Source organism: Protofrankia sp. Cr2, from assembly GCF_963555885.1.
In the GTDB taxonomy this organism is placed as follows: Bacteria; Actinomycetota; Actinomycetes; order Frankiales; family Frankiaceae; genus Protofrankia.
Genome location: NZ_CAUVXG010000036.1, coordinates 1 through 41,378, shown reverse-complemented (window position 1 = coordinate 41,378; position 41,378 = coordinate 1). Strand labels below are relative to the sequence as shown.

Below are 41,378 nucleotides of genomic sequence, written 5' to 3'. Positions count from 1 at the left end.
GCGGGTGGCCGGGCAGCGGCCCGGCGGCGAGCCGACGGCGGCCGGGGTGGCTCGCCGACCGAGGGCCGACGAAAGCTGTCGCTACCCGTCCTGATTCTCCTTCTGATCGCCACTGTCGCCGTCACTGCGTTGATCACTCGGACGATCGCGGGGAGCAACGGGTCAGCCACGAGCGCACCGCCGCCGAGCTGGGCGGTGCACATGCCTCGGGCCGAGGGTGGCATCGTCACCGATGACAGCGTGACCGGGAACGACCGGAAGGGCGAGCACGGGTGGCAGGCGTGACTGAGGTGTTCGGGACCGAGCCCCGCCTGGTGGGTGAGCGCTACGAGCTGGGCGAGATCCTCGGTTACGGCGGTATGGCCGAGGTCTACCGCGGTCGCGATGTGCGGCTCGGACGCGAGGTCGCGGTCAAGACGCTGCGCGCTGATCTCGCGCGCGACGAGACCTTCCTGGCCCGGTTCCGACGCGAGGCGCAGTCGTCCGCGGCGCTCAACCATCCGGCGATCGTGTCCGTCTACGACACCGGTGAAGATCTGATCAACGGCATGACCATTCCGTACATCGTGATGGAGTACGTGGAGGGACGCACCCTGCGCGACGCGCTCCAGCGCGAAGGCCGGTTCACCGAGCGCCGGGCCATGGAGATCACCTCCGACGTGTGCGCCGCGCTCGACTACAGCCACCGGATGGGAATCATCCACCGGGATATCAAGCCCGCGAACGTGATGCTCTGCCTGGACGGCTCGGTCAAGGTGATGGACTTCGGCATCGCCCGGGCGACCACCGCCACGACATCCCACATGACGCAGACCGCCGCGGTGATCGGCACTGCCCAGTATCTGTCGCCCGAACAGGCGCGCGGGATCCGGGTGGACGCCCGCAGCGATGTGTACTCGACCGGAGTACTGCTCTACGAGCTGCTCGCCGGGCTGCCGCCGTTCCGCGGCGACTCTCCGGTCGCCGTCGCCTACCAGCACGTGCGGGAGAACCCGCAGCCGCCGTCCACCCATGACCGCGACATCACCCCCGATGCCGACGCGATCGTGTTCAAGGCGATGGAAAAGGATCCCGACCGCCGCTACTCCACCGCCGGGGAGATGCGCGACGACCTCGAACGTGCTCTTGCCGGTCGGCGTATCTACGCGCCACCGCTCATGGGCGACCAGCTCGCCACCCGAATGAACCCACCCGGGCCGCCAACGGGGACGCAGGTGATCTCCCGTGATCGTGACGCCTACTACGGGGACTCCTACGAGGACCCCTACGGCAAGACGGCCTACGGCCAGAACGCCTATGACCAGACCGGCGGCTACAACCGGGCGGGCGGCGGTGGCACCGGTCTGATCGACGGCGGCCCGGTCGACGCCGAAACACCACCCGAGTCCGAGCGGCGGTCAGCTGCCTGGAAGTACATTCTGGCCGGGCTGTCGGTGGTGGCGGTGTTCGTCGTCGTCACGTTGATGGCGACGAAGTTCCTCGGGAGCAACTCGACCGGCAACACCGCCAGCGGCACGGCGAAGATCCCGGGAGGCCTCATCGGACAATCCAAGGGCATCGCCGAGAACAACCTCACGAACGCGGGTTTCACCAACATCCGGTCGACTACCGTCCAGGACAATGCGCCGAAGGACAAGGTCACCGCGGTTGATCCACCTACGGGCACCGTCGTGGCCAAAACCGTGCAGATCACCCTCAGCGTTTCGGCCGGCCCTGGAGCGCTCACCGTGCCGCCGGTGGTCGGGCTCAGCCAGAACGAGGCGATGACCCAGCTGAAGGCAGCCGGGCTCACACCCAAGGTGATTTCCTTCACCGGTGCGGCCACTCTGAAACCGGGCTACGTCCAGTCCGCCGACCCCGATGTCGGAACATCGGTGACCGCCGGCGAGACGGTCACCATCAACGTGGTCAGCCAGCAGATCACCATCCCGGACGTGACGGGCCAACCGCTCGACGCGGCAAAGGCCACCTTGGAGGGGTACGGCCTCAAGGTGATCCAGCAGTCCAGGGTCAGTAGCCAGCCGACCGGCACCGTGGTCGCCCAGAACCCGCCCACAAGCAGTTCGGTCAACCGCACGTCGACCGTGACGCTGTATGTCGCACAGCAGCAGCAGACCGAGACCGCGACGCCGACCCAGACGCCGTCACCGACACCGTCCAGTAGTCCGTCGCCCTCCCCGAGCGCGACACCGTCGCAGTCGCCGACAAACGCGTCCCCGACATCATCGAGTACCCGGCGATTCGGGCAGCAGTAGGAACGGGCGCTACGTCAACGAGCGCTACGTCAACGAGCTCTGCGTCAGGCGAAGGCTGTCTGACGCAGAGCTTCGACCTCTGCTGACAGCGCCGGCGCCAGCGCCAGCGCCATGTCGTCCCCGCAAACCGACAGCCAACGGGCCAGCAACAGGTGGCCGCCCTGCGTCAGCACGGACTCCGGGTGGAACTGGACGCCTTCCAGCGGCAGGGTCCGATGTCGCATCGCCATGACGACACCGCTCTCGGTACGCGCGGTCACCTCGATCTCGTCCGGCAGCGTCGCGGCATCCACCGCGAGCGAGTGATAACGCGTCGCGACGAACGGTGACGGCAGGTCTGCCAGCACGCCTGTGCCGGAGTGCTGGACCACCGATGTCTTGCCGTGCAGCAGTTCGGGCGCCCGGTCGACCGTGGCCCCGAAGGCCACCCCGAGCGCCTGATGGCCCAGGCACACCCCGAGCATCGGGACGCCGGCCGCCGCACACGCGCGCACCATCGGGACGCTCACCCCGGCCGCCTCCGGCGTTCCCGGCCCGGGTGATATCAGCACCCCGGCGACACCGAGCGTGACAAGATCGTCAATGTCGACCTCGTCGTTGCGGCGGACGACGCTGTCCGCGCCGAGCTGGCCGAGGTACTGCACCAGGTTGAACACGAACGAGTCGTAGTTATCAACAACCAGGATCCGCATCTACCTGCCCCCTCCCCCTGCCCGGCACCGACCGGACGTCCCGACGGATCGCGGCGACGCCAGCCGCCCAGGACCCCATCCGATCATTATGATGTCACCCGGTCTGACGTCGCCCGACCATGACATCCCCCGACCTTAGTGGTCGGCGGTGTCGGTCTTCTCGGTATCGGCCGTCCCGGTGTCGGTCTTCTCGGCATCGGCCTTCTCCGCGTCCCGCAGCGCCCGGCGCAGGACCTTGCCAATCCCGATCTTCGGCAGCGGCTCGGTCCGAAATTCAATGATCTTGGGAACCTTGTAGGCGGACAGCTGCTCGGCTGCGTGTGCCCGCACCTCGTCGACGGTGAGCGACGCACCGGACCGCAGCACCAGAAATGCCTTGACCGTCTCGCCACGGTAGGCGTCCGGGACGCCGATCACGGCGACCTCGGCAACCTCGGGGATCGCCGACAGAACCTCCTCGATCTCGGTCGGGTAGATGTTGAATCCACCCGCGATAATGATTTCCTTCTTCCGGTCGACGATCTCGAACCAGCCCTCGGCATCCATCCGCGCGATGTCGCCGGTGAGGATCCAGCCATCCTCGGTCAGCGTCCCCTTGGTGGCCTCCGGGTTCTCCCAGTAGCCGGCGAACACCTGCGGGCCCCGCACCAGCAACTCACCGGGTTCGCCCACCGGCACTTCCCGGGTGTGGTCGTCCCGGTCGACGATTTTCGCTTCGGTGGACGGGACGGGCAGCCCGATCCATCCCGGGCGGGTCACACCTCCCAACGGACCGGCGTGGGTCAACGGTGACGTCTCAGTCATGCCGTAACCCTCGACGACCGGCATACCGGTCGCGGCCTCCCAACGCCGCTGAAGATCGGCGGGAAGTTTCATCGCGCCGGACAGGCAGCCCCGCAGCGAGGTGAGGTCGACGCTCCGCGCCCGTGGGTTGTCCAACAGGGCCTGATAAATAGGCGGAACGCCCGGAAAAAGCGTTGGGCGGTGCCTGGCGATGGCGTCGAACACCATGGTCACGTCAAACTTCGGCAGCAGGACGACGTGCGCACCGAGCACCATGCCCTGAATCATGCACAGCGTCATGCCGTATGCGTGGAACATCGGCAGCACCGCAATAATCACTTCGTGGCCGAGGCGGGCGTCGACGATCCAGGCCCGACCCTGCTCGCCATTCGCGACGAGATTTCGGTGGGTCAGCATCGCACCTTTGGCCACGCCGGTCGTTCCCGTGGTGTACAGCAGGACGGCGACGTCGGACGCTGCTGCCTGGACGGATGTGCTCACCGGCTCGGCCCGACCGGTCCTCAACACGTCCAGGAATGCATGCGCCCGGGCGTCCGCGGGCAGGTCCGTCACAATCTCGGCACGCTTGCGCCGCGCCTTGGCGATGGGTAGCCGCAGCAGCAGCTGGTCCTTTTTCGGCAAAAAGTCCGGAATCGAGGTGGAGATGACCTCCCGCACCCTGGTCCGGCCGGAGCGGCGGGCCGCCTCAACCGCCGCGTAGGTCCGGTCGAGACAGATCACGTACTCCGCTCCGCAGTCGACGAGCTGGTGGGTCAGTTCGGCCTCGGTATAGAGGGGATTCGCCTCAGCGACAATTGCGCCGAGCCGCACCACCGCCTGGAAAGCGATCACGTGCTGCGGGCAGTTCGGCAGGATCAGCCCTACCCGGTCACCCGCCCGGACGCCCAGCTTCGCAAGACCACCGGCAAATGCCCCGACCTGTTCGTCGAGGACGCTGTAGGTCGTGGTCGTACCGAAGAAGGAGATCGCCGGACTTGTCGGAAATCTGGCCACGACATTCTCGAACAACTGCCCCAACGTGATATCAGGGATCTCGACCTCGCTGGGGACACCCTCGACATACGACGAGTGCCACGGCCTGCCAGCATAGGTGGCGGCTTCAGTCATGACGGTCTCCCGCTCGGTTGTCGATCGACCTGGCATCGCGGGCACACTCCTCGTCGGTTCAGAGCGACCGGCAATAGGGGACGCGGCGTCGCGGGGCCGGGCGCTCTTACGGTTGGGCATCATTCTGGCAAGGAAACGAACGGAAAACAGCTCAGGGCGCCCGGCGACAGGGATGCGGCGGGTAGGGCGTCAGCGGAGGTGCTCTCCGCGGGGGCCGGGCAGTCGCCGGTGGGCTGTGCGCCGTCCGGCCAGCCGGCTCGGCACGGCCTCGAGGCCGTGCCCGGCCGGCTGGGCGCACGTGCAATGGCCCGTTCGGTCCGGCGTGGCCGCGGGCCTGTCTACCCTGTGGGACAGGTGGTCCGTAGTATCCCGGCCGATACCCTCGGCGAGAGATGACTCCGGCCAGCCCACGAAGGTCGTCACGGTCCCCAAGGAGCCTCGAAGTGCCCGTTTCCCGGCGTCGCAAGAAGAAGTCGACCACGTCGCCACCGCAGGTCGCCCAGGTCCGCAAGCGCAAGCCGCCGTCTCCGCCGTGGGTGGGCGCGATGATCCTGGCGCTCTTCGTGATCGGAATCATCTGGCTATTGGTCTACTACTTCTCCAACGGCAGCGTCCCCGGACTGGACAGTCTTGGCCCCTGGAACATCCTGATTGGGTTTAGTTTTGTCGTGGCTGGCCTTGGAGTGGCAACCCAGTGGCGGTAGTGCGTACTGGTAGTGCCACCAAAGAGTTCCATGGCTGTCATTCATCCCCAACAGTTGTCCACAATGTGGATATCGCGCTGCGGTGGTCCGCCGCTTGCACCTGCAATCCGCCGATCGTCACCACAGGTCACCTCTGAGTGACCATGAAGTTATCGCACGATCACTATAAAACGACCGAAAACCACTGGAAACTCACCGGGAGAGGAGCCCGGAAGCGCCGGACCGGGCTCAAGGGACAGCAGGATCGAGGGGCGCCGGTGGGAGACCGGTGGCCCCTGAACCCTCCTCGGCCCGAATCACATGCATGACCGCGTTGATGAGGGCCAGGTGAGTGAATGCCTGCGGAAAGTTTCCCAGATGCCGGCCGGTGCTCGGGTCGAGCTCCTCGGCGTAGAGATCCAGCGGGCTGGCGAAGCTCAGCAGCCGCTCGCAGTGCTGCCGCGCGGCGACCACCTCGCCGATCTCCACCAGGGCGGACACCAGCCAGTACGAGCACATGAGGAAGGCGCCCTCCTCCCCCACGAGTCCGTCGTCGGTCTCCTCGACCCGATACCGCAGGACCAGACCGTCGACCGTGAGCTCCGCGGCGATCGCGAGGACGGTGGCCCGCACGCGCGGATCCTCCGGCGGCAGGAATCCCAGCAACGGCATGAGCAGCAGCGAGGCGTCCAACGCCGTCGCGTCGTAGCACTGGGTGAACACCCCCCGCTCGTCGAGACCATGCGCGCACACGTCGGCATGGATCTCGTCGGCAACAGCAGCCCAACGGTCCGCGGTCTTCGCGTCCCCGCGCATCGCCGCCAGCCGCCGGCCCCGGTCGACGGCAACCCAGCACATCACTTTCGAGGAGGTGAAGTGCCGCAACTGCCCACGCACCTCCCAGATGCCGCAATCGGGCTCCTGCCAGTGTTCGGCTGCGGTGTCGACCAGCTTGACCAGCACCGGCCACAGGCGTTCGGACAGGTAGTCCCGTGACCGGGTATGGAGGTAGACCGAGTCGAGGATCGCACCCCAGAGATCGTGCTGACGCTGAGAGAACGCGGCATTGCCGACCCGGACCGGAAAGGCCCCCTCATAGCCGGACAGATGCCCCAGAACACGTTCATTCAACCGACTTTCACCACCGACCCCGTACATGATCTGCAGGTCGTCGCCGTTCTCGCAGACGTCCGCGATGAACGAGAAGAAGTCATTCGCCTCGGAATCGAGGCCCAGGGTGTAGAGACCCCACAGAGTGAACGTGGAGTCACGGATCCAGCTGTACCGGTAGTCCCAGTTGCGTTCACCCTGCGGCGTCTCCGGCAGCGATGTGGTGGACGCCGCGAGCAGCGCACCGGTCGGGGCGTAGGTCAGGCCCTTGAGCGCCAGCGCGCTGCGCTGCAGATGCTGACGCCACGGGTGATCCGGGAAGACGCCACGCGAGAGCCACTGCCGCCAGAACGCGGTTGTCCGGGCCACCGCCGCCACCGCCTCCGCGTAGCTACCCGGCAGGAACGGGTCGCTTGCCCGCCAGGTCAGGGCCACGAACGCGGTTCCGCCTTCGGTCAGCGTGGTGCGGGCATGCGCCCGGCGGCCGTCGAAGCCCAGGCGCAGGTCGGTACGCAGTCGCAGGGTCAGGTCGGCATGCAGCCCGGCATGGGGGTCGGTATGGCCTGACTGCGCCTCCTTCCCATTGCTCACGGTCACAGCACTGCCGTAGTCCGCAGCCTCATATGCCCAGCCTGCCGGACGGCAGCCATAGTCGAAATTCGGCTCGCACAGCAACGTCAGGTCGACCGAGCCGTGCTCGCAGCGGGCAAGCCGGAGCAGGACATGTTCGGCGTCCCAGTCAGTCGGCGTGCGCCGGTGGGTGTTGGACCGCTGCGCTGTGCGGTGCCAACGTCCGACAATCAGACAGTCGGTGACGATGAGCCAGCCGTTCGGCGTCTGCCAGGTCGTCTCAAGAATATTGGTACCCGGCAGGTAACGACGCCCAGCTGGGATCATCGTCCGGTCAGGCCCGAACCGGAAGCCGCCTGCGGACCGGTCAAGGATCGCGCCGAAGACCGACGGAGCGTCCGGCCGTGGCAGGCACATCCACTCGATGTTGCCGCTCGGCGCGACCAGAGCGGTGGTCTCACAGTCGGAGAGGAAGGCGTACTCGGCGATGGGTGGGAACGGGCTCGTACTGCCACGCCTCGTCGGTGAGGATTGCACGTTCACTCTCCTTCTCCGTCCACGCACCCCACCAGACGGGAGGCGCCGAACATCGGACAGGCCGTCATCTGACGCGACAGCAAGACAGCGGATAGTAACCGCCGTGAGGATGAGGACCGCGCAGGCCGCGCCCACGGACGGAGGCCGGGATCCCGCGCCCGACCAGGCCGGCCAGCCGGTGGTCGGGATGTACTGTGCTGGGTGACATGCGGGACGACCAATCCGGTGCCGACGAATCCGGTGCCGACGAATCCGGTGCCGACCAATCCGGTGCGTGCGGGATCATCGATGCCCACGCCTGGTCACCGCCATGGTGGCGAGTGATCTTCTACGCGACGACCGGCATGGCGGTGCTCGCGGTCGTGGCCGTCGACGCGCTCGCGTTCCGGCTTGGTTCGCTGGACGGTCCGGGCCGCCTCCTGGTGGGGATCGGCGGGGCCGGCCTGATCGTGCTGGCTGTGCGGGACGCCCTCGCCCGGCCAGCACTTCGGGTGGACGACGGTGGTATCGACCTGGTGGACGGGATCCGCCGGCTGCATCTACCCTGGGCCGCTGTCCTGCGGGTACGGGCCGACACCCTGACCCACAACCGTCGCGGCGTGCACATACGCGTTCTCACCGTCGAGACGCTCGACGGCCCCCTGCTACTGAGCCGTCGCCAGCTCGGCACCGAACCCGAACGGGTCGCCGCGGCTGTGGAGGCGGTCCGCCGCCGCCACGGCTGACACATCCGCTACACGTACGAACGCCGGCGCCAGGCGCCGGCGGCGAGCATCAGGTGCGCACCACCGGGCCTCCCTCATACCCGCGTCATACGCCTACAACCGCGGCCACAAGCAGGGCGGCGAGAACGCCGCCCACGGCAATCGCCTGCAGCCAGACCCGGCGCGGTGGGATGTAGGCGTACGCCATGCCGACCACCAGACCGGTCACGAGACCGCCGATGTGCCCCCACTTGTCGATCCCACTGATGGTGAAACTGATAACCAGATTGATGCCGACGACGACGAGGATGGCCGACGTGTCCGCCTGCAGCCGCCTGGCGATCACGTAGTACGCGGCGAAGAACCCGAACACCGCGGTGGACGCCCCGACCGAGTAGGTGCTCCAACCATTGATCAAATAGCTGAGCGTGTTACCACCGATGGCGCACACCACGAACAGCGCAAGGTAGCGCACACGGCCGAGAATCTGCTCCAGCTGGTATCCGAGCAGGTAGAGCCCGTACATGTTGAGCAGGATGTGCAGGATGTTCACGTGCAGGAACGCGGCGGTCAGTAACCGGTAGTACTCGCCGTTGACCTCCATGGCCTGCCCGCTGAGCGCAAAGTCCTGGGTGAAGGCGTGGTCGACACCGCCGCTGAGCCCCGGTAGTCCCTGCAGCACAAACGCGACCACGCACATCCCGATGAGCACCAGGGTGACCAGCCCGGGACGTCCCTGCACCGCCCGTCCGCCAAGCCGGGTGACCGGTCGCCGGGAGGAACCACCGGCGCGGCCACCGTGCGCGCCGGCATCGTCCGGGCAGTGGAACCCGACGTCCGCGGGACGCATGCAGTCGGGGCAGATCGCGCGTCCGCACCGCTGGCAGGACACGTACGTCTCGCGATCCTGGTGTCGGTAGCAGCGCGGGACGATCGGATGTTCGCTGCCGCGTCCCGGCGGGCCGCCCGCAGGCTGGGCGGCGGGCGTCCAGCCATCCGCCGGACCAGGCTGCCCGACCACGGGACGCCAACCCTCGGACTCCGATCGCCGTCCAGCCGACTGACCGGGACCGGCGGGCCCGCCTTCCGAGGCGGCGGCACCGCCGTCCGGCTCCGACCAGGGTGAGCTCATCACGCCGGCCCCGACCTCAGCCCGCGCCGGCTCAGGCCGTACGACGTTCGACGACGACCTGGCGCACCACGATGTCGGTGGCGGGGCGGTCCTGGGCACCCGTCGACGCCTTGCTGATCGCGTCCACGATCTCAGTGCCGCGCGTGACCTCACCGAAGATCGTGTGCTTGCGGTCCAGCCAGGTCGTCGACGCCACCGTGATGAAGAACTGGGAACCGTTGGTACCCGGGCCTGAGTTCGCCATCGCGAGCAGGTAGGGGCGGGAGAAACGCAGGTCCGGGTGGAACTCGTCGGCGAACTTGTAGCCTGGGCCGCCGCGGCCGCTGCCCAACGGGTCACCGCCTTGGATCATGAAATCCGGAATCACCCGGTGAAAGATCGTTCCGTCGTACAGGGGAGTCGTCTGCTTCTCGCCCGTCCGCGGGTCGGTCCACTCCCGCGTGCCGGTGGCGAGACCGACGAAGTTCGCGACCGTCTTGGGCGCGTGGTTTTCGAACAGCACAATCTCAACGTCACCCTGAGTCGTCTTCAGCGTGGCGTACAGCTCCTCGGCCATGAGCCTTCTCTTCCGTCGTGTCGGTAGTGGCTGATCGCCGGTAGCTGCGGATGTCGCACCGCGGGTCCAACGACCGCCGTGGTCTCGATACTCCGCCGATCGTATGCGTCGGGGGCACCCCAGCAGACGCCGAGAGGGCCAAAGGGCGTGCGACGATTGTCAGATCGCGCGCCCGGAGGCCGCAGTCCCCGGAGCACTATCGGGATGCACCTACATCCGCCAGAAGTGGAACAACCACCACCGTCCGCATACGTGTTGCAGCACGCGAGACTGTGGGTAGGGCCGCACAAGCAAACCGTGGCACCCGGTGGACAAGGAGAAGCTGATGAGCTCCGGACTGACGGCGAAACGTCCGCACATGGCTGAGCACATACCCCTGCGCGGGATCCCGACAGGCATCAACCGCATCGGGCGGTCCGATCGGGCCGGCCGGGTCGCTCTGATGGGAAACGTAGTTGGTCACAAGGCCGCGAACGTGAAAGACGAGCTGGCAACCGCGTCCGGCGGGGTCAGCCGACGGGTCCGCGGCGCCCGGTCGGCGGCAGAACTGTCCGCGCAACGCGCACGAGGCGCCACCGACCTCCAGCTGACGAAGGCCCGATCCCGCCGTGCCGTCAAGCGGGAGGCGAAAGCCCGCCTGCATGCGGAGGAGGCGCAGGCCGTGCTGGAGAAGCGGCTGGTCAAGGCCGAGCACCAGCTCGAGCGGGTCCACCGCCGCCGGCACCGCAGCGTCATGACCCTCGTCCTGATCGGTGCCGGAGCGGCCGCCGCAGCCGCCGTCCGGACGGCCCTGCGGCCGATAGCAACCGGCCAGCCGACCACGGGAGCGGCGCCATCTCCACCAAGCCTGAAACCCGATCGTTCGGACAAGCCTTAGTGGTCGGCAATAGGGGAGTGGATCAAGGAGCGGGGCCGGGGCACGCACCTTGATCCATACCCATGGTGCCGGGCGCTCTTACCCTCCTGGCAGATGACGGTTAGTGACCGCAGGCACAGGAAGGGCGTGATCAGAAAGGCCGACGGTGTAGGCGGCTGGAGCGTGCTCCGGCACGGCCGGGCGCACCGGGCGCACCGGGCGCACCCGCTCGTACGGTGCCCCGATCGCTGGGCGCTGGTCGGGTTCACCCTTGTTCGGCCACAGCGAGATCGCCCGTTCGGCCTGCGCCACGATCGTCAGTGACGGATTGACCCCCAGGTTGGCCGCGACCGCCGCGCCGTCCACGACATGCAGGCCGTCATATCCGAAGATTCGCTGGTACGGATCAATGACCCCGCTGGCCGGCGAATCCCCGATCGGGGCGCCGCCGAGGATATGCGCGGTCAACGGAATGTCGAAAACCTCCGTGAGCGTGCCACCGGGAAACCCGCCGATACGCCTGGCGATGCGCCTGGTCGCGTCATTGCCGGCCGGAATCCAGCTTGGGTTCGGCTCACCGTGGCCCTGTCTGCTGGTGAGTCTGGCACGGCCGAACAGACCCCGCCGTCGGGTGACGGTCAGCGAATTGTCCCGCGATTGCATGACCAGTGAAATCATGGCACGTTCCGACCATCGCCACGGCAGCGGCGCCGACAGCAGTGACAACGGATGCCGCAGCGCCGCACGCACGAACATGACCCATCGCGGCATCCGATGATCGCCGTCGGTCATGAGAGTAGCCAGCAGGGCCATCGCGTTACTACCCCGGCCGTAACGGACCGGCTCGATATGGGTGTCCGCGGCCGGGTAGAACGAGGACGTGATCGCCACCCCGCGGGTGATCCGGCTGTCCGGTCGGAATCTGGTGGCTCCGATGATTGATTCTGAATTCGTGCGGGTAAGCTCGCCGACCCGGGGCGACAGCGCCGGCAGCACGCCGGTATCCCGCATGGCGAGCAGGAGCCGAACAGTGCCGAGCACTCCACCGGCGAACACGACCTGGCCTGCATGCCACGTCCGTCGGCCCCGACGGAACCAGGCTCCTGTGCGGACCGTACTGACCTCATACCCGCCGGCAGGCAGCGGACGGACAGCGTCGACCTGAGTGTCGGGAACAACCTGGACGCCGAGCTTCTCAGCCAGGTAGAGATAATTGTAGTCAAGGGTGTTCTTAGCGTTCCAGCGACAGCCGGTCATGCATTCACCACATTCACGACAGCCGGTGCGGGTGGGCCCGACGCCACCGAAGTAGGGATCCGCGACCTCGACACCGGGCTCCTTGCCGCCGGCCCGGCCGAAAAAGACGCCCACATCCGCCAGCCGGAAGGTATGGCCGACGCCCATTTCATCGGCGACCGCCCGATATATCTCGTCGGCATGGGTGACCGTCGGGTTGGACACCATCCCGAGCATTTTTTCAGCCTGATCGTAGTAGGGCGCCAACTCGTGACGCCAGTCGGTGATATGACCCCATTGGCGGTCGGTGTAGAAGGCATCCAACGGGCGGTAGAGCGTGTTCGCGTAAACCACCGATCCACCGCCGACGGCTGCGCCGGAAAGAACCAGAACGCGGCCGAGCATGGTAATTTTCTGAAATCCGTGGCAACCTATTAGAGGTGCCCAGAGATAGCGGCGGATGTTCCAGTTCGTCCGCGGTAGAGAATCCGGGTTGAATCGCCGTCCAGCCTCCAGAACAATGACGCGATAACCCTTTTCCGCAAGCCGGAGAGCCGCGACGCTCCCACCGAAACCAGAGCCGATGACAATCACGTCGACGGCCTGCTCCTCGCTCTCACGGCACGCGGGGGTGATCCGTGCGGCCCGCTCCTCCGTCGTACTCTCCGCTTCCTTACTCTCCGCTTCCTTACTCTCCGCTTCCGTGCGCTGCGTGCCCCCGCCCGCAGCTGTGCTCGGGCGTGCCCTGGTCACCCGTGTCGCGTTGCCCCTGAACATGCCCGCTCCCGCCGCGTTTCCCGAACGCCCAGGTCCGAACGCCCAGGTCCGAACGCCCAGGTCCGAACGCCCCCCGGTATCCCATCATCGTCGCCTCAACGCCGCAGGCAACACGCCGCGGCGGGTGCGCCCTCATCCGATTAAGAGCGCCCGGCGAGCAGACCGGCTGTGCGACGAGCTACGCCGCGCCGCTGGTCCGCTCGGGATGTACGCGAGACTGCGCGGCGCCGGCGGCAGCTGCCTGCTCGATCGCCGCAAGCCCCGGCAGGCTGACGGGAGCTGTCCGTTCCGCCGCGACGGCGGACGGAGCCCCCTGCGCAGCGGCGGCCGGCACGGTGACCCATGAACGGCAGGACCGGCACAGGCACTCCGACGCAGAAGCGGGCAGATGGTCCAAACGCCGAAGCAGGTGATCCACGGGATCATCGACCCGCCCGACTCCGAGGCTCGGTCCGATGGTGTCCACCAGATGCATGGCCAGTTCCGCCGCGCTCCACAAACCGACGGTCAGAATGCGGGTGAGCTGGTCGCCGGCGACGGTGAGACTCTCCGGATCGCGCCGCATCGCACAGGCCAGCGTTGCGACGACTTGGCCGGCGGCGTCGGCAACAGTGCGCTCTGCCACAACGGGCAGGTCCGGTTCGCCCCCGCCGGCGGTAGGCACGCCAGCGGCAGGCACGCCGACGGTAGGCACGCCGACGGTAGGCGATGGTGCAACCGGTGCCGCCGCGGCGATGGGGGACCCTGATCCTTCTTGCGCTGATTCAGGGCCGGATGTAACCGCTGAAAGGTTCCCGATGACCTTCAGTGCCTTAGCCATAGCCGTACCGGTGACGCGGGACCGGCGCCGGGCGGCGGCACTCGGGCGATCCGAGGTAGGCCGTGCGCCGGCCTGACGCGGCGACGGCCCGGAGCTGTCGGGTATGCCGGCACCGACCGGGGCGGGGGCACGCCGGGCCGATCCGTCGGCGGCTGGGGCGGCTGCGGCGGTCGGCATGACTGGGGCCGGTGCGGCGGATGCGGTCGTCCGGACCGAGTCGGACATGCTCAACGCGAAACTTGCGGGTCGGCGAGCGGCCGGGCGGGCCAGGCCGATCAACCAGCCGAGGTCGCGCAACAACCGGATCTGTCGTTGCACATGGGTGCGGCTGTAACCGGTCTCGGCGGACAGCGTCACGAGTCCGGGCGAACAGACCGCGGCGGGTCCGGGCAGCAACGGGTGGACGGGTTCGCAGGTCGCCGTCACGTCCACCGCGTGGCTGGCGAGAGCCAGCGCGACGAGCTTCGCGGCACGTGGGAGACATGAACGCAGCACCGCACGCTGCCAGGCGGGGCGATCCGCCACCGGCGTCCCGGAATCGGATGTCGGAAGGAGTACCAGGGCGCCTGGGATCGCCAACTGGGTCCCGCTGTCGACGTTGGTGAGCAACGCCCGGCTGTCGTCGACCAACATTCCTCCTCCCGCGCTCGGGCTATCCGCGACCGGAACCGCGCAGCATCTACTGATAGTAGCGAACTCGCTACTTGAAGCGTTTGTTGGTGCAGTATGGGCGCCCCTGGCGACATCGCCCGAACCGCGTCCAAGCACGGTACCCCGTGGACACTGGCGATCACGCGCCCATCGGCCACCATCGACACATGAAGACAACACAGCTTCAGGATGTAGTTGTGTCATCATTGGGTAGTTGATCGGATGCTATCCGTAAAAATCCATGCTACAAGCACCTCGTAGGGGCACGCATCCCGGGCCTCCAGCTGAGGTACCAGGCTCCCACGGGGCCGCCGGGTGCGCGACAAAGACCATGATCGCGCACCCTTCAGCCCACAGGCTCCCACGGGGCCGCCGAGTGCGCGACAAAGACCATGATCGCGCACCCTTCAGCCCACAGGCTCCCACGGGGCCGCCGGGCGCGCGACAAAGACCATGATCGAATAATTACGTAGGCACCCTAAAACGTTGCATCACGTAACGAAAATGATGAGGAGACGCGGCACGGCGGGTCTGTTCGTCACCCGCGCCGGCCGGCAGCCTTGCCTGATCTATTCGGGCCAGGATGGCACTGACCCGGGCTCAGGTGACCGCCGCGGGCAAGGGTCCGACGCTCAAGGTCGAGAAGGTGCCGCTTTCGACCTATACCACCGGAGTACCCGGTCAGCGCCCCACTCGAACCGATCACCCGATGGCACGGGACAACGATGGGAAGCGGATTGCGACCGTTGGCGAGCCCAACCGCACGGAAGGCCGACGGCCGTCCGATCGCTGCGGCGATCTCGGCATAGCTACGGGTCGTACCATAGGGAATAGCTGCCACGGCCGCCCACACCGCCTGTTGGAACGGTGTGCCGACCGGATGCAGCGGTACGTCGAAGGTGACCCGGTCACCCATGAAGTATGCCTCGAGCTGCTCGATCACATCACGGAAAGCAACCGGATCGGACTCGAGACCGTCCAACCACGGCGGGCCGGCATCCGGCTCGTTCATGTGGATCGCACGCAGAGCCACGTCGTCACCGACCAGCAGCAACGGACCCAGCGGTGAAGCCATTCTGGCCTGTCGGGTGACGCCTTCCACGTAGCCTGACGCTACCTTTCCGGTACTACACAGGGAAACGATGGGGTCACAACGGCGTGCGGGTGTCGCGTTGTCTGGCCCAGCCGACCTGATCGGGAACCACCTGACCGCTGGCGGTAGCGGCGCATCAAGGCCTTCCGCTCAGGTAGTCATCGGCAAGATCACACGAGGCCGCGGCGTACCGCGTCACGCTGTCCACCGCGTCAGCCTCCGGATGCGAACCCAGCCAGGCAACCAACAACAGCCGACGGAGCATGATGAAGGTCGCCACCATCGCCTCCTCGTCGGCGGATACCGGCCGGTGCCGCCGGTAGGAGGTGAGCCAGGCATCCACCAGGTCACCAACCGTTGGTAGATGTTCGATGAACGACAGAGACGCAGCAAGATCATAAAGGTACCAGGTGAACCCACAGTCGTCGAAGTCGATGACTGTGAGCTCATCCGGCTGCCCGTTCACCAGCAGGTTCGCCAGCCGCATGTCAGCGTGGACAAGCCCGAACCGGTCCGCGCCACGACCGAACCGCTCAAGCCTGCCACGGATCTCGCGGGCGGCCCGGGTCAAGACGGCAACACCAGCCGGGTCCGCCTCTGGCGTACCGCCCCGTTCCATGCCGACGGCCGCGCGCATGCCGTCCTGCCAGCTACCCCACCGACCGTCCGCTCCCAGAGTCGTTCGCCACGTCCACTCGAACCGGGTGAAGCCGCTCGGCGGCCGCCAGACACGAGCATGGTGATGAAGCCGGGCCGCGATCTCGCCGAGTACGGCGAACCCCTGCATGAGGCCCACAACATCGGATGGCTCCGGCGACGATCCCGCCACCCAGTCGAACAGCACCGCATAGCGCGGTTGGGTGCGCAGATCCGAGCTGACTGGGTCACGCGCGGTCATGGCCACCACGCCACCATGACGGGTCGGTACGACCCGCGGCGTATCCACCACGCCGTTACGCCGAAGCGCCTGTGTCCAGAGCAGCTCGGAAGTGATCTCTTCAAGCCGATGATAGCCGGGTCGGTGCAGCCGCAACGCCCAACGACGGCCCGTTGCAGGATCCTCCACCTGGTAGGTGACGTTCTCCGAGACGCACAGGAGGCTTACGGTTGGTACAGCTCCAAGATCATAAGTGGTGAGGACCTCCTCAACCAGCGCATCCATCGGGTTTCGGTCAACCAGCACAAATCTGATCATAATCAGGCGACACCAGGCGCCAGCCTGGCCCTGGCCCTGGCCCTGGCCCTGGCCCTGGCATACGACGCGACAGAGAGCCTCCGCGGTCGCGTCCGAATCGACGGAAGTACCCAGAACCTCAGCGGCCTCAACCGCGCCGGGGGGTGGATTCTGAGCCGCCCGGCGTTGACGAATCAGGCGTCGATCTCCGCACACCGCTCATGCCTACCGCCCCTCCCCCTCCCGTGCCCACTTGTGCATCCATCCGTCGACAACCATCGTGGCATCTTCTACCTGGGCCTCCTCTGCCTCGCGATCTACGCGCCCCAGCCCCACTTCTTGATCCACATCCCTATTACCGGAAGATCTAAGTGCGTCGTCCAGATCAGCAGGCCGAGCAGCCACGCGTTCACCCGGACCGGTGACGGCGAAGGTGTCTTTCGCCACCCTGTGAATGCCGCGAGGCAGCAGCCGTCTCAGCACGATAGTGGTCCGGGCGCGACCACCGCGGAGGCTCGCGGTCATCGCCGCCAGGCGAGTACGCCCGGCGGCCGGTGAGATCCGGGCGAATATCCGGCCATCACGCCACGACTGCCTGGCGCCCCGGACGGCTCGGGCTGCGCCGGCCGTGGTGGTCAGGCCGACCGGACCCGGGATGCAGTCGGCCAGGGCGAACAGAACGTCCCACAGGGATGCCCGACCCGCGGCGTATTCCATAAGGGTGTTAGCGAGGACGACGAGTGCGGCGGCGAAGATGACCCATGCCAGCGGTCCGCCGACGATCAGTACAACGATACCCAGGACTGCGACGCTGATTTTTGCGACGCGGACGGCAGCATGCCAGAAGCGGCCGGCGCGTTCTAGCAATCCTTCCCACGAATGCCAGGATCTGTTTTTCAGGCCCGCATGCGACGCGCTCCGGATCGCGTGCACGCAGGTCTCCGCGGCATCCTCACGCATCTGCTTCGCGGTAAGAGCGAGCCGACGGGCGGCATCCAGATCATCCTGAGCGGAATCGACGGAGCTCTGCGCCAGGTCGAGTTTCGCCCGCACGGTATCGCGGTTGCGGATCGCCTGCGCCACCCCCGCCGGATCGGGCTGGGGAACGTCGGCCGGGTACACATGGGCCGCCGAGGTCAGCTCCGATACGGTCGACGCCACGGAGGTGAACGCGATGCGCGCCGGACCGATCAATGTCTGGGCATGGTCCCGGCGGGCGCGTGCGTCCCGTCCTCGGGCGAGCGCATTGTCGGCCCGCACCTGGGCCACGCCAAGATCCGGATTAAAAGCGCTCAACGCGTTCCCCGCCAGCCGATAGGAATTCGCGAGCTTCTGTAACTGCCCGGGGAACTCAGCCAACTCGTCGCGAAAGGCCGTACCCGACTGCCCCTGCCATGATATCGCAACCCAGGAGCTGGTTAACGCCGTCAGATTTTCATTGGCATGATCTACATCGGCGGCGAACTCCAGGAACTTCCGCGCCAGTTCTCGTACCGAGAACGGATCCCCCGGCGTGGGATCAGCATCCAGATCGAGAGCAGCCCAGTCCGTGGGTCGGTTCATCGAACGAACCCATGGCGACAAGAAACACGCATGTGCATCACTCCGGACCGGGTCAGGGGTCTAGCCAGCCACAAGCAGCGCGACCACAGCTCCCTTCGCGCCGCCGGAGGCCCGAAGGGGCGCCAGGCCGACAGCCAACGTGGACATCTGAAAGATAACCCGGATCCCGGTCGCGCGCACCGCTCTCACATATTCAGAATGGGACCATTTCCCGGGCCCACACTAAATGGTCGTAACAGATTCGTACCGGTCAGCGAAGGATGCCGGTGTGGCCGAGGGAGTAACGACCCGGCTGGGGCCAGACACAGACGCCGTGTGGACCCGGACCGACCCTGATCCGGGCGAGCAGGTTGCCGTCCTTCGTCGAGATCGCGTAGACCTCGCTGTTGTAACGGCCGGCCAGCCACAGGACCGACCCGTCGGCTGACACCCCGCCCATGTCAGGACTACCCCCACCGCGGATCGGCCACGTGGTCCGAACCTGGCGGGTCGTGAAGTCCACGACGGAGACGGAGCCCTCACCGCGGTTCGACACGTACATCACGGTTGCGTCCCGACTCGGATACAGGCCATGAGCGCCCCTACCGGTCGGCAAAAATCCGATCTTGGTGAAGCGAACCGGATCCACGAGATGGAGACCATTGGTCATCATGTCAGCCACGTAGAGGACCTCTCCGCGTGGATCGAGCTTGATGTCCTGCGGCATACCCCCGATAGTCAGGTACCCGATGACAGTCGGTCCGCGAAGGTCAATCTTGACGAGCTTGCCGGAGAACTCGCAGGTGGCGACAAGAAACGAATCGTCAGCGGCGAAGTCGATGTGGTCGACACCGGGGCAGTCGACCTTCAACTGCGTGCGCAGCTGCCAGGTGTGCGGATCGTAGAAGTCCAGTCGTTCCAGTGCCTCGGCGACGACCACCGCGTACTTCCCGTCCGGGGTGAAGTACATGTTGTAGGGATCGGCAACGGGAATATTCGACCCATTGATCTTCCCGGTGGTCGGGTCGATCGGGGTCAGGCTGTTTCCGTCGTTGTTGGTGACGTACAGGGTTGACAAATCCCAGGATGGGACGATGTGCTGGGGACGAGCACCGGTCACGTAGTGATCAATCACCGTGAAAGTCGCCGGATCGATCACATCAACGGTATTGCTGTCGCTGTTCGGAACGTAGACGAGCGTCCTGGCATTGCGGACGGCTGGGCTGAACTGGTTTGCCCCGTCGAACGCGTAGACGTTCCGCGGCGACGCCGGCGGGGTTTCGACCGGAGACGACGGTGCTGCGCCTGGCGGCACCGTGGCCGGGGACGCCGGGGACGCCGGGGACCCGAGCGCCGGCGCGCTTGGCTGACCGGACGGCGACTTAGACGAAGCCACACCGCTGCCACATCCAGCCAACAGGGGAGCGCACACGGCGGTGAACAACACGAGGCGAGACAACCGCTGTGATCGATTCCCGCGAGATATGTGCACAGATCTACTCCGAGTCCCGACGGGCGACAACGACACCGAAGGGTAACAGTATGCACACCACGTGAATGCAAGTGGCGGTGGGGACGCGAGGTGGGTCCGATCGATCACGGACGCATCCGATCGGGTCACGATCAGTCCAGGTCGCAGCGAATACGGGCAGCGATCAGATCGTCACAGATATCAACGTCTGAAATGATGCGAAATGATCCCTATGAACGGTTCTTTCCCTGATATCTCGTCAACCGAGTATGAAATATCCTCGGATCGACGAGAAAGAGGCATGGATGACCATCTTGGGCCTGTTGGCCGGCGCTCTGACGACCGGGTGCTGGTTGCCGCAGCTGTTCCGGTCCTGGCGGACCCGCTCCGTGCGGGACATCTCCTGGATCTATCTCGGGATTCTCGGGCTCGGCGTGAGTCTGTGGCTGGGCTACGGTCTCCTCAACGGCGACATGGCGATCATCCTCGCGAACGCGGCGACTGCCGGGGCCATCGCCCTCCTCGCCGGCCTGAAAGCCTCGTTCGACCGCACATCCGGGGAGCCCGCGCCGTAGGGCCGCGCGGTGGAGTGCAGGACGACAGGCACGCCGCTCCCGCACCCAGCCACGACGCACCGTCACCTCCTCGCACATACGGTGACCCCGGCCACGCCACGAGGACGGCCCGTCCGGGCCAAAACCGTTGATATCGGGCTGCGGCCTTCGTGACGTGCAGGTTCGGCCATTGACTCTCACAATTCCTCGATCGAGTAGTCGCCTGTCGTTCCATCCTGTGTCGCTTCGTGGCCATGTCAACCTGCCAGCGTGCGGATTCGGCATTCCAAGGAGGGACACATGCCCATGTCTGTCAGTCGTCGTCAGGCGATCGTCGGTACTGGAACGGCGAGCCTCGGATTCGTCCTGTCCGGAGCGGTCGGCTCGGTCTTCAGCGGAACCGCGTCGGCCGCCGAGCCGTTCCACTTCCACGGCTACGGGGAACTCGTCCCCGACCCGGCGAAGATCGTCGACCTTCCCGCAGGATTCACCTACACAGTTGTCTCCCGCGCCGGCGTGGACACGCTGCCGACCGGGGAGAAGCTTCCGGGCGCACCGGATGGCACATTCGCCTTCCCCGGCAAGAAGAACAACCACAGCATTCTGGTTCGCAACCACGAGCTTTCCCCGGGCGCGGCGAACCCGGTACCGCACCTGCCAGGACTGGAGTACGACCCGGGTGCGGCCGGCGGAACCACCACGGTCGTTCTCGACGGTGACAAGCTGATCTCACAGGTGGCGAGTCTCGCGGGTACGGTCCGCAACTGCGCCGGCGGCAACACCCCGTGGGGGACCTGGCTGTCGTGCGAGGAGACCGAACTGACCCCGGCCACCAACGCACGCCTGACCAAGAACCACGGCTACGTCTTCGAGGTCGACCCCTACGGGCGCCTGCACGACACCGAAGCCGTCCCGCTGAAGGCACTCGGGCGTTACCCGCACGAAGCGATCGCCGTCGATCCCAAGACCGGCATTCTTTACCTCACCGAGGACGCGGGCTCGCCGTACGGGCTGCTCTACCGCTTCCTGCCGGCCAAGCCGCTGGGAGGCCCGGGAAGCCTTCGGGCCGGTGGGAAGCTGCAGGCGCTCAAGGCCGCCGGCGCGTCCGATCTATCGGTGTTCACCGAGCTCGGCACCACGCTCGCGGTGACCTGGGTGGACGTACCGGACCCGGACGCGACAACCACGTCGGTCCGCAAGCAGTTCGCCGACGGGGCGGTCACCCACGTACCCAAGGCCGAGGGAATCTTCTGGGACCGGACGAGGGCCTACATCGTCTCCAGCTACGCCAAGGCCGGGTCCGCGGCGGCCGGTGTGCACGAGGGCCAGGTCTGGGAGTTCAACCCACGCAAGTCCACGATCGAGCTGGTGGTCCGGATTGCTCCGGGCGGCCGCTTCGACGGTCCCGACAACATCACCGTTTCGCCCTACGGCGGTACGATCGTCCTGTGTGAGGACGGTGACGGCGAGAACTACCTGATCGTCGTGGGTGACGACGGTACCCCGTACCCGTTGGCGCGTAACGCCGCCAGCGACAGCGAATGGGCCGGCGCGACCTTCTCCCCGGATAGCAAGTGGCTGTATGCCAACATCCAGGGTGATGGGCTGACCGTCGCGATCACCGGCCCGTGGCGACGCAAGTAGTAAGCCGCAACGAGCCCTGACGTTTGTCCGAGACGTTGTCGCGCCTGCCGCAACCGGCACGGCAACGTCTCGGCAATGCACCGGCAATGCACCGGACCAGATCCCCGACCTGCCGAACGCCATCAACAGTGTAAGAATTGTCTCTCTCATGTGCATATGGGTGCGGTTCCGGCACGGCGGTCCGGCAAGATCCGTTCTGTGACAACCGCCGTGGTCCCGGGCCGTGAGTTCGCCGCTGTGTTCCCGCACCGATACGCCGTCGTGGACGTCGAAACCTCGGGCTTGTCACCGCGTGTGCACCGGGTCCTGTCGGTGGCCGTTGTCCACGTTGCCACGGACGGTACGGTCGAAGGCAGCTGGTCGACCTTGCTCGATCCGGGTTGCGACCCTGGACCGGTTCACATTCACGGCCTCACCCGTGAGCGACTCGCCGGCAGCCCGACGTTCGACCAGATCGTCGATCCGCTGGTGTCCATGCTCGCCGGGCGGGTGTTCGTCGCCCACAACGCGATGTTCGACTGGCAGATGATCGCGGCCGAGGCGCGGCGGTTCGACCTGCGCCTGCCGATCGATCGACGACTGTGTACGCGGGTTCTCGCCCGCCAGCTCAACCTCGAACTGCCCGATCTGAAACTGGCGACCCTCGCGGCCCACTGGGGCGTACCCCAACGTCGGGCGCATGAGGCCGACGATGACGCCGCCGTGCTCGCCACGCTGCTGCCTGAGCTCCTGCGCCTCGCCGCCAACCGGGGCGTGGACCTACCGCTGGTGACATGCGACGCCGAGGTGGCGGCACCGGCACCTGATATCGGACGGCGGGCAGCACAGCCGGCACGTCTGCCTCGGCCTGAACTCCCGAAGAACCGGGCGACGGAGACCACCGGCATATAATCTTCGTCTTCCGACCCACCCCTCTGTACTTCTATTTCGGGCTGACACGCCCGCCATGTCGATCCGCGGGAAAGAATATCCCGCGACGGATTCGTTCTCATACGCGGTGACTATCATATGGTCCCGCGGTTGATACGGCGTCGCCCGCCACCAGGTGAAGCAGCGTCCACGGGTGGGTGGCCCGCACCACCGGACCACCGCGCCACCGGACCCCTGACCGAGCCTGAGATCATCTCGATGTTCGACGAGGCCGTTGCGTTCTGGCGGGGCTGGGGCACGCCCCTGCTGCCAAGCGCTCCTAACGATGTGAATCTGATGCTCCTACCACAACACCAGATTCACATCGTTCCCGAAGAGCGCCCGGTACCCCGGCTCCGTCGGTCGACACCCAACACCTCCGGTGCCTCCCTCCGGTGCCGCACCTCGCGATCTACCCGCCCCAGCCCCGCTCCTTGACCCGCGCCCCTCTTGTCGGGCGCTCTTAGCCATCAATACAATTCTTTACGTAGCAGACTACGCAGATTTTGCGATCGTAGCATACGGTCCGTCAATATTTCATCGCCTAAAGTTATTCGCACCGTACAGATGCACGTGCGGATGCCCGTGCTATATCCTTCGCACGAAGTACGTGCATTTGCACGGCCTGAGAGCCCGTTTTGAATCTTGGGTTCGGACAGCGAGCCGCGTCCAGGTGGTTCCCGGCAAGGCGGAAGGCGAGCAGGGTCCTACGGCAGTGCGAAGCGGTGTCGTAGGGGCGGGCGATACCGGATGAGTTGTATCGGTTTGGCCGACAACGCAGCCGGAGGCCGGCTGGGCGTGGATCACCAGAACAGAAGATTCAAAACAGGCTCTGAGGCTCCTGCAAAGCGGGAGGGGGTGGGCTCAGCCGTCGGTCCGTTCACGCGCCCGGAAACGGACGTGACCCTGGGTCCGCATGGACGCGAATCCAGCCAGACGCCCGGGACCGCGAAGCGCCGCAATGCGGCCCCTCAAGCCCCGTCCACCGACGAAAACACAATTACAACCATCACTTAGCACCCAAACGACAAAAAACACAAACAGCCAATGGCGACACAATTGCCACCTTCTCGTGTCGCCGGCGGCCTCGTGAATCTAGGGAGAGTACGTTGCAGGAGATCTACAATGGAATGTCTGCGACCGCGCTGCCGCAGGTCACCTGGCAGAAGAGCCAGCGGAGTAACTCACAGGGAAACTGCGTGGAGATGGCCCGACTGTCATCGGACACCGTGGCGGTCCGCAACTCCAGGCATCCGGAAGGGCCCGCACTGATCTACACCCGCGACGAGATCGAAGCCCTCGTCCTCGGGGCCAAGGACGGTGACTTCGACAACCTCTTCCAATAGAAACCTCGACTGAACCTGAGGCAGCCGGGGCGCTTCGCGTCTCCCGGGGCGCGAAGAACCGCACGGTGGTGCTATCCACCGTGCCTGAGCCTGTTTTGAATCTTCTGTCCGGGCGAGCCGCCCGAACCCAAGATTCAAAACAGGCTCTCAGGTCTGACTGAGGATCCGGCTGATGACGTCAGCGGTGCTGGCCGGAGGCAGACTGTCGAGACAGAGGCGGTTCATGGCCTCCATGTAACGGTCGACGTCCTCGCGCTTGTCCAGATAGATGGCACCGCCGAGCTGTTCCAGGTAAACTATGTCCGGCAGATCCTCTTCGGGAAAGCGCAGAATGCTGAACGCGCCACCTTCAGCGGCATGGACGCCGAAGAGGAACGGCATGATCTGAAAAGTGAGATTCGGCCGCTCCATGAGCGTCGCGAGGTACTCGAGCTGAGCACGCATCACCTTGGGCCCACCTATCGGCCGCCGAAGTGCGGCCTCATCCACGACCACCCATAACCGAGGATGATCTGGCCGCATCAGCAGTCTCTGCCGATTCATCCGTACACTGATCCGACGCTCGACGGCCTTGGCAGTCAGCCCCTTATGACCCTGAGTCATAATGGCGCGAGCGTAGTCCTCGGTCTGGAGCAGGCCCGGAATGAACTGGACCTCGTAGGTGCGGATCAGCGCCGCGGCCTCCTCCAGCCCGATGTAGGGCTGGAACCAACCTGGCAGAACATCGGTGTAGTTGTGCCACCACCCAGGCTGGTTGGCCTCACGGACCAGCGATAACAACGGCGCCCGTTCGTCCTCATCCGTGACACCGTAGAGGGTCAGCAGATCAGCCACGTCGCGTTCCTTGAAGCTGACCCGTCCCAACTCCAGGCGACTGATCTTCGATTCAGACGCCCGGATGCTGTATCCCGCGTCCTCGCGGCTGATACCTCTGTCCTCACGTAGCCGGCGGAGCTGGGAACCGAGGAGGATCCGACGCACAGTCGGACCGCCTCCGGACTCAGCGGTCGTCACGATCAGCCCCCCTCGACATCGGTCAAGGCAAGAGTACGCCATCCGATCTTCTGTCGCCCCACAGACGCCCACGCCACCTGCACGTGCACCCGAACCTTGCATTTGCACACTACGAACGCCATGATGGGCAAGCACCCTCACTCACGCCGCGAAAGTGAGGATCCCGGGAGGTTGTGATGACAACCCACGGCGCACGCCTCACCTACTTCGCGATGGCGACGGCTCGCAGGGGGGAACCGTCAGCGATGCGGGACTTCAAGCAGGCAGCGGATAGTCAGTTAGTGACTACTCGATGTCGAAGTTCTGGCGGCGTGACTGCGGGGGTGCGCCGTAGGGACCGGTTCGTAAACATGATGGTCGGGCACATGATGGTCGGGCAGATGTGGGCATCGGTCGTCGATGCCACAGAACAGCTCACCGTCATCTGGAACGCGGCTGACCGGCGGGCGCTTACCGGCCCGGCTAACGGGCCGATAAGCGGTGGTGCCAACGGTGTAACCGGCCGGGCGCGGGGGGCCAAGGGGGTCGCTATGCGATCCCCTTGGAGTAAAACGCAGGCTCATCCGCAGATCCGCCCGACTGCTGACGACACCCCCGGAGGGGGGCTGTGGTGATACGCAACAACGCCGACTGCGCGGGTACCGACCGCACGGATGTCGGCCGCACGGATGTCGACTGTGTGACGCACGTGCCCATCAACGTCCATGTGCTGATGTCGCGCGCGGACGGGTCGGTTCTGCTGGGCTGTTCCGACGAGCCGGATGCACCGTGGCGGCTTCCGTGGGGGGAGTTACGCGGCCGTGAACCGGCGATAGAGGCCGTGCTTCGCATCGCCGATGACACGGTGTCGGTGATGGCGATGGCGGCGCATGTGTGGCTCGCGCACGTGGCGCATCATCATTACCCCGATACCGGTGAACGGGTGGGGTTGTTCTTCCGGTTGACCCACTGGCGCGGGATGCCCGCGCCCGGCCGGGACCCGCGGGTGGGCCGCCTTCAGTGGCACCATCTGGATGCCCTGCCGGAGTCGCTCACCTCCCTGGACCGGGAGGCGCTGGCCCGCTGGCAGGACAATGACATGTATTCCGAGCTGGGGTGGAATCCCCAACGGATAGGTGCCGTCCCACGCCTGCGTGGCATCGCGGGTTTCCGGGCATCGTCGTAGGTCATCGGTCGCAGGTTGTAACCGTCGATCAGTGCGACCGTGTTCCCGTGGTTCCAGCGACCACGGGATGCACCTGGAATGCGTCACAGATGACTACCTGACGGTCAACGTGCCGACCACCGCCCTGGTTCGGCGGGATGATCACAAAACTCGCGTACGGCAGGCATGCGTCCTTGGCACCGGATGTGCCTGCGGAACGAACGGCCGTCCATTCGACCCCGAACGACGCGCTGTGCTGTGGCTGAAGGACGACTGTTCCAGGTGGGCCCACCCTGAACAGACTGCCGCCTTCCGACCGGGCGGCGGGCCGCTCCTGGCGGCCTTCGCTGTTCAACGCGACCACGGACGGATAGCCGATCAACGAACACGGCCGGTCTGCGATGTCGGTGAGGACAACGACGAACCCCTGACGTTCAGCGGACGCGGCGCCCGTCATCGGACCGGCATCAAGCCGGAGCTCGGACTCGCCACACACCGGCGGTGACCCGGGTGCGGGAGTCAGCTGGCCGCCGGGCACGGGCGACGGGTGGGGGGATGAGCCTTGGTCACTGCCGGTCTGTGCTCTGATACCCGCCTCCGCGCCGAGCGGAGCCTGGAGCTTCGTCGGCGTAGCGGTAGCTGCCGGCGCGGTACGACCCGAACTGCATGCGCCAGCACCAACACCGGCACCGAGGACCACCAACCCGGCTCCGATCGCGACGAACCGGCTCGCGCGGGCCCGGGGTCTTTTCACCATAAGGCAGCAGTCTTGCACCAACTGTCCATCCACCGGGTGCAGCCCATGGCCGGCCGCAGCCAAGCGACTGTCGATGCCGCGAACTCGCAGTGGTAACGGTCACGCCACGGGGTAAGAAACAGTTCACGTGGTCGGCCCGCTGAAAGCGGCCACCAGTCACTACAGGCGGCAGTTGCAGTGAACAGCGGCGCAATGGACAACGGTCGCAACGGACAGCAATCGCAACGGAGTGGTATGGCCCACGAGCATTCGGAGGTCGCCCGGCCCTCGTTGTCACGGCGAGCCGCGGCGACAGCGGCGCTGCTGTGCTTCGCGGCCGCTATAGTTGTCGGAATCTGGAGTCTGGTGGACGATCCAGGCACGCTGCTGATCGTCATTCCGGCATTCGTGATCACCGGACTCGCCGTCGGGAGTGCGCTGGTCAACCGCGGCCTGCGCCGCCTGCTGGCCACCGGTATCGCGGCTGTCGCGCTCGTCGTGCTGGTACTGGCCCTCGATGTCGCCGGCATCACCACCGCGATCATCGTCATCATCCTGATCGCCGCATCCGGAGCTGCAACCCGGACCGCGTTCGGGCGCCACCGCCCGTCCGGGGTCGCTGTGGGACCTGCCCGCCATGGCGTCCTCATCGTGAACCCACGCTCGGGCGGGGGTGCCGCCGAGCGTCACCACCTGGTCGACGAAGCGCGGCGGCGCGGCATCGCGACCATGCTGCTCACACCGGGCGACGACCTACGCGCGCTCGCCGAAGGCGCCGTCGCAGGCGGGGCAGACGTGATCGGAATGGCCGGCGGCGACGGATCGCAGGCCCTTGTCGCCGATGTCGCCCGCAGGCACGATGTCGCATTCGTCTGTGTCCCGGCCGGCACCCGCAACCACTTCGCCGCCGACCTCGGTCTTGATCGAAACGACGTCGCCGGGGCTCTGGAGGGCTTCATCGCCGCCGTGGAAAGGCGCATCGATCTCGCTGAGGTCGGTGGTCGGGTGTTCGTCAACAACGCCTCGCTGGGCATTTACGCCGAAATCGTACAGTCCGATGACTACCGCAATGCCAAGATCGGCACGGCGACCGAGATGCTTCCAGATCTGCTCGGGCCACGGGCCGTCCCACCGGATCTGCGCTTCACCGGCCCCGACGGTGAACTCACACCGACGGCGGACGTCCTGCTCGTGTCGAACAACGCCTACCAGTTGCGCAGCCTCGGCGGGCTGGGCACCCGGCCGAGGCTCGACGGCGGGGAACTCGGCGTGGTCACCGTGCTCGTCGACCGTGCCCGCGACGTGCCGGCCCTGATGGCGCTCGAGTCAGCCGGAGCGCTGGAACGCTTCCGGGGATTCCACCGGTGGACGACCCCGACGCTGCGAGTGGATTCCACTGGTCCGGTGAACATCGGCATTGACGGCGAGGCCATGCAACTAAAACCTCCGCTGGAGTTCCGCTGCCTGCCGGCGGCTCTGCGGGTGCGGGTACCACCGCATGCGCCCGGCGTCCCGCCGACCCGGCCGGGGATGCTGGGAACGCTGCCCGCGCTGGTGCGCATCGTCGCCGGACATCCGTCACGATAGCCGCCAGGCGCCAGGCGCCAGGCGCCAGCCGCCAGCCGCCAGGCGCCCGCCGCGCACAGAGCGGCCATAGGGGGCAACCTGCGAGCATAGGGACATGAGCACCGGGTTCGAGATAGATGTGGACGGCGCCGACCGGACCACCGGAGGGGCCACCCGAGGCACCACGCATGACCTGCGCGGGCTTCTCGGGCTGAGCGTCGATGCCGAGGCCGGCGGCGGCAGCCTCGTGGTCGGCCCACACCTGCTCAACTCCGGCAGGACGTTGTGGGGCGGTTGTGGGCTGGCCGCGGCGATCGCGGTCACCGAGAGCATCCTCGATCGGGGCTGTGTATGGGCGACCGTCCAGTACGTCTCCCCCATCCATGCCGGGGCGTGTCTCAATCTTCAGGTCGAGGTGGGCCAGCAGGGGCGAAGCCTGTCCCAGGTGGCGGTACGCGGCACAATCAACGGCCGGCTCGCCCTGCTGGCCACGGGCACCTTCGGCGGCCCGACGGATGGCGGCCCGACGGTGGACGGCAGCCCGACGATGGACGGCGGTGTGCAGTTCACCGGTCCACCCGATGACGTGCCAAGCCCGCCGGACTGCCCGCCGCGGACCCACACCAGCAGTGGCCGCAGCGTGGCCGAGGCAGGGGGAATGCTCGCCCGGATCGAGCAGCGTTGGGCCCGCCCGCCTCGGTCTGCGCTCGACGGCAGCCCGGGTTCGGGTCACTGCGTCCTATGGGCCCGGTTCAATCAGTCCATGATGACCTCAGCGGCGTCGGTCGCGATCATCGCGGATCTGGCGCCGGCCGCTGTCATCGATGCGGTGGGCCGGCCCGTCTACACACTCAGCCTGGACAACAGCCTGCGGGTCGGGCGCACGGCCCAGACGGACTGGATGCTGGTCGACGCCCAGGTAGAGACCATGATCGGCAAAGTAGCCCAGATCACAGCCAGAATTTTCGACGAAAACGGACAGTTGATCGCAACGGCGGATCAATCAGCCAAACTACTCCCGCCTCGAACATCCTGAGCCGTCCAGTTAATCGATCATGCTCATGACCCGCACCACTGTCGGGGAGTTCGCCTGTTGCGCCCCCTCACCCCGCGCATCCTCGTGAAGCCTGGTAGGTTGGCTGTGTTGCAGTTGGAGCTTCCTCGAACGCTCAAACGCCCCGGAGTCTGACAGCGGGCGTTTTTCGTTTCTCCGGTCTTTTCCGGTAGTGGGACGGTCCCACCGCGGCAACCTGGTATTCGCAGTGGGCGGGCTTGGTCCAGCCCCACGAAGGAGACGACACATGGCTCAGGGCACCGTGAAGTGGTTCAACGGCGAGAAGGGATTCGGGTTTATCGCCCAGGACGGCGGCGGTCCCGACGTGTTCGTCCACTACTCCGCCATCGACAGCGCAGGCTACCGCAGCCTGGAAGAGAACCAGCGCGTCGAGTTCGAGGTGACGCAGGGCCAGAAGGGTCCGCAGGCCGAGCACGTCCGCCCGGTCTGACCCGTTCGGTGTGGAGCGCCCGCCGTCGGCGGGTGCTCCACACCGGTACGTCCTACAAAGCTTGGCATTTCCTCAACGTCCGACCGCTTTGACGATGGCCTCCGGCGGTCGGTCTTTGCGTGCAGGAGCATTGCCGGCGGACCTGTCAGTGGTGATAGGTCCAGGCTGATCCCGTACCCCGGTGCTGCTCCACCGAGATCGGCCCGACACCCGGCCGCATCCGGTCGGTGTAGAGATGGCCGTGCCGATGGTCGATCTCGTGTGCGACAAGCCGGGCGAGACCCCGATTGAGCAGGGTGATGGTCTCCCCGTTCGGAGCGCGGACGATCGCGGCGGCACGGTTGATCCCGATCTGGGGTGCGGCGACACGTGCGATGGCCGCGGTGCAGAAGTTCCACTCCAGGCTCATGCCCCGACCCGGTCGAGGGTTCGGCGAATGTCCCACTCGTGGTAGCAGGCATCGTGGGCGTTGTTGTGGGCGACGTCAGCCAAGTGTTGCCTCCCGCGTCCGGCGTGTACCAGGACGACACGGCCGCTCCTCGCCAGGTCGATGGCTTCTGCCCATTCGGTGGCGGCGTGGCGAAGAGACCAGAGTGCTCCGGCGACAGGAAGCTGGTTGTAGGCGCGGGCGCGCCCCAGCAGAGCCTGGTCGTAGCCCGGAACATCCGTACCGCCACCCAGCGCAGTTCCTGCGAGCCGCTCGGCCCAGATCCGCAGGTTGTCCGTGACGCGGTGCCGAGACCGGCATGAAACCGCCGGACACCGCGTAGGTACGACTGCCCGAAAGGCTGCCCCTGAGCCCTCGCCAGCTCCTATGGCGGCACGGTTTACTCCAAGGCGGGATTGGTAGGAGGAGGAGGACTCCGCATGCGATATGTGGACCCCGAGTTCGCCCCAACGGTGCGGGCTCATGCCCGGCCGTCCAAGGTGTCCCCGGCACCGGTTGGCGGCCTCGGCCTGCTGGCGTTGCAGAGCGCTGTGGGCAACCGCGCGATGACCAGTCTCCTGACAACCCTGCAGCCCCAGGTTCAGCGCCAGTGGTCATCGTCCTCCTCGGATGAAGACCGTGGCCAGGACGGCGGGCAGGACGGCGGCCAGGACGCGGACCGCGATATCCATGACGCCGGAGCGATCGCGGGTGTCGACACCCAGCCCGATGACGCGGGTGCGGACACGGGCCCGGGTGAGGAGCAGGCGGCGGCGCCCTCCTGCCAGATCGACGTTCGGGCCACCAAGATCCGCGGGTTGGCCGGGCTGCCGGTCTACCACCTGTTCGTGATCTATATCGACGCCTCCGGATCCCCCTATTTCTTCCGGGGCGGGCCGAGCGGCCGGGGTGGTCCGGGTGGATACGGCGCCATCAAATGCGATCATGGCCCGTACACACCGGGCACCATCGACTGGGAGCCCGGCGCACCGTCGACGACGGTCATGGCGGGCCCGGCCGCGCACGGGAAGGACGCCTCTTTCACCAGGGAGCTGAGCCGGATCGACGCGGCGGCGATTCCCTACCAGCCGACCGGACCGAACAGCAACTCCGTCGCGCGTACGATCCTCAACAAGAGTGGTGTGCCCGAGAACAAGCCAGTGATGATCGCCCCTGGATGGGGCCAGATTCTTTGACGGAGCACCCCGATGGCCGAAATCCGGTGGAAGCGACTGAAGACCGCTGCCGATGTACGCACTCGGCTGCTGGAAGCCCTTCCGCTGGGAAGCGACTCGTCGGCCATCCGGAGTTTCGCCGCCGCGCAGCATGTGGAGTGTTCGGAGGCGGACGGCGGCGTCATCCGGTGCTCGGCACCCGCGCGGGGGCGATGGCCGCTCATCTCGGCGAAATGGCTGATCGAATTCCACCTGGAGAGTGACCGGCTCGCCGGCATCACGGTCCGTGAGGGGCTCACCGGACCCTGATCCGCTGCCGCACCCAGAATGATGCACACTGTCAGAATCGGACCTGGTTCCGGCCCGCATCGCGATGGAGACCGGCATCGGACCAGGCGGGAGGATGATGAACAGCACGCCGCAGGGAGCCGACCGCACCCGTATAGTCCGGCCCGTGCCACCGCCGGGCGCACCTAGCGGGTCGGAACCGGCATGGGGGGCGGTGTTCACGCCGCTGGCCCCGCAGGATCCTCGCGAGATCAGCGGGTACCTACTGCGGGCCCGGATCGGCGAAGGCGGCATGGGCGCCGTCTATCTGACCTACACTCCCGGCGGCCGGCCGGTCGCGCTCAAGATCGCCCGACCGGAGTTCGCCGCCGATCCCGAGTTCCGCCGCCGCTTCGAAAAAGAGGTGGCGATCGCTCAACGGGTGCAGGGCCTGTACACCGCGCCGGTCATCGACTGCGACCCCCACGCCCCGCAACCGTGGCTGGCCACCGCCTACGTCGCCGCACCCTCCCTCGCCGCGGCCGTCGCCCGTCAGGGCCCGCTGCCGCCGGAGACCGTCCTGGTGCTGCTCGCCGGGGTCGCGGAGGCATTGCAGTCCATCCACGCCGCCGGGGTGATCCACCGCGACCTCAAGCCGGGGAACGTCATCCTCGCCGCCGACGGCCCCCGCGTCATCGACTTCGGTATCTCCCGGGCAGTCGAGAACTCCTCAGCGGCACTCACCCAAACCGGGGTACGGATCGGCACACCCGCCTTCATGGCCCCCGAACAAGTCCGGGGAAAATCCCTCGACACATCCGGGGATATCTTCTCGCTCGGTTCCACGGCTTATTATGCGATCACCGGCGAGTTGCCGTTCGGTGGGGATGCCGCCGTCTTCCACCGCATCGTGTACGAACAGCCCGAGTGGGACCGCTGCCCGGAGCAGGTCCGCAGCGTCCTCGAACGCTGCGTGGACAAGGACCCGGCAGGCCGCCCCACCCCTGCGGCACTGATCGAGTTGTGCCGGGCGGCGTCCACCGACGAGCGGCTCCGTATCGGCGAGGGCTGGCTACCCCCCACCGTGACCGCGGACCTCACCCGCTACAGCCTCATCCCACCAAAGCCATCCCCGCCGTTGCAGCCGACCAAAGCGGAGCACCCTCGACCTCCAGCACCCTCACCGTGGTCGCCCGCCCCGCCCGGCCCCCCACACCGCAAAGGGTCACCCTGGCTCATCGTCGGAGTCAGCGCCGCGGCACTCGCACTCGCAGCCGTGATCGTGCTCCTCACGACCCTCAGCAATACGCCGTCGGACCAGGCGAGTCGCAGCGGCGCCACGACAGCCACGTCCACCGGAAAAGCATCCACCGGAAACACGGCCACCAACAATCGTTCAGCCACCACTGGGACTGGCACGGGCACGGGGTCTGCTTCCAACAAGCCCACGACGACAGCCGTTACGAGTGGGCCAGCGACTGAACATACAGACCGGACGCTTTCCGTGCCCGCGGCGCTGGTCGGCCGTTGGGAGGGTGTGGTCAGCCAACCCAGCGGCCATCCCGACAAGTACCCGACCAGGCTGGAGCTCCGAAACGGCCGGATAGGGGAGGTCGTCGGCTCCGTCACCTATCCGACCTTCCCGTGCGGTGGTTCACTGACCTTGATTGTCGGCGGCGACGAAACCCGAGTACAGGAGAAGATCAGCGACGGCGGATCGCGATGCGCGGACAACGGAGAAATCCGGCTGTACCCGCAGTCTGACGGCACACTGCGCTGGGAGTATTACTACGGTCCCGGGAACTTTTTAGTTGACACCTCACACCCCGCGGCCACCGCCATGTTGAGCAGATATTAACGATCACTCGTTGCTACTGTGACAGTGCGGAACCTGTCAAACTCGCCTTGGTGGGTCGCACGGGCGGCGTGGATCGGTGTCGGCGACGCCGCTGTACGACATAGTGGCGGAACACGCGCGTTCCATCCGAAACCGCGCACCTGCCCTGGGGGCTCCATGCATCGACACCTCGATCGGGTGCCGCGCCGGAAAGTGCTGCTGCTCGTACTACCGCTCGTTGCCGCGTCCTGCAGTAGCTCGACCGGTTCCGTGCATTCGGCGGCCACCGCGCCATCGGCCGTCTCCGCGGGATCGACGTCTGTCTCCCCCGGATCGACACCGTCGACGGCAACCAACGGCCAGGCTGCCATACCTGCGGAGATCACGCGGTGCGCCACGGCGGGCCTCACCGTCACGCTGGGCGCGGTCACGACCGTCGCCGCGTCACAACGCCAGACCCCCGTGACGTTCACGAACCGGTCGGCGACCCGATGCAGCATGTACGGATTCCCGGGCGCGCAGCTGCTGTCCGCGGACGGAACCACGTATGACATTCCGCGATCCCCGCTCGTCAGCAGCACGAGGATCGTTCTCGCACCGGGCGCGAACGCGCACGCGACGCTGACCTACCTCGCCGATGACACGGCCAGCAGCTCCGATTTTGCCGCGACGCGCCTCGTTGTCACGCCACCCGATGAGCGCAGTTCCACCGTGTTGCCGTGGACATACGGACCGATCGTCAACCAGGAAGGCGCGACGCATCCCGGCACCTACATCATGGCCCTCACGCCCGGAGCATAAGCACGTGTCCTGCGCGGGCGGTAACGGCGATGAACGACTTCCCCGGCCCGGCCCCCGGGAAGGCGTGTCGCAGGCAACTCGCCCACATGCGGCCCCAAGGCCCTACCTTGCGCCGCTGCGCCGAGGGGAAGCGCCCCGGTGGGAAACCACCAACACGGGGGGAGTCGGTAGTCACCCCACCGGGACGCTCCCAGGGTAGCGGGCCAGAGGCCCGCGCGTCCCACTTGGCACCCAAAAACCCGCAACGAGCCCGAGTTTTTCTGCGGGCGCCCACCGAGCGCCACCGTGCCCGTAAGGTCCTTTTCAGAAAGCTATTTATGATCATTTACCGGCATCGGGGCGCGGTGTCGAGTGCGGCGTCGAGTGCGGCGTCGCCGCCAATCCCTTCAAAATTAAGTCAACCTAACTTTACTTTCTAGGTGACACGCGTCATGGCCGCATGTGGATGGCCACCACCGCCTGGGACCCGACGGACCCGGTGAGCCACGTCGCGCCGAGGTTGTATTAGAAATGCCGTGCCGGACACGTGACGGCCATGTCACAACGGATGACACAGCACAACAGAGGTCACGTCACCACAGAGGTCACGTCACCACAGATGGCACAGCACGACGGTAATCATCTGACAATGGAAATGAGGTTGGCTGATGTCTCTGCTCGATCGCGGCACCTCCCCGGACCCCTTCGATGTCCTCCCCCCCGTGCCGTTGTTCACCCTCACCAGTGACGACTTCGCCGATGGTGACACGCTCCCACCGGCAGCTGTCCACACCAGCGCAGGCGGGCAGAACCTCTCGCCGCACCTTGCGTGGACGGGTTTCCCGCCGGGGACGCAGAGCTTCGTTGTCACCTGCTTCGACCCGGATGCACCGACGGGCAGCGGCTTCTGGCACTGGTCGTTGATCGATATTCCATCCTCGGTCACCGAAATACCGCACGGAGTAGCCAGCGGTGACCTTGCCGGCCTGCCCGCGGGCTCCTTCCACGTCCGCAACGATTACGGAACAGCCGATTTTGGTGGCGCTGCGCCTCCAGAAGGTGACCGTCCGCATCGTTACGTCTTTGCTGTCCATGCGGTCGACGTCCCGTCGCTCGGGATCCCCGGCTCCGTCTCACCGGCGGTGGTCGGGTTCAACCTGACATTCCACGTCCTTGGCCGCGGGGTCCTGCGGGCCACCTACCAGCGCTGACGTTTTCCCGGCGCCTGTTGAGAATCGAGTGGCCGCGACCGCCCACGGCTGCCCACAACGGGTCGCACCAGGCGGGTGGGCAAGCATCGCCCGACGCGGGTAGGTTGGCCTACATGATTCGCAAGCTCGTAGTTCTCGCTGTTGTCGCCGGGGCCGGCGCCGTGGCGACGGTCGTGCGCCGTCGGCGGGGTAAGGACGAGGTTGACCTCTGGCACGAGGCGACCACTGCCATCAACCTGAACTGACGTCCCGCCCGCAGGGCCGGCCTGTCAGGCTCTGTCCTGTCAGGCCGCGTGTTCCTCTCTCAGCCCTGAGGTATCGGTCACCCCTGTGATCGTGTGATCTCCGGTGGATGGTTCAGGTTCGACCTCTGACCATCCACCGGGGATCCTGTGCGCCTGTCGGCGATGAACGACCCGCCGGCCCGCTGTGATGCCTGGCCGGTTCCGGCTGCATGGAGTCTCCGGTGGACCCGCAGCCCTGGTCGTTGACGATCTCCAATCCTGGTTTCCCATGCCCTGCCCCGAGGGGTTAACCCGCCAGTAGTGGTGTTGTGGTTGAGTTCCCTTTGGCATCCTATGTGTCTCATTACCGTTTGTGTCTAAGTTGTGGGCGAAGCGTTGTGAGAGCTGGCTGTCGGACAGGGACGCCCGGGATCGGTCCGGGCGCCTGGAAGGTGGCTCCAGGCATGAAGGGGACGGATGACAAGCGACAGCGGCGTGCCCGTCGGCGAATCACGGCGCCTGATCGACGCCAGCGGGCCGGATGACGACACTCCTCGGCCTCGCGAGGTCGCCGTTGGTGCCGGTTTGGGAGGATTCGTAGCTATAGTTCTACTCGTTGTGTCTGCCGTGCTTTCTGGTAGTGGGCAGCATGAGGCGACCATGGTCCGTCCAGGCACTTCGGGTGACGGGCCGGCCGGCGCGGCGGTGACGTCGTCGGACATCGTGGGTTCTTTCGGGCAGGACGCGCGGGACGCGCGGGACGCAGTGCCTACCGCTTCGGCTTCGCCTTCGGCCAGGCGGCCGCCGGCGGCATCGGCAAACAACCCGCGGCTGGTGGCTGCCGGTGCCACGTCCGCGGTTAACCCGGTCGGAGCGTCAGCGGTGCCGGCCGACGTTGGTCCGCCGACCGGCGATTCGGCGGAGCCTGGGGCCGCGCCGCCAACCGGGCCATCCGTCGCCGCACCGGCCAACGTGCCCAACCCGGCGGCTTCGCCGTCAACCGGCCAGGAGCCCACCTCGACAGGCGGCACAGCCGGCACAGCCGAGCTGACACGAAGTAGCGAATCGGCGAGCCCGGCGTCGCCGCAACCCGAGGCCACTCCCTCCTGCCCGGAAGATTCGAATTTTGCCGGATCCCTCCTGAGAGCCCTGGGGCTTGCGTCCTGCAACTCCTGACGCGACGGGCCACCGCGCAGGGACGGGGTGTGGGTTGTGCTCCGCGGAACACAACCCACACCCCGTCCGGTCTCACCCACTACCGACCCGGTGCCGGCTGCGTGCCGTACTCTTAGGTGGCCTCCCCTCGAGAGAGCCCTGAGGGGACGTAGCTAGGGGACGTAGCTAGGGGACGTAGCTAGGGGACGTAGCTCAATTGGCAGAGCACCGCCTTTGCAAGGCGGGGGTTAGGGGTTCGATTCCCCTCGTCTCCACCGTTTGATCATTATGCTCGCCGACCGCCGTCGGCTTCGCCACCAGCCGTTATGCCATCCCGGGGGACGACCCCCGGACCCCCGGACCCCCGATGCGACCGCGCCGAACGCGGCCGCCGGGAGATTGTAGCCAACCGTGTAGCCAAGGTGTGCTACCCGTTGTCCTGATCCACTGCTGCGGAGTTGCTGGACGCGCCGGGTGACGTTCTCCGCCGAGCCACTCTCTTGGCTTTGTGGACTATGCCACTAGATAAGAGAGTGGCTTATGCCAGTCCTCGGACGCAAATTCCTTTTGAAGATTTTTTCGGGCTGGCTACTGTCAGGGCGCCTGGTACGGGACCGTGGGAATCATCGAGATGAGCCGGTGACCGGAGAAGGCGGGGGAAACGGCGTGTACGTCGGCTGTGGGGCAGCAGCCCTGTCCGATTCGGCGGGAGGGTCGTGCCGGGCGAGCGTCCGGGCCGGGGCGACCTGGGCCAGCACGCGGACAGCCTCATGCCAGGCATCCCGTGCCGCCGCCACATCCTCGAACGCGGCACGTTCGGCCCGGGCCAACTCCGCCGCCCGGGCGTCGGCTTCCGCCCAGGTCCGCCAGGCGCGTTCCTCCGCCGCTGCCGCTGCGTCGACGTCCGGCCAGGCCGACCCGTCACGGACCCGCCAGATCAGGGTGAGGTCGACATCACCGTCGAAGCCGGCCAGCCGCGCACCCGGTGGCACGCCGGCGTCGATCGTACGCACCAGTTCCTGTTTGCTCATGCCCAGTTCCACCACCAATTCATGATCGGAAACGGCCATCTGCGATCTCCTCTCGCGGTAGGACGTGTTGGCGCCGGGCTAGTCGATCACCGAGTAGCCCTGTTCGAAGGTCCACTTATTGGGTGGGTACACGGCTTCGGCGAACTCGATGGGCTGCTGTTGCGCGTCGTAGACCGTGTGATGGACCACGAGCACGGCAGCCGGCCCGTCGCCGAGTTCCAGTTCCGCGCGCTCCAGGTCGCTTGCGAGCCGCGCGGCGATGGTGTCCCGGGCGTACCTGCCGCGCCGGCCGGTCTTCTCTTCGACATAGGCGAGGGTGCCGTGTCGGATGCGTTCCCGCTGGAGCAGCAGTGGCGCGACGTCGGCCAGCGCTGGTGCGTACCAGGACGTCGACACCTCCGACCGGGAACCGTCCTCCGAGTGGGTGATCCGACGCCGGCGGATGCCCCGCCCCGGGAATGGCAGTTCCAACGCTTCCGCCGCGTACTCCGTCAGATCCGTGCTCTCCGCGGCGACGATTTCCGCCCACTCGCCGGTCGTGTAGATCTTCCCGGTCTCCCGCGAATGCCGGTAGCGGTCCCGGGCGCGCCGATGTAGCCGCACCTGATCCAGCACGAACGTGCCCGCACCTTGCCGCGAGCCCACCAGCCCCTGAGTGCGTAGTGCTTCCAACGCCTTCGTGGCCGTCGGTCGGCTGACGTTCCAGTCCGCGGCAAGGGCGCGTTCGGAGGGGACCTCGTCACCGGGGAGCAGGTCGCCTGCCAAGATCTTGTCACGGATGTGGTTGGCGATCTGAAGGTACTTCGGGAGGGCTTGTTGAATCTCCGGCATAACTGGCGACCTTTGGCTAGTGGTCAAGTCCAGTCGTACCATACGCCAATTTTGCTATGAGACTAAAGAGGATGTGACTCGTAGGCTCTTTGTCGTGGGTGCACTCCTGATCGCTGCCGGTGGCGGTGGCGACGCCTTGGCGGCTACAGCCCTCCACCAGATCCTCAGGCCGGCCGACCAGCCGCCGACCGTGCTTACCTTTGCGTGGGAACGTCTCCGCGTCGATCCGCTTCCCGGGCCCCGCGGCCCCGCCGGTTTCACCGCGCTCGTACCTGTGGGCCGCTTCAACTTGCAGATCATCCCGAGCTCAGACACAACCCCGCCGGGCCGCTCCACTCTTCCGCGCCTGGTCGGTCAGATCGACGCCCGTCTCCTGCTCATCGATCCGGACGGTGGCGCGGCCGGTATCCACCGCCAGATCGCCGAACTGGTCGAGATCTCCGCTGCCAGCTGCGTGTGGATCGTCGATGTGGGCGGCGACGCAGTGGCCCACGGCGATGAACCCGGACTGCGCAGCCCCCTTGCCGACGGTCTGGTCCTCGCCGCGTGCACCGCTCTGCCCGTCCCCGTCGAGATCCTCACTGCCGGCCCTGGCCTGGACGGTGAGCTTTCCGAGGCTGAGGTTGTCGCGCGCGTCGAGGCACTCGGCGGAGAGCGCCTGCATCGGCTGCACCGCGACGAAGTCCAGCCGATGCGGGAACACCTTGGCTGGCACCCCACTGAAGCGACGGCCCTGCTCGCCGCCGCCGCACTCGGAGCCCGAGGCAGAGTTGAGATACGCGACAGCGGAACCCCCGTGGAACTCACCGACCGCAGCGCCGACATCTACCGTGTAGATCTACCCGCTCTCGTGACCGATACCCGATACGTCGCACCCCTTGCCGAGACCGCCACGTTCGATCAGGCCGAGGACGTCATTCGCCGCATCTGTGGCACCTCGGAAATCGACTACGAACGGGCGAAGGCTCTGCGGCTATCGAGTCCCCGCCCGCCGCGTCCCATCGAGGAGCTACGCCGCGACGCCGACGTCTACACCGCCGAGGCCCGAGCCAAAGGCATCGACTATCTGACGTTTCGCCGCCTTGCCGAAGCCCTCGACACCAGTCCCGACGACATCGCCCGCCTTCGGGCCCACTCAACCTTCCCGTTGTGGCCCGTCCGTGATTCCCGCTGACCTCCTGCCAGGGAACACGACGAATAAGCCCGTAGACTGCCGAATTATCCGGTTCAAGAGCGCCGCGCCGCGCGACCGCCTGCGCGCGGCCTGGCGGCGGTGCTCGCCGGGTGCGTCGCCAGCCCGCCACCGCGTAGAACTCAACTCCGGATCTACCGGTACACCTGACGAGACCGGGGTGGCTATGTCGACGAGACCGGGGTGGCTATGTCGACGAGACCGGGCACCATCTGTCGCTGTCGATGGGCACCATCTGGCGCAGCGGCGAGGCCATGTTGACGAGGTCGAGTACCACGAAGCCCAGACGTAGCGGGGCATCTCTCCGCCGCCGCCTTGCTGCTGCTTTTGCCTGTAGCGTAGGCGCTTCAAAGATCAGCGCGTCGAGGCGGTCTCGGCCGGGCGGGCGAACTGCTCGGCATCTGGTGTTCGAACTCATCGACATCCGCGCCAAGGAGCGGTGCCCGAACTGACCGACGTCTGGTGCTCGTTCTCGCCTTCGTAGCCACTCCGGTCGCTTCGCCTCCCTGACAGCCCGATCCTTCACCGAACGCGACGAGACTATCCGCGGTCACTCTGAGACCCGCATAGGCCGTCAATCCTCCTCACCTTTGGTCATCGCCGCGACGCCGGGAACACGCCCCCTGTCGTCTCGACTCTCACCGTTCATCCCTCCAGAAATGATCACTGGCCCCTACCGGCGCATGGGGGGCGATTCAACGCCGTTCTCGCCGTTGGTGCTGTACGCAGCCGTACCCCAACGGTTCGATACGGCCATAGTCCACACGAACAGACCCTGTCTTGCTTAAATAGAACCGGCCCCGTGTAAGATCGCAGACCAGACCAGACCAGACCAGACCAGACGGCACGACGTCGTACGCGTAGGTGGGGATAAAACATGGGACACTATAAAAACAAAATCCTTGAGCAGTACGAAGAATATGAGACGATGATGGCCAAAGAAACCGAAATTAAATAAGTTCTCTTGTTGATCTGCTTTTGGATCTTTGCTGTGATCGGACGGTTAGGCTACGGGGCGTGGTGGACGAAGCCTCGGAGAGGTACGTCGGGATGCGGACCC

General features: G+C 66.3%; 35 protein-coding genes, 1 tRNA gene and 1 pseudogene. 21 read left to right on the top strand and 16 right to left on the bottom strand.

What is annotated here, in order from left to right; genetic code table 11:
* Positions 1-285 (top strand): annotated as a pseudogene (locus U9978_RS16365) (hypothetical protein); the annotation flags it as partial.
* Positions 273-2,255 carry a Stk1 family PASTA domain-containing Ser/Thr kinase gene (gene pknB, locus U9978_RS16360; RefSeq protein ID WP_416211003.1) on the top strand — a complete coding sequence of 661 codons (1,983 nt, stop codon included), beginning with the start codon at positions 273-275 and terminating at the stop codon, positions 2,253-2,255. The pseudogene U9978_RS16365 and the gene pknB, both read left to right, overlap by 13 nt.
* 44 nt (positions 2,256-2,299) lie before the next feature.
* Here the strand turns inward: pknB and U9978_RS16355 are convergent, their stop codons facing one another.
* Positions 2,300-2,947: an aminodeoxychorismate/anthranilate synthase component II gene (locus U9978_RS16355; protein ID WP_322761998.1), complete on the bottom strand. Its 648-nt coding sequence runs from the start codon at positions 2,945-2,947 to the stop codon at positions 2,300-2,302.
* 135 nt (positions 2,948-3,082) lie between these two features.
* Complete coding sequence (locus U9978_RS16350; protein ID WP_322761997.1) at positions 3,083-4,858, bottom strand: AMP-binding protein; 1,776 nt, start codon at positions 4,856-4,858, stop codon at positions 3,083-3,085.
* Between the two features lie 443 nt (positions 4,859-5,301).
* Here U9978_RS16350 and U9978_RS16345 point away from each other — a divergent pair, with 443 nt between their 5' ends.
* Positions 5,302-5,562 carry a cell division protein CrgA gene (locus tag U9978_RS16345; RefSeq protein WP_322761996.1) on the top strand — a complete coding sequence of 87 codons (261 nt, stop codon included), beginning with the start codon at positions 5,302-5,304 and terminating at the stop codon, positions 5,560-5,562.
* A 228-nt stretch (positions 5,563-5,790) separates the two neighbouring features.
* Here the strand turns inward: U9978_RS16345 and U9978_RS16340 are convergent, their stop codons facing one another.
* Positions 5,791-7,758 (bottom strand): glycoside hydrolase family 15 protein, encoded by a 1,968-nt coding sequence (locus U9978_RS16340; RefSeq protein WP_322762006.1) that lies wholly within the window; start codon positions 7,756-7,758, stop codon positions 5,791-5,793.
* A gap of 206 nt (positions 7,759-7,964) precedes the next feature.
* Here U9978_RS16340 and U9978_RS16335 point away from each other — a divergent pair, with 206 nt between their 5' ends.
* Positions 7,965-8,483, top strand: a complete 519-nt coding sequence (locus tag U9978_RS16335; protein WP_322761995.1) for a PH domain-containing protein — start codon at positions 7,965-7,967, stop codon at positions 8,481-8,483.
* A gap of 85 nt (positions 8,484-8,568) precedes the next feature.
* Here U9978_RS16335 and U9978_RS16330 read toward each other — a convergent pair whose 3' ends face one another.
* The gene (locus U9978_RS16330) at positions 8,569-9,483 is read right to left on the bottom strand and encodes a rhomboid family intramembrane serine protease (RefSeq protein WP_322761994.1); all 915 of its coding nucleotides are present in this window, start codon (positions 9,481-9,483) and stop codon (positions 8,569-8,571) included.
* 142 nt (positions 9,484-9,625) lie between these two features.
* Positions 9,626-10,150, bottom strand: a complete 525-nt coding sequence (locus tag U9978_RS16325) for a peptidylprolyl isomerase (RefSeq protein WP_322761993.1) — start codon at positions 10,148-10,150, stop codon at positions 9,626-9,628.
* Positions 10,151-10,475: 325 nt separating this feature from the next.
* On the opposite strand from U9978_RS16325, the gene U9978_RS16320 reads away from it, so the two are divergent.
* Complete coding sequence (locus U9978_RS16320; RefSeq protein ID WP_322761992.1) at positions 10,476-11,027, top strand: hypothetical protein; 552 nt, start codon at positions 10,476-10,478, stop codon at positions 11,025-11,027.
* A gap of 78 nt (positions 11,028-11,105) precedes the next feature.
* Here the strand turns inward: U9978_RS16320 and U9978_RS16315 are convergent, their stop codons facing one another.
* The 6 genes from U9978_RS16315 to U9978_RS16290 form a co-directional block, all read right to left on the bottom strand.
* Positions 11,106-13,019, bottom strand: a complete 1,914-nt coding sequence (locus U9978_RS16315; protein WP_322761991.1) for a GMC oxidoreductase — start codon at positions 13,017-13,019, stop codon at positions 11,106-11,108.
* A gap of 178 nt (positions 13,020-13,197) precedes the next feature.
* The gene (locus U9978_RS16310; protein ID WP_322761990.1) at positions 13,198-14,472 is read right to left on the bottom strand and encodes a hypothetical protein; all 1,275 of its coding nucleotides are present in this window, start codon (positions 14,470-14,472) and stop codon (positions 13,198-13,200) included.
* 556 nt (positions 14,473-15,028) lie between these two features.
* A complete protein-coding gene (locus U9978_RS16305) occupies positions 15,029-15,592 on the bottom strand; it encodes a methylated-DNA--[protein]-cysteine S-methyltransferase (protein WP_322761989.1) in 564 nt (187 codons plus the stop codon).
* A 127-nt stretch (positions 15,593-15,719) separates the two neighbouring features.
* Positions 15,720-16,745, bottom strand: a complete 1,026-nt coding sequence (locus U9978_RS16300; protein ID WP_322761988.1) for a phosphotransferase enzyme family protein — start codon at positions 16,743-16,745, stop codon at positions 15,720-15,722.
* A 237-nt stretch (positions 16,746-16,982) separates the two neighbouring features.
* A complete protein-coding gene (locus U9978_RS16295) occupies positions 16,983-18,320 on the bottom strand; it encodes a putative T7SS-secreted protein (protein ID WP_322761987.1) in 1,338 nt (445 codons plus the stop codon).
* A 250-nt stretch (positions 18,321-18,570) separates the two neighbouring features.
* A complete protein-coding gene (locus tag U9978_RS16290; RefSeq protein ID WP_322761986.1) occupies positions 18,571-19,695 on the bottom strand; it encodes a hypothetical protein in 1,125 nt (374 codons plus the stop codon).
* A 380-nt stretch (positions 19,696-20,075) separates the two neighbouring features.
* On the opposite strand from U9978_RS16290, the gene U9978_RS16285 reads away from it, so the two are divergent.
* The 4 genes from U9978_RS16285 to U9978_RS16270 all read left to right on the top strand — a co-directional run bounded on the left by U9978_RS16285 (position 20,076) and on the right by U9978_RS16270 (position 24,223).
* A complete protein-coding gene (locus tag U9978_RS16285; RefSeq protein WP_322761985.1) occupies positions 20,076-20,345 on the top strand; it encodes a SemiSWEET family sugar transporter in 270 nt (89 codons plus the stop codon).
* Positions 20,346-20,630: 285 nt separating this feature from the next.
* A complete protein-coding gene (locus U9978_RS16280) occupies positions 20,631-21,968 on the top strand; it encodes an alkaline phosphatase PhoX (RefSeq protein WP_322762005.1) in 1,338 nt (445 codons plus the stop codon).
* 198 nt (positions 21,969-22,166) lie between these two features.
* On the top strand, positions 22,167-22,859 hold the full coding sequence (locus U9978_RS16275) for an exonuclease domain-containing protein (RefSeq protein ID WP_322761984.1): 693 nt from the start codon (positions 22,167-22,169) through the stop codon (positions 22,857-22,859).
* A gap of 1,127 nt (positions 22,860-23,986) precedes the next feature.
* The gene (locus U9978_RS16270; protein WP_322761983.1) at positions 23,987-24,223 is read left to right on the top strand and encodes a DUF397 domain-containing protein; all 237 of its coding nucleotides are present in this window, start codon (positions 23,987-23,989) and stop codon (positions 24,221-24,223) included.
* A gap of 147 nt (positions 24,224-24,370) precedes the next feature.
* On the opposite strand, the gene U9978_RS16265 is transcribed toward U9978_RS16270, so the two are convergent.
* Positions 24,371-25,237, bottom strand: a complete 867-nt coding sequence (locus U9978_RS16265; RefSeq protein ID WP_322761982.1) for a helix-turn-helix transcriptional regulator — start codon at positions 25,235-25,237, stop codon at positions 24,371-24,373.
* Positions 25,238-25,844: 607 nt separating this feature from the next.
* On the opposite strand from U9978_RS16265, the gene U9978_RS16260 reads away from it, so the two are divergent.
* On the top strand, positions 25,845-26,402 hold the full coding sequence (locus U9978_RS16260) for an NUDIX domain-containing protein (RefSeq protein ID WP_322761981.1): 558 nt from the start codon (positions 25,845-25,847) through the stop codon (positions 26,400-26,402).
* Between the two features lie 28 nt (positions 26,403-26,430).
* On the opposite strand, the gene U9978_RS16255 is transcribed toward U9978_RS16260, so the two are convergent.
* Entirely contained in the window at positions 26,431-27,138 is a 708-nt protein-coding gene (locus tag U9978_RS16255; protein WP_322761980.1) for a DUF4232 domain-containing protein, read from the bottom strand.
* 234 nt (positions 27,139-27,372) lie between these two features.
* On the opposite strand from U9978_RS16255, the gene U9978_RS16250 reads away from it, so the two are divergent.
* From U9978_RS16250 to U9978_RS16240, 3 genes are all read left to right on the top strand, one after another.
* Positions 27,373-28,704 (top strand): diacylglycerol/lipid kinase family protein, encoded by a 1,332-nt coding sequence (locus tag U9978_RS16250; RefSeq protein ID WP_322761979.1) that lies wholly within the window; start codon positions 27,373-27,375, stop codon positions 28,702-28,704.
* A gap of 94 nt (positions 28,705-28,798) precedes the next feature.
* Positions 28,799-29,719 carry a thioesterase family protein gene (locus tag U9978_RS16245; protein WP_322761978.1) on the top strand — a complete coding sequence of 307 codons (921 nt, stop codon included), beginning with the start codon at positions 28,799-28,801 and terminating at the stop codon, positions 29,717-29,719.
* Between the two features lie 265 nt (positions 29,720-29,984).
* A complete protein-coding gene (locus tag U9978_RS16240) occupies positions 29,985-30,188 on the top strand; it encodes a cold-shock protein (RefSeq protein ID WP_239310293.1) in 204 nt (67 codons plus the stop codon).
* Between the two features lie 145 nt (positions 30,189-30,333).
* Here the strand turns inward: U9978_RS16240 and U9978_RS16235 are convergent, their stop codons facing one another.
* The gene (locus tag U9978_RS16235) at positions 30,334-30,597 is read right to left on the bottom strand and encodes a peptide deformylase (protein WP_322761977.1); all 264 of its coding nucleotides are present in this window, start codon (positions 30,595-30,597) and stop codon (positions 30,334-30,336) included.
* Positions 30,598-31,055: 458 nt separating this feature from the next.
* Between U9978_RS16235 and U9978_RS16230 the strand changes: the two genes are divergently transcribed.
* From U9978_RS16230 to U9978_RS16200, 7 genes are all read left to right on the top strand, one after another.
* A complete protein-coding gene (locus tag U9978_RS16230; RefSeq protein ID WP_322761976.1) occupies positions 31,056-31,811 on the top strand; it encodes a hypothetical protein in 756 nt (251 codons plus the stop codon).
* A 12-nt stretch (positions 31,812-31,823) separates the two neighbouring features.
* The gene (locus tag U9978_RS16225) at positions 31,824-32,099 is read left to right on the top strand and encodes a hypothetical protein (RefSeq protein WP_322761975.1); all 276 of its coding nucleotides are present in this window, start codon (positions 31,824-31,826) and stop codon (positions 32,097-32,099) included.
* A gap of 97 nt (positions 32,100-32,196) precedes the next feature.
* A complete protein-coding gene (locus U9978_RS16220) occupies positions 32,197-33,915 on the top strand; it encodes a serine/threonine-protein kinase (protein ID WP_322761974.1) in 1,719 nt (572 codons plus the stop codon).
* A 192-nt stretch (positions 33,916-34,107) separates the two neighbouring features.
* Entirely contained in the window at positions 34,108-34,695 is a 588-nt protein-coding gene (locus U9978_RS16215) for a DUF4232 domain-containing protein (RefSeq protein WP_322761973.1), read from the top strand.
* Positions 34,696-35,342: 647 nt separating this feature from the next.
* The gene (locus tag U9978_RS16210) at positions 35,343-35,885 is read left to right on the top strand and encodes a YbhB/YbcL family Raf kinase inhibitor-like protein (protein ID WP_322761972.1); all 543 of its coding nucleotides are present in this window, start codon (positions 35,343-35,345) and stop codon (positions 35,883-35,885) included.
* A gap of 113 nt (positions 35,886-35,998) precedes the next feature.
* Positions 35,999-36,130: a DLW-39 family protein gene (locus tag U9978_RS16205; protein ID WP_322750450.1), complete on the top strand. Its 132-nt coding sequence runs from the start codon at positions 35,999-36,001 to the stop codon at positions 36,128-36,130.
* 1,336 nt (positions 36,131-37,466) lie between these two features.
* Positions 37,467-37,539, top strand: a tRNA-Ala gene (locus U9978_RS16200).
* 348 nt (positions 37,540-37,887) lie between these two features.
* Here U9978_RS16200 and U9978_RS16195 read toward each other — a convergent pair.
* Both U9978_RS16195 and U9978_RS16190 read right to left on the bottom strand, forming a co-directional pair.
* The gene (locus U9978_RS16195) at positions 37,888-38,334 is read right to left on the bottom strand and encodes a hypothetical protein (protein WP_322761971.1); all 447 of its coding nucleotides are present in this window, start codon (positions 38,332-38,334) and stop codon (positions 37,888-37,890) included.
* A 39-nt stretch (positions 38,335-38,373) separates the two neighbouring features.
* Positions 38,374-39,126, bottom strand: a complete 753-nt coding sequence (locus U9978_RS16190) for a GntR family transcriptional regulator (RefSeq protein ID WP_322761970.1) — start codon at positions 39,124-39,126, stop codon at positions 38,374-38,376.
* A 94-nt stretch (positions 39,127-39,220) separates the two neighbouring features.
* On the opposite strand from U9978_RS16190, the gene U9978_RS16185 reads away from it, so the two are divergent.
* The gene (locus tag U9978_RS16185; protein WP_322761969.1) at positions 39,221-40,300 is read left to right on the top strand and encodes a DUF1152 domain-containing protein; all 1,080 of its coding nucleotides are present in this window, start codon (positions 39,221-39,223) and stop codon (positions 40,298-40,300) included.
* The last annotated feature ends 1,078 nt before the right edge of the window (positions 40,301-41,378 follow it).

Coding starts and splice junctions, on each gene's coding strand:
- U9978_RS16355 (WP_322761998.1), bottom strand. CDS start 2,947: ATGCGGATCCTGGTTGTTGATAACTACGACTCGTTCGTGTTCAACCTG.
- U9978_RS16350 (WP_322761997.1), bottom strand. CDS start 4,858: ATGACTGAAGCCGCCACCTATGCTGGCAGGCCGTGGCACTCGTCGTAT.
- U9978_RS16335 (WP_322761995.1), top strand. CDS start 7,965: ATGCGGGACGACCAATCCGGTGCCGACGAATCCGGTGCCGACGAATCC.
- U9978_RS16325 (WP_322761993.1), bottom strand. CDS start 10,150: ATGGCCGAGGAGCTGTACGCCACGCTGAAGACGACTCAGGGTGACGTT.
- U9978_RS16320 (WP_322761992.1), top strand. CDS start 10,476: ATGAGCTCCGGACTGACGGCGAAACGTCCGCACATGGCTGAGCACATA.
- U9978_RS16315 (WP_322761991.1), bottom strand. CDS start 13,019: ATGTTCAGGGGCAACGCGACACGGGTGACCAGGGCACGCCCGAGCACA.
- U9978_RS16310 (WP_322761990.1), bottom strand. CDS start 14,472: ATGTTGGTCGACGACAGCCGGGCGTTGCTCACCAACGTCGACAGCGGG.
- U9978_RS16300 (WP_322761988.1), bottom strand. CDS start 16,745: ATGGATGCGCTGGTTGAGGAGGTCCTCACCACTTATGATCTTGGAGCT.
- U9978_RS16295 (WP_322761987.1), bottom strand. CDS start 18,320: ATGAACCGACCCACGGACTGGGCTGCTCTCGATCTGGATGCTGATCCC.
- U9978_RS16285 (WP_322761985.1), top strand. CDS start 20,076: ATGACCATCTTGGGCCTGTTGGCCGGCGCTCTGACGACCGGGTGCTGG.
- U9978_RS16280 (WP_322762005.1), top strand. CDS start 20,631: ATGTCTGTCAGTCGTCGTCAGGCGATCGTCGGTACTGGAACGGCGAGC.
- U9978_RS16255 (WP_322761980.1), bottom strand. CDS start 27,138: ATGGTGAAAAGACCCCGGGCCCGCGCGAGCCGGTTCGTCGCGATCGGA.
- U9978_RS16250 (WP_322761979.1), top strand. CDS start 27,373: ATGGCCCACGAGCATTCGGAGGTCGCCCGGCCCTCGTTGTCACGGCGA.
- U9978_RS16245 (WP_322761978.1), top strand. CDS start 28,799: ATGAGCACCGGGTTCGAGATAGATGTGGACGGCGCCGACCGGACCACC.
- U9978_RS16240 (WP_239310293.1), top strand. CDS start 29,985: ATGGCTCAGGGCACCGTGAAGTGGTTCAACGGCGAGAAGGGATTCGGG.
- U9978_RS16235 (WP_322761977.1), bottom strand. CDS start 30,597: ATGAGCCTGGAGTGGAACTTCTGCACCGCGGCCATCGCACGTGTCGCC.
- U9978_RS16230 (WP_322761976.1), top strand. CDS start 31,056: ATGCGATATGTGGACCCCGAGTTCGCCCCAACGGTGCGGGCTCATGCC.
- U9978_RS16225 (WP_322761975.1), top strand. CDS start 31,824: ATGGCCGAAATCCGGTGGAAGCGACTGAAGACCGCTGCCGATGTACGC.
- U9978_RS16220 (WP_322761974.1), top strand. CDS start 32,197: ATGAACAGCACGCCGCAGGGAGCCGACCGCACCCGTATAGTCCGGCCC.
- U9978_RS16210 (WP_322761972.1), top strand. CDS start 35,343: ATGTCTCTGCTCGATCGCGGCACCTCCCCGGACCCCTTCGATGTCCTC.
- U9978_RS16205 (WP_322750450.1), top strand. CDS start 35,999: ATGATTCGCAAGCTCGTAGTTCTCGCTGTTGTCGCCGGGGCCGGCGCC.
- U9978_RS16195 (WP_322761971.1), bottom strand. CDS start 38,334: ATGGCCGTTTCCGATCATGAATTGGTGGTGGAACTGGGCATGAGCAAA.
- U9978_RS16190 (WP_322761970.1), bottom strand. CDS start 39,126: ATGCCGGAGATTCAACAAGCCCTCCCGAAGTACCTTCAGATCGCCAAC.